The sequence below is a fragment of the Pseudomonas sp. S3_A09 genome, from assembly GCF_054668065.1.
In genome coordinates this window covers 1,190,615-1,245,008 of sequence record NZ_CP162752.1, presented here as the reverse complement: position 1 = coordinate 1,245,008, position 54,394 = coordinate 1,190,615, and the positions used below count along the sequence as shown (strand labels likewise).

Annotated in this window: 58 protein-coding genes and 5 pseudogenes (2 of these 63 cut by a window edge); 32 read left to right on the top strand and 31 right to left on the bottom strand. The window is 60.4% G+C overall.

Annotated elements, in window-relative coordinates; all coding sequences use genetic code 11:
* Positions 1–482 carry the 3' portion of a D-hexose-6-phosphate mutarotase gene (locus AB4N92_RS05920; protein ID WP_010208191.1) on the top strand. 364 nt of this gene lie to the left of the window's left edge, so the window shows 482 of its 846 coding nt (coding positions 365–846); the start codon falls outside the window, past its left edge; its stop codon occupies positions 480–482.
* A 142-nt stretch (positions 483–624) separates the two neighbouring features.
* Here AB4N92_RS05920 and AB4N92_RS05915 read toward each other — a convergent pair whose 3' ends face one another.
* The gene (locus AB4N92_RS05915; protein WP_169898656.1) at positions 625–1,485 is read right to left on the bottom strand and encodes a MurR/RpiR family transcriptional regulator; all 861 of its coding nucleotides are present in this window, start codon (positions 1,483–1,485) and stop codon (positions 625–627) included.
* A gap of 219 nt (positions 1,486–1,704) precedes the next feature.
* Between AB4N92_RS05915 and zwf the strand changes: the two genes are divergently transcribed.
* The 3 genes from zwf to AB4N92_RS05900 are packed head-to-tail and all read left to right on the top strand — an operon-like array spanning position 1,705 to position 4,554.
* Positions 1,705–3,171, top strand: a complete 1,467-nt coding sequence (gene zwf, locus AB4N92_RS05910) for a glucose-6-phosphate dehydrogenase (protein WP_010208198.1) — start codon at positions 1,705–1,707, stop codon at positions 3,169–3,171.
* Positions 3,158–3,871 carry a 6-phosphogluconolactonase gene (gene pgl / locus AB4N92_RS05905; RefSeq protein WP_031290549.1) on the top strand — a complete coding sequence of 238 codons (714 nt, stop codon included), beginning with the start codon at positions 3,158–3,160 and terminating at the stop codon, positions 3,869–3,871. Before zwf ends, pgl begins: the two co-directional genes overlap by 14 nt.
* A gap of 17 nt (positions 3,872–3,888) precedes the next feature.
* Positions 3,889–4,554 (top strand): bifunctional 4-hydroxy-2-oxoglutarate aldolase/2-dehydro-3-deoxy-phosphogluconate aldolase, encoded by a 666-nt coding sequence (locus AB4N92_RS05900; protein WP_010208200.1) that lies wholly within the window; start codon positions 3,889–3,891, stop codon positions 4,552–4,554.
* A 93-nt stretch (positions 4,555–4,647) separates the two neighbouring features.
* Here the strand turns inward: AB4N92_RS05900 and AB4N92_RS05895 are convergent, their stop codons facing one another.
* Positions 4,648–5,823: an aminotransferase class V-fold PLP-dependent enzyme gene (locus tag AB4N92_RS05895; RefSeq protein WP_236266841.1), complete on the bottom strand. Its 1,176-nt coding sequence runs from the start codon at positions 5,821–5,823 to the stop codon at positions 4,648–4,650.
* Between the two features lie 12 nt (positions 5,824–5,835).
* Positions 5,836–6,072 carry a DUF3820 family protein gene (locus tag AB4N92_RS05890; RefSeq protein ID WP_010208204.1) on the bottom strand — a complete coding sequence of 79 codons (237 nt, stop codon included), beginning with the start codon at positions 6,070–6,072 and terminating at the stop codon, positions 5,836–5,838.
* Between the two features lie 205 nt (positions 6,073–6,277).
* Here AB4N92_RS05890 and AB4N92_RS05885 point away from each other — a divergent pair, with 205 nt between their 5' ends.
* Positions 6,278–6,745, top strand: coding sequence for a ferritin-like domain-containing protein (locus tag AB4N92_RS05885; protein ID WP_010208206.1), 468 nt, complete (start codon positions 6,278–6,280; stop codon positions 6,743–6,745).
* Between the two features lie 55 nt (positions 6,746–6,800).
* Here AB4N92_RS05885 and AB4N92_RS05880 read toward each other — a convergent pair whose 3' ends face one another.
* Positions 6,801–7,271, bottom strand: coding sequence for a MaoC family dehydratase (locus AB4N92_RS05880; RefSeq protein WP_010208208.1), 471 nt, complete (start codon positions 7,269–7,271; stop codon positions 6,801–6,803).
* A gap of 57 nt (positions 7,272–7,328) precedes the next feature.
* Complete coding sequence (locus AB4N92_RS05875) at positions 7,329–8,273, bottom strand: alpha/beta hydrolase (protein WP_044287762.1); 945 nt, start codon at positions 8,271–8,273, stop codon at positions 7,329–7,331.
* A 210-nt stretch (positions 8,274–8,483) separates the two neighbouring features.
* On the opposite strand from AB4N92_RS05875, the gene fadD2 reads away from it, so the two are divergent.
* Both fadD2 and fadD1 read left to right on the top strand, forming a co-directional pair.
* Complete coding sequence (fadD2, locus tag AB4N92_RS05870) at positions 8,484–10,172, top strand: long-chain-fatty-acid--CoA ligase FadD2 (RefSeq protein ID WP_010208210.1); 1,689 nt, start codon at positions 8,484–8,486, stop codon at positions 10,170–10,172.
* 395 nt (positions 10,173–10,567) lie between these two features.
* Positions 10,568–12,259 (top strand): long-chain-fatty-acid--CoA ligase FadD1, encoded by a 1,692-nt coding sequence (gene fadD1, locus AB4N92_RS05865; RefSeq protein ID WP_042571252.1) that lies wholly within the window; start codon positions 10,568–10,570, stop codon positions 12,257–12,259.
* Between the two features lie 114 nt (positions 12,260–12,373).
* Here fadD1 and AB4N92_RS05860 read toward each other — a convergent pair whose 3' ends face one another.
* Positions 12,374–12,751: a hypothetical protein gene (locus AB4N92_RS05860; RefSeq protein WP_010208214.1), complete on the bottom strand. Its 378-nt coding sequence runs from the start codon at positions 12,749–12,751 to the stop codon at positions 12,374–12,376.
* Between the two features lie 199 nt (positions 12,752–12,950).
* On the opposite strand from AB4N92_RS05860, the gene AB4N92_RS05855 reads away from it, so the two are divergent.
* The 3 genes from AB4N92_RS05855 (at position 12,951) to def (ending at position 14,812) form a co-directional block, all read left to right on the top strand.
* A complete protein-coding gene (locus AB4N92_RS05855) occupies positions 12,951–13,142 on the top strand; it encodes a CsbD family protein (protein ID WP_010208215.1) in 192 nt (63 codons plus the stop codon).
* A 176-nt stretch (positions 13,143–13,318) separates the two neighbouring features.
* The gene (locus AB4N92_RS05850; protein ID WP_010208216.1) at positions 13,319–14,269 is read left to right on the top strand and encodes a YihY/virulence factor BrkB family protein; all 951 of its coding nucleotides are present in this window, start codon (positions 13,319–13,321) and stop codon (positions 14,267–14,269) included.
* A gap of 3 nt (positions 14,270–14,272) precedes the next feature.
* Positions 14,273–14,812 (top strand): peptide deformylase, encoded by a 540-nt coding sequence (gene def / locus AB4N92_RS05845; protein WP_021491265.1) that lies wholly within the window; start codon positions 14,273–14,275, stop codon positions 14,810–14,812.
* Positions 14,813–14,939: 127 nt separating this feature from the next.
* Here the strand turns inward: def and AB4N92_RS05840 are convergent, their stop codons facing one another.
* Together AB4N92_RS05840 and gstA are read right to left on the bottom strand one after the other, a co-directional pair.
* The gene (locus AB4N92_RS05840) at positions 14,940–15,380 is read right to left on the bottom strand and encodes a GNAT family N-acetyltransferase (RefSeq protein ID WP_021491266.1); all 441 of its coding nucleotides are present in this window, start codon (positions 15,378–15,380) and stop codon (positions 14,940–14,942) included.
* A gap of 239 nt (positions 15,381–15,619) precedes the next feature.
* The gene (gene gstA, locus AB4N92_RS05835; RefSeq protein WP_236266839.1) at positions 15,620–16,228 is read right to left on the bottom strand and encodes a glutathione transferase GstA; all 609 of its coding nucleotides are present in this window, start codon (positions 16,226–16,228) and stop codon (positions 15,620–15,622) included.
* A gap of 96 nt (positions 16,229–16,324) precedes the next feature.
* On the opposite strand from gstA, the gene AB4N92_RS05830 reads away from it, so the two are divergent.
* The 3 genes and pseudogenes from AB4N92_RS05830 (at position 16,325) to AB4N92_RS05820 (ending at position 18,680) form a co-directional block, all read left to right on the top strand.
* Positions 16,325–17,194 carry a LysR family transcriptional regulator gene (locus AB4N92_RS05830; protein WP_010208222.1) on the top strand — a complete coding sequence of 290 codons (870 nt, stop codon included), beginning with the start codon at positions 16,325–16,327 and terminating at the stop codon, positions 17,192–17,194.
* A 118-nt stretch (positions 17,195–17,312) separates the two neighbouring features.
* Positions 17,313–18,089: pseudogene (locus AB4N92_RS05825) on the top strand (PAS domain-containing protein); the annotation flags it as partial.
* Between the two features lie 18 nt (positions 18,090–18,107).
* Positions 18,108–18,680 (top strand): methyl-accepting chemotaxis protein, encoded by a 573-nt coding sequence (locus AB4N92_RS05820; RefSeq protein WP_392397721.1) that lies wholly within the window; start codon positions 18,108–18,110, stop codon positions 18,678–18,680.
* Positions 18,681–18,793: 113 nt separating this feature from the next.
* Here AB4N92_RS05820 and AB4N92_RS05815 read toward each other — a convergent pair whose 3' ends face one another.
* The 6 genes from AB4N92_RS05815 to gntR all read right to left on the bottom strand — a co-directional run bounded on the left by AB4N92_RS05815 (position 18,794) and on the right by gntR (position 24,110).
* Positions 18,794–19,291 (bottom strand): hypothetical protein, encoded by a 498-nt coding sequence (locus tag AB4N92_RS05815; RefSeq protein ID WP_106119619.1) that lies wholly within the window; start codon positions 19,289–19,291, stop codon positions 18,794–18,796.
* A 133-nt stretch (positions 19,292–19,424) separates the two neighbouring features.
* On the bottom strand, positions 19,425–20,837 hold the full coding sequence (locus tag AB4N92_RS05810) for an MFS transporter (protein WP_010208226.1): 1,413 nt from the start codon (positions 20,835–20,837) through the stop codon (positions 19,425–19,427).
* A gap of 141 nt (positions 20,838–20,978) precedes the next feature.
* Positions 20,979–21,716, bottom strand: coding sequence for an NAD-dependent epimerase/dehydratase family protein (locus AB4N92_RS05805; RefSeq protein WP_106119620.1), 738 nt, complete (start codon positions 21,714–21,716; stop codon positions 20,979–20,981).
* A 14-nt stretch (positions 21,717–21,730) separates the two neighbouring features.
* Entirely contained in the window at positions 21,731–22,363 is a 633-nt protein-coding gene (locus AB4N92_RS05800; RefSeq protein WP_010208229.1) for a glutathione S-transferase family protein, read from the bottom strand.
* Between the two features lie 169 nt (positions 22,364–22,532).
* A complete protein-coding gene (locus AB4N92_RS05795; protein ID WP_045791697.1) occupies positions 22,533–22,763 on the bottom strand; it encodes a DUF6124 family protein in 231 nt (76 codons plus the stop codon).
* A gap of 315 nt (positions 22,764–23,078) precedes the next feature.
* Entirely contained in the window at positions 23,079–24,110 is a 1,032-nt protein-coding gene (gene gntR, locus AB4N92_RS05790; protein WP_031290552.1) for an HTH-type transcriptional regulator GntR, read from the bottom strand.
* 213 nt (positions 24,111–24,323) lie between these two features.
* Between gntR and AB4N92_RS05785 the strand changes: the two genes are divergently transcribed.
* Entirely contained in the window at positions 24,324–24,857 is a 534-nt protein-coding gene (locus AB4N92_RS05785; protein ID WP_010208233.1) for a gluconokinase, read from the top strand.
* An 84-nt stretch (positions 24,858–24,941) separates the two neighbouring features.
* On the top strand, positions 24,942–26,294 hold the full coding sequence (locus AB4N92_RS05780; RefSeq protein ID WP_010208235.1) for a GntP family permease: 1,353 nt from the start codon (positions 24,942–24,944) through the stop codon (positions 26,292–26,294).
* Positions 26,295–26,452: 158 nt separating this feature from the next.
* On the opposite strand, the gene alaC is transcribed toward AB4N92_RS05780, so the two are convergent.
* On the bottom strand, positions 26,453–27,664 hold the full coding sequence (gene alaC / locus AB4N92_RS05775; protein WP_010208236.1) for an alanine transaminase: 1,212 nt from the start codon (positions 27,662–27,664) through the stop codon (positions 26,453–26,455).
* 195 nt (positions 27,665–27,859) lie between these two features.
* On the opposite strand from alaC, the gene AB4N92_RS05770 reads away from it, so the two are divergent.
* Positions 27,860–28,342, top strand: a complete 483-nt coding sequence (locus AB4N92_RS05770) for a GyrI-like domain-containing protein (RefSeq protein ID WP_010208237.1) — start codon at positions 27,860–27,862, stop codon at positions 28,340–28,342.
* 300 nt (positions 28,343–28,642) lie between these two features.
* Here the strand turns inward: AB4N92_RS05770 and AB4N92_RS05765 are convergent, their stop codons facing one another.
* On the bottom strand, positions 28,643–29,161 hold the full coding sequence (locus AB4N92_RS05765; protein WP_198730184.1) for a GNAT family N-acetyltransferase: 519 nt from the start codon (positions 29,159–29,161) through the stop codon (positions 28,643–28,645).
* Between the two features lie 145 nt (positions 29,162–29,306).
* Here AB4N92_RS05765 and AB4N92_RS05760 point away from each other — a divergent pair, with 145 nt between their 5' ends.
* The 5 genes and pseudogenes from AB4N92_RS05760 to AB4N92_RS05740 form a co-directional block, all read left to right on the top strand.
* Positions 29,307–29,726, top strand: a complete 420-nt coding sequence (locus AB4N92_RS05760; protein ID WP_106119622.1) for a YybH family protein — start codon at positions 29,307–29,309, stop codon at positions 29,724–29,726.
* 42 nt (positions 29,727–29,768) lie between these two features.
* On the top strand, positions 29,769–30,113 hold the full coding sequence (locus tag AB4N92_RS05755; protein WP_010208240.1) for a YciI family protein: 345 nt from the start codon (positions 29,769–29,771) through the stop codon (positions 30,111–30,113).
* Positions 30,114–30,147: 34 nt separating this feature from the next.
* Positions 30,148–30,624 (top strand): SRPBCC family protein, encoded by a 477-nt coding sequence (locus AB4N92_RS05750; protein ID WP_044287754.1) that lies wholly within the window; start codon positions 30,148–30,150, stop codon positions 30,622–30,624.
* The gene (locus AB4N92_RS05745) at positions 30,621–31,844 is read left to right on the top strand and encodes an RNA polymerase sigma factor (protein WP_236266838.1); all 1,224 of its coding nucleotides are present in this window, start codon (positions 30,621–30,623) and stop codon (positions 31,842–31,844) included. Before AB4N92_RS05750 ends, AB4N92_RS05745 begins: the two co-directional genes overlap by 4 nt.
* A 258-nt stretch (positions 31,845–32,102) precedes the next feature.
* Positions 32,103–32,294, top strand: a pseudogene (locus tag AB4N92_RS05740) (LysR family transcriptional regulator); the annotation flags it as partial.
* Between the two features lie 11 nt (positions 32,295–32,305).
* Here the strand turns inward: AB4N92_RS05740 and AB4N92_RS05735 are convergent.
* Positions 32,306–33,160 carry a LysR family transcriptional regulator gene (locus AB4N92_RS05735; RefSeq protein WP_010208246.1) on the bottom strand — a complete coding sequence of 285 codons (855 nt, stop codon included), beginning with the start codon at positions 33,158–33,160 and terminating at the stop codon, positions 32,306–32,308.
* A gap of 88 nt (positions 33,161–33,248) precedes the next feature.
* Here AB4N92_RS05735 and AB4N92_RS05730 point away from each other — a divergent pair, with 88 nt between their 5' ends.
* Positions 33,249–33,713, top strand: a complete 465-nt coding sequence (locus AB4N92_RS05730) for a multidrug/biocide efflux PACE transporter (RefSeq protein WP_198581128.1) — start codon at positions 33,249–33,251, stop codon at positions 33,711–33,713.
* An 81-nt stretch (positions 33,714–33,794) separates the two neighbouring features.
* On the opposite strand, the gene AB4N92_RS05725 is transcribed toward AB4N92_RS05730, so the two are convergent.
* Positions 33,795–34,553, bottom strand: coding sequence for an SDR family NAD(P)-dependent oxidoreductase (locus tag AB4N92_RS05725; protein WP_010208248.1), 759 nt, complete (start codon positions 34,551–34,553; stop codon positions 33,795–33,797).
* Positions 34,554–34,659: 106 nt separating this feature from the next.
* Here AB4N92_RS05725 and AB4N92_RS05720 point away from each other — a divergent pair, with 106 nt between their 5' ends.
* Complete coding sequence (locus tag AB4N92_RS05720) at positions 34,660–35,556, top strand: LysR family transcriptional regulator (protein ID WP_010208249.1); 897 nt, start codon at positions 34,660–34,662, stop codon at positions 35,554–35,556.
* Here AB4N92_RS05720 and AB4N92_RS05715 read toward each other — a convergent pair.
* Complete coding sequence (locus AB4N92_RS05715) at positions 35,553–36,470, bottom strand: LysR family transcriptional regulator (RefSeq protein ID WP_010208250.1); 918 nt, start codon at positions 36,468–36,470, stop codon at positions 35,553–35,555. The genes AB4N92_RS05720 and AB4N92_RS05715 overlap by 4 nt on opposite strands.
* 103 nt (positions 36,471–36,573) lie before the next feature.
* On the opposite strand from AB4N92_RS05715, the gene AB4N92_RS05710 reads away from it, so the two are divergent.
* Genes AB4N92_RS05710 through AB4N92_RS05700 form a run of 3 tightly spaced genes read left to right on the top strand, consistent with a single transcriptional unit; the run spans position 36,574 to position 39,238 of the window.
* Positions 36,574–37,332, top strand: coding sequence for a 5-oxoprolinase subunit PxpA (locus AB4N92_RS05710; RefSeq protein ID WP_021491279.1), 759 nt, complete (start codon positions 36,574–36,576; stop codon positions 37,330–37,332).
* A gap of 56 nt (positions 37,333–37,388) precedes the next feature.
* Positions 37,389–38,267 (top strand): 5-oxoprolinase subunit B family protein, encoded by an 879-nt coding sequence (locus AB4N92_RS05705; protein WP_010208253.1) that lies wholly within the window; start codon positions 37,389–37,391, stop codon positions 38,265–38,267.
* Positions 38,264–39,238 carry a 5-oxoprolinase subunit C family protein gene (locus tag AB4N92_RS05700; RefSeq protein WP_236266837.1) on the top strand — a complete coding sequence of 325 codons (975 nt, stop codon included), beginning with the start codon at positions 38,264–38,266 and terminating at the stop codon, positions 39,236–39,238. Before AB4N92_RS05705 ends, AB4N92_RS05700 begins: the two co-directional genes overlap by 4 nt.
* Before the next feature lie 124 nt (positions 39,239–39,362).
* On the opposite strand, the gene AB4N92_RS05695 is transcribed toward AB4N92_RS05700, so the two are convergent.
* The 3 genes from AB4N92_RS05695 to AB4N92_RS05685 form a co-directional block, all read right to left on the bottom strand.
* Entirely contained in the window at positions 39,363–40,979 is a 1,617-nt protein-coding gene (locus AB4N92_RS05695; protein ID WP_010208258.1) for an inorganic phosphate transporter, read from the bottom strand.
* A gap of 102 nt (positions 40,980–41,081) precedes the next feature.
* Positions 41,082–42,104, bottom strand: a complete 1,023-nt coding sequence (locus tag AB4N92_RS05690; protein WP_460129474.1) for a transporter — start codon at positions 42,102–42,104, stop codon at positions 41,082–41,084.
* Positions 42,105–42,494: 390 nt separating this feature from the next.
* Entirely contained in the window at positions 42,495–42,803 is a 309-nt protein-coding gene (locus AB4N92_RS05685) for a PepSY domain-containing protein (RefSeq protein WP_010208262.1), read from the bottom strand.
* A 155-nt stretch (positions 42,804–42,958) separates the two neighbouring features.
* Here AB4N92_RS05685 and AB4N92_RS05680 point away from each other — a divergent pair, with 155 nt between their 5' ends.
* On the top strand, positions 42,959–43,822 hold the full coding sequence (locus tag AB4N92_RS05680; RefSeq protein ID WP_236266836.1) for a sterol desaturase family protein: 864 nt from the start codon (positions 42,959–42,961) through the stop codon (positions 43,820–43,822).
* On the opposite strand, the gene AB4N92_RS05675 is transcribed toward AB4N92_RS05680, so the two are convergent.
* Both AB4N92_RS05675 and AB4N92_RS05670 read right to left on the bottom strand, forming a co-directional pair.
* On the bottom strand, positions 43,814–44,467 hold the full coding sequence (locus AB4N92_RS05675) for a helix-turn-helix domain-containing protein (RefSeq protein WP_010208266.1): 654 nt from the start codon (positions 44,465–44,467) through the stop codon (positions 43,814–43,816). The genes AB4N92_RS05680 and AB4N92_RS05675 overlap by 9 nt on opposite strands.
* On the bottom strand, positions 44,468–45,595 hold the full coding sequence (locus AB4N92_RS05670; RefSeq protein WP_010208267.1) for a glycerophosphodiester phosphodiesterase family protein: 1,128 nt from the start codon (positions 45,593–45,595) through the stop codon (positions 44,468–44,470).
* Positions 45,596–45,827: 232 nt separating this feature from the next.
* Here AB4N92_RS05670 and AB4N92_RS05665 point away from each other — a divergent pair, with 232 nt between their 5' ends.
* Positions 45,828–46,151 carry a DUF2025 family protein gene (locus AB4N92_RS05665; protein ID WP_010208268.1) on the top strand — a complete coding sequence of 108 codons (324 nt, stop codon included), beginning with the start codon at positions 45,828–45,830 and terminating at the stop codon, positions 46,149–46,151.
* Here the strand turns inward: AB4N92_RS05665 and AB4N92_RS05660 are convergent.
* On the bottom strand, positions 46,148–46,471 hold the full coding sequence (locus AB4N92_RS05660; protein ID WP_010208269.1) for an antibiotic biosynthesis monooxygenase family protein: 324 nt from the start codon (positions 46,469–46,471) through the stop codon (positions 46,148–46,150). The two genes, AB4N92_RS05665 and AB4N92_RS05660, sit on opposite strands and share 4 nt — an antisense overlap.
* Positions 46,468–47,169 carry a CTP synthase C-terminal region-related (seleno)protein gene (locus AB4N92_RS05655; RefSeq protein WP_010208271.1) on the bottom strand — a complete coding sequence of 234 codons (702 nt, stop codon included), beginning with the start codon at positions 47,167–47,169 and terminating at the stop codon, positions 46,468–46,470. Before AB4N92_RS05655 ends, AB4N92_RS05660 begins: the two co-directional genes overlap by 4 nt.
* A gap of 80 nt (positions 47,170–47,249) precedes the next feature.
* Here AB4N92_RS05655 and AB4N92_RS05650 point away from each other — a divergent pair, with 80 nt between their 5' ends.
* Positions 47,250–48,128, top strand: coding sequence for a LysR family transcriptional regulator (locus tag AB4N92_RS05650; protein ID WP_010208272.1), 879 nt, complete (start codon positions 47,250–47,252; stop codon positions 48,126–48,128).
* Here the strand turns inward: AB4N92_RS05650 and AB4N92_RS05645 are convergent.
* From AB4N92_RS05645 to AB4N92_RS05625, 5 genes and pseudogenes are all read right to left on the bottom strand, one after another.
* Positions 48,125–48,643, bottom strand: a complete 519-nt coding sequence (locus AB4N92_RS05645; RefSeq protein WP_010208274.1) for a DUF1003 domain-containing protein — start codon at positions 48,641–48,643, stop codon at positions 48,125–48,127. The two genes, AB4N92_RS05650 and AB4N92_RS05645, sit on opposite strands and share 4 nt — an antisense overlap.
* Before the next feature lie 74 nt (positions 48,644–48,717).
* Positions 48,718–49,152: pseudogene (locus AB4N92_RS05640) on the bottom strand (methyl-accepting chemotaxis protein); the annotation flags it as partial.
* Positions 49,153–49,317: 165 nt separating this feature from the next.
* Positions 49,318–49,947, bottom strand: a pseudogene (locus tag AB4N92_RS05635) (PAS domain-containing protein); the annotation flags it as partial.
* A 360-nt stretch (positions 49,948–50,307) separates the two neighbouring features.
* Positions 50,308–51,357 carry a diguanylate cyclase gene (locus tag AB4N92_RS05630; protein ID WP_236267619.1) on the bottom strand — a complete coding sequence of 350 codons (1,050 nt, stop codon included), beginning with the start codon at positions 51,355–51,357 and terminating at the stop codon, positions 50,308–50,310.
* Between the two features lie 190 nt (positions 51,358–51,547).
* Positions 51,548–52,174, bottom strand: a complete 627-nt coding sequence (locus AB4N92_RS05625; RefSeq protein ID WP_044287744.1) for a TetR/AcrR family transcriptional regulator — start codon at positions 52,172–52,174, stop codon at positions 51,548–51,550.
* A 123-nt stretch (positions 52,175–52,297) separates the two neighbouring features.
* On the opposite strand from AB4N92_RS05625, the gene AB4N92_RS05620 reads away from it, so the two are divergent.
* The 3 genes and pseudogenes from AB4N92_RS05620 to AB4N92_RS05610 all read left to right on the top strand — a co-directional run.
* Positions 52,298–53,347: an MBL fold metallo-hydrolase gene (locus tag AB4N92_RS05620; protein WP_236267620.1), complete on the top strand. Its 1,050-nt coding sequence runs from the start codon at positions 52,298–52,300 to the stop codon at positions 53,345–53,347.
* A 174-nt stretch (positions 53,348–53,521) separates the two neighbouring features.
* The gene (locus AB4N92_RS05615; RefSeq protein ID WP_236267621.1) at positions 53,522–54,217 is read left to right on the top strand and encodes a hypothetical protein; all 696 of its coding nucleotides are present in this window, start codon (positions 53,522–53,524) and stop codon (positions 54,215–54,217) included.
* A gap of 127 nt (positions 54,218–54,344) precedes the next feature.
* Positions 54,345–54,394: pseudogene (locus AB4N92_RS05610) on the top strand (amidase family protein); it runs 1,422 nt beyond the window's last position.

Below are 54,394 nucleotides of genomic sequence, written 5' to 3'. Positions count from 1 at the left end.
AGCTTTGCGACTGGCAGGTCGACCTGCACGCGCATTTGGGCGAAGCCCTGGAACTGCGCCTGAGCACCGAGCATCAAGACGAGCTGCCGTGCCAATTGAGCCACGCTTTGCATGCTTACTGGCGTATTGGTCACGTCGATGAGATAGCGCTGTCTGGGCTCGACGGTGCGCAAGGTTACGACCAGCTCAATCGCCAGGTTTGCCAGCAGGAAGGCGAACTGCGGGTGGAGGGCGGGTGCCAGCGGGTGTTTCAGCACGAGGGCGAATTGCAGCTCAAGGACCACGCCTGGCAGCGCGAACTGTGCATCGACACCGGCGACAGCGCCGACACCGTCGTATGGCATCCCGGCAGCCGGCCGCTGTTGGGGGTGAGCTTTAACGAGGCGTCGGGATTTGTGTGCGTAGAGTCGGCGATGGCCGGGGCCAGCTTGGCGCCGGGGGAGAGGGCGCACCTTAGTTTGCAGGCCAGGGCGGGGGCTTAACGGTGCGGCTGATGGCCCCATCGGGGGCAAGCCCCCTCCCACATGGGTGCTGTGTGGTGCCTACAAGCTATTAGCACTGAAGATCAAGTGTGGGAGGGGGCTTGCCCCCGATGAGGCCAATAAAGCCAACATAAATGCTGACTCAGTTGAACTCATCCCCCACCGGATACCGGCTGTCATTCAAACTCTCTTTGATCTTGCGCAGATGCGGCTGGAAATCCACGCCACGGCGCAAGGTCATGCCAGTCGCCAGCACATCCAGCACCGTCAACTGAATGATCCGTGAGGTCATCGGCATATAGATGTCGGTGTCTTCGGGCAGCGGGATATTCAGGCTGACGGTACTGGCCTTGGCCAGCGGCGAGTTCTCGGCGGTTACGCCCAGCACCGATGCACCGTTTTCCCGGGCGATACGCGCCACTTCCACCAGTTCGCGGGTGCGCCCGGTGTAGGAAATAATCACGAAAAGCTCGCCCGTGTGGGCCACCGAGGCGATCATGCGTTGCATCAGCACGTCGGCGTGGGCGGTCACTGCCAGGTTGAAGCGGAAAAACTTGTGCAGCGCATCCATGGCCACCGGTGCCGAAGCACCCAGGCCGAAGAAGTGGATCTGCCGCGCTTGGATCAACAGATCCACGGCCTTGCTGATCAGGGCAGGGTCCAGTGCCTGGCAGGCGGCGTCCAGCGAGGCGATGGCGCTGCCAAAGATCTTCTGGGTGTAGGCCTCGGGGTTATCATCTGCCTCCACGGCGCGGCTGACGTACGCGGCGCCACTGGCCAGGCTTTGCGCCAACTGCAATTTAAGTTCAGGGTAACCGCTGACGCCGAACGAACGGCAGAAACGGTTGACCGTCGGTTCACTGACCGAAGCGGCTTGGGCGAGGGCTGCGATGGAGAAGCGGGTCGCCTGCTGCGGGTTGAGCAGGATGACCTCGGCAACTTTTTTCTCAGCCTTGTTCAATTCTTCGAGGCGGTTCCGGATCTGTTCCAGAAGATTTCGCACGCGGTCCATTCAGTCTTTCCTTCGGGCGACGATGCAAATAAAGGGTGGCAACCAATCGACGAGTGGCCTTTTGCGGTGGCCTATCCTACTGAGGGTAGCTGAACACCACCACTCGGAATGCGTATTTCGGGAAAATGTTGTGGTTATTACTACATTTTTCCTTGAGTGATGCCTTGAAAAAAGGTATTTGTAGCTTAACTTGATAAAAGAACAAACATCATGCCTTCGATAACCGTAGAACCCTGCACCTTTGCCCTGTTTGGCGCCTTGGGTGATCTGGCGCTGCGCAAGTTATTTCCTGCCCTCTATCAACTCGATGGCGCCACGCTCCTGCACGACGACACGCGCATCCTGGCCTTGGCCCGTGAAGCCGGTTCCGAGCAACAGCACCTGGCGCACATTGAACAAGAACTGCGTAAATACGTCGGCAAGGAGCTGGATGAAACCGTCGCCCAGCGGTTCCTGGCGCGCCTGACCTATGTTCACGTCGACTTCATGAAAGCCGATGACTACGTGGCCCTGGCGGACATCGCTGGCACCGAACAACGCTTGATCGCTTACTTCGCCACCCCGGCGGCGGTGTATGGCGCGATCTGCGAGAACCTGTCCAAGGTCGGCCTGGCGGAAAACACCCGCGTGGTCCTGGAAAAGCCCATCGGTTCGGACCTGGAGTCCTCGCGCAAGGTCAACGACGCCGTGGCGCAGTTTTTCCCGGAAAACCGCACCTACCGCATCGACCACTACCTGGGCAAAGAGACGGTACAAAACCTGATCGCCCTGCGTTTCGCCAACAGCCTGTTCGAAACCCAGTGGAACCAGAACTACATCTCCCACGTGGAAATCACCGTGGCCGAGCAGGTCGGTATCGAAGGCCGTTGGGGCTATTTCGACAAGGCAGGCCAGCTGCGGGACATGATCCAGAACCACCTGCTGCAGCTGCTTTGCCTGATTGCCATGGACCCGCCGGCCGACTTGTCCGCCGACAGCATCCGCGACGAGAAGGTCAAGGTGCTCAAGGCCTTGGCGCCGATCAGCCCGGATGGCCTGACCACCCAAGTCGTCCGCGGCCAGTACATCGCTGGCTACAGCGCCGGCAAGCCGGTGCCGGGTTACCTGGAAGAAGAGAATTCCAACACCCAGAGCGACACCGAGACGTTCGTCGCCCTGCGTGCCGATATTCGCAACTGGCGTTGGGCCGGGGTGCCGTTTTACCTGCGTACCGGCAAGCGCATGCCGCAAAAGCTGTCGCAGATCGTCATCCACTTCAAGGAACCGTCCCACTACATCTTCGCCCCGGAGCAGCGCCTGCAGATCAGCAACAAGCTGATCATCCGCCTGCAACCGGACGAAGGTATTTCCTTGCGCGTGATGACCAAGGAGCAGGGCCTGGACAAGGGCATGCAACTGCGCAGCGGCCCGCTGCAACTGAATTTTTCCGACACCTACCGCAGCGCCCGTATTCCGGATGCCTACGAGCGGTTGTTGCTGGAAGTGATGCGCGGCAATCAGAACCTGTTTGTTCGCAAAGATGAAATCGAAGCCGCGTGGAAGTGGTGTGACCAGTTGATCGCCGGGTGGAAGAAGTCCGGTGATGCGCCCAAGCCGTACGCGGCGGGGTCCTGGGGGCCGATGAGCTCGATTGCACTGATCACGCGGGATGGGAGGTCTTGGTATGGCGATATCTGAATTGAAACTGCCGCAGGGCGTAACGCCCCACGAGTACCGCACACCGGCACTGTTGGCGGAAGGTTTGGCCAATGATGTGGCCGAGCAACTGCGCACGGCCGTCAGTGCCCGCGGCGAGGCGACCCTGGTGGTGTCCGGTGGCCGCAGCCCCGTGGCGTTCTTCCAGCATCTGGCCAAGCAGGGGTTGGACTGGTCCAAGGTCACCATCACCCTGGCCGACGAACGCTGGGTGCCGGTGGAGCACGCCGACAGCAATGCTGGCTTGCTCAAGCAGCATTTGCTGCAAGGCCCGGCGGCCAAGGCCAAGTTCTTGAGCCTCTATAGCGCCGCGGCCAATCTTGAAGAAGCTGCCGAGCAGGCCGATCGCCTGCTGGGCGAGTTGCCAGCCATCGATGTGCTGGTGCTGGGCATGGGTGACGACGGTCACACCGCGTCGCTGTTTCCAAACAGCCCGAACCTCGCCGAAGCGCTGAAGGCCGACGGTACCCGCCGTTGCTGGCCGATGCTGGCGCCGACCGTGCCGCATCAGCGCCTGACCATGAGTCGCGCGTTGCTGGCGACGGCTAATTACACCGTGCTGTCGATCTCCGGCAGTTCGAAATTGACCACCTTGAGCGCCGCGCTGGCCAGTGACGACGTCTCTGCCATGCCGATTCGCGCGTTTCTGCAACCTACATTAGAGATTTACTGGTGCCCATGAGCCAAGGATCAGCCGCTATGAAAAGCCCTCAACCGACCGTGTCCATGGCGGATAAAGTTGCCCTGATCGACAGCCTCTGCGCCAAGGCGCGGATCCTGCCGGTGATCACCATCGCCCGCGAGCAGGACATCCTGCCGCTGGCCGATGCCCTGGCAGCCGGTGGTTTGACCGCATTGGAAGTGACCCTGCGTTCCGAGTTCGGCCTCAAGGCCATTCAGGTACTGCGTGAACAACGCCCTGAACTGTGCACCGGTGCTGGCACCGTGCTCGATCGTCACATGCTCGAAGCCGCCGAAGTGGCGGGTTCGCAATTCATCGTCACTCCAGGCATCACCCGTGACCTGCTGGAAGCCTCGGTACACAGCCCGATCCCCCTGCTGCCGGGCATCAGCAATGCCTCGGGCATCATGGAAGGTTATGGCCTGGGCTATCGCCGCTTCAAACTGTTCCCGGCCGAAGTCAGCGGCGGCGTTGCTGCAATCAAGGCTCTGGGCGGCCCGTTCGGCGAAGTGAAATTCTGCCCGACCGGCGGCGTCGGTCCGGCCAACATCAAACACTACATGGCGTTGAAAAACGTGATGTGCGTGGGCGGTAGCTGGATGCTGGACCCTGAATGGGTCAAGAACGGCGACTGGGCCCGCATCCAGGAAGTCACCGCCGAGGCGCTGGCGCTGCTGGATTGATCTGCTTTTACTGAATCGTTGTTGCTGTGCTTAACGGCATTTTTGCGGTGCACTTGGTCGGTGTACCGCTTTTTTTTGCCTGTAGAAAAGTGCCTATGCGGCGCTCAATTCGGTGATGGCTTTGACCAGCACGGCCATCTCGGTTGCCGAAGTCACCAACCCCGGTGTCACCCGAATACAGGTGCCAAATGACGCTCCCTCACGGGTGGTGGTGAACAGGTTGTAGTCCTTGAGCAAACGATCCGTCATCACCTGCTGATCCCGGCCAATGAACTTGAATGCTGTAATCCCGCCATACAGCCGTGGGTCATCTGGCGTCAGCACCTCGATCCCCGGCAATCTCCGCACTTGGCTTACCCACACGTCCCGCAAGTAGTTCACCCGTGCGCCCTTGGCCGCCGCGCCACCCAATTGCTGGTGTTCTTCCAGTACCAGCGGCAAGGTCATCAGGGCCGGAAAGTTCGGCGTGCTGTAGGGCGTACGTGCGCGAACGTCGGTGGCGGGGTAGTGACATTCGCCCATGTCCGGATCAATGTCTGCCAGACGTTCCGGGGCGATGTACAAAAAGCCCAGGGTCAGTGGGGCGCCGATCCACTTGTGCAGGTTGAAGCCAGCAAACTGGATACCCAACTCGGCGAGGTTGAATTCGATCTGGCCCAGGGCATGGGCGCCGTCGAGGATTATATCGATACCCTGCTTGCGCGCAGCCTGGGCAATCGCTGCCACGGGCATGATCAGGCCGGTGCGGTGGGTCACGTGGGTCAGCGCCATCAGCTTCAAGCGCGGGTACTGCATGAACGCATCGCGATACGTCTGCACCAGGCTGTCGAAACTCGCCGGGTGGGTGTGGGACAGTTCGATGACTTCCACGCCGCGATAGCCCGCCAGCCAGCGCATGGCACCTTTCACCGTGTCGTATTCCAGGTCGCTGATCAGCACCTGATCGCCCGGTTGCAGGCGGTTGTAGTTGCGGATCAGGGATTGCAGGGCTTCGGTGGCGTTGCGGGTGAAGGCCACCGCTGCCGGGTCGGCGTCGATCAGCCCGGCCAGTTGGCGGCGGATCGCGTCGTTTTCGACTCGCTCGAATTGCTGGCGTACATGCAGCGAGTTGCTGCGGTTGATAAACGCAACGTGTTCCAGGTATTGCGTCTGAACCGCTTGGCTCATGCGGCCGAAGTAACCGTTCTCCAGGTTGATCGGGCCGGGTTCCAGCGCATAGCGCTGGGCGATGGTGTGCCAGTGACGCTCGTTGTCTGCATTCCGTGGCATAGGCTGGGCTCTTTAATGACGAGGGGCGGGTTTGCCGTGTTTGGCGCGTAGCGGTTCAAGTAATTCAGACAACCCGTTGCTGTCGATTTCCTGCATCAACGCCAGCAACCCGCCCAGCTCGCCGTGGGGGAAACCTTCGCGGGCAAACCAGTTCAGGTAGGGGCCAGGCAGGTCGGCGATGATCCGCCCCTTGTATTTGCCGAAGGGCATTTCGCGGGTGATCAGCAATTCGAGTTTTTCGGGATTCATGGAGGCTCAGGTGTGTGTATCGAGACCTTGGAAAATACAGGCATTCTGCATGAAGGCCAAATGACAGATCATGCAAATAGCGTAGATACAGATGGTTCAATTTATCGTAACTAATTGAAATATAAGGATAATCATATTTTTGAAAACCTGGCACGGGCGCTGCAACCATTAAGACAACCTTCTAACCCGTACAAGGAATTGAAAAATGACTGACATCAATAAAGAATCGATCTCCGTACTGAACGACCTGATCGAGACCAGCATCGACGGCCAAAAGGGTTTCAAGGAGTGCGCTGAAGACATCAAGCACCCAGAACTCAAAGCCTTGTTTGCCAAGCGTTCCGCCGACTGCGCCACTGCCGCCGCTGAACTGAAAACCGCCGTACGTGCCCTGGGCGGCGATCCGGAAGATTCCGGCAGCGTTGCCGGCGCACTGCACCGCGGTTGGGTCGACGTCAAGTCGATGCTCACCGGCAAGGATGAAGAGGCTGTGCTGAACGAAGCCGAGCGCGGTGAAGACCACGCCCTGAAGGCTTACAAAGAAGCGATCGAGAAGATCAACAAGCACAACCTGCTGGGCATTCGTGATCTGGTTGAGCGTCAGTACCACGGCGTACAACGCAACCACGACCAGGTGAAAGCCCTGCGTAACCAGGCTCGCGCTCAGTCTTGAGGCGCCGCTGAATAGAAAAAGCCCCGCAGATGCGGGGCTTTTTTATGCGCGACGATCAGCCGATGCTGATCGGTGGCAACTCGGTCAAGGTCACGACCTGCTGCTTACGCGGTGCAAGGATCTCCGCCTCGCCGTCCACCACCAACTCATCACGCTGGTTGAACACGCGGGTGGCGATACGCACACGGAATTTCGGCAGCTTTTCGAGAATTTCCAGGCGCACGGTCAGGGTGTCGCCAATTTTCACCGGCTTCTGGAAGCTCATCTGCTGGCCGATATAGATGGTGCCCGGTCCAGGCAACTCGCAGGCAACGGCCGCGCTGATCAGGGCGCCGCTGAACATGCCATGGGCGATACGCTCCTTGAACATGGTCGCCTTGGCGTACTCGGCATCCAGGTGCACCGGGTTGTGGTCACCGGACATCGCGGCGAACAGCTGGATATCGCGCTCTTCCACCAATTTGCTGTAGCTGGCGGTCTGGCCGACTTCGAGGGCTTCGTACGGGGTGTTGGTTACCTGGGTCATCTAAAGGTGCATCCTGTGGCTAATCGGTAATTTAAAATGTTGATTCTAAACGATAAATTATTCGCAGCGAGCCGGCCTGCGCAGTGTCAGCGCCTGGTCGATCCACGCCAGTACATCTGCCGTGACAGTGTCGCGATTGGTTTCGTTGAACACTTCATGACGCGCTTGCGGGTAGATAGTCAGTTGCAGGTGCTGGCAACCGGCTTCGCGCAAGGCGTTGGCCAGACTGTTGAGACGCTTGCCCTCACTCACCGGATCACATTCGCCGCCCATCACCAGGATCGGCAGGCCCGGATCGATCTGCGCGAGATTGGACGCTTTGCTGATTTGCTGCAAGCCGCCGAGCAGGTCGATCCATAGTTGATTGGTGCAGCGGAACCCGCACAGTGGGTCGTTGATGTACTTGTCCACCTCACTCGGATCACGGCTGAGCCAGTCGAACGCGGTGCGATTGGGTTTGAAGGCTTTGTTGAATGATCCAAACGACAGGAATTCGATCAGCGCACTGCGCCCGCGCAGCCCCTGGCGCAAGCGCTCGAGCCGCGCAATTACCCTAGCGGCGCGGTACAGCGCCACCGGCTGGAAATTCGAACCGCTGAGAATCGCCCCATTCAGACTGGCACTGTGGTGCAGCAGGTAGGCCTGGGCGATATAGCTGCCCATGCTGTGGCCCAGCAGAATGATCGGCAACCCCGGCTGTTGCTGGCCGATATGCTGGTTGAGGCTGGCCAGGTCGCCCACCACCTTGTTCCAGCCGTCCGTCTCGGCGTACAGGCCCAAGGTGCCTTCATCGGCGGTACGACCATGGCCGCGCTGGTCCAGCGCATAAAGGCCGTAGCCGGCACCGCACAGGGCCTCGGCCAGGCGTGCATAGCGCCCACTGTGTTCGGCCATGCCGTGGGACAGCATCACCACGGCCTTGGCTGGGCCCTCGGGCATCCAATGATTGACGTACAGGCGGCTGCGGTCATTCGCGGTCAGCCAGAAGGTGCTGTGGTTCATGGCGCTTCCTTTGCTCAGGGTCGTTGCAGTGTATAGCTCATCTATTGACGGGCGGCGTATCTGCCTGCGCATCAGAGGCAAGATTCATACAATCAATGACACGGTTTGGCGTATTTGCCTGTTTAGCCATAACTGCTAACGTCCCCAAAGCTCCGCTTTTTATAGCTGTAGGAAAGCGGCCGGACACACTCAGGTAAGAGGACAAGAATAATGCAACCTGATTTCTGGAATGACAAACGCGCAGCGGGCGTTCCCAATGACATCGACCTGTCGGCCTACAAGTCGGTGATCGAGGTCTTCGAGCGTTCCTGCAAGGCTTTTGCCGACCGTCCGGCATTCAGCAACATGGGCATCACCCTGACTTACGCCGAGCTTGAGCGCCAGAGTGCAGCGTTCGCCGGTTACCTGCAGCAGCACACCGACCTCAAGCCGGGCGATCGCATTGCGGTGCAGATGCCCAACGTACTGCATTACCCGATTGCCGTATTCGGCGCTTTGCGCGCCGGGCTGATTGTGGTCAACACCAACCCGCTGTACACCCCGCGCGAGATGCGTCACCAGTTCAAGGACGCCGGCGTGCGTGCGCTGGTCTACCTCAACCTGTTCGGCTCGCGCGTGCAGGAGGTGTGCAGCGATACCGAGATCGACTACTTGATCGAAGCCAGGATGGGCGACTTCATGCCCACCGCCAAGGGCTGGCTGGTCAACACCCTGGTCGACAAGGTCAAGAAGATGGTTCCGGCCTACAGCCTGCCGCGTGCAGTGGCGTTCAAGCGCGCCCTGCACATGGGCGCGGGCCTGGGCGTGACGCGCCATCCGGTGACCCTGGACGATATCGCCGTGCTGCAATACACCGGCGGCACCACCGGCCTGGCCAAGGGCGCGATGCTCACCCACGGCAACCTGGTGGCGAACATGCAACAGGTGCGCGCCTGCATGTCCCAGACCGGAGATGACGGTCACCCGCTGATCAAGGAAGGGCAGGAGGTGATGATCGCGCCGCTGCCGCTGTACCATATCTATGCCTTCACGGCGAATTGCATGTGCATGATGGTCTCGGGCAACCACAACGTGCTGATCACCAACCCGAGGGACATCGGCGGCTTTATCAAGGAGCTGAAAAAGTGGCGCTTCACCGGGTTGCTGGGGCTTAACACGCTGTTCGTGGCGTTGATGGACCATCCGGACTTCAAATCCCTGGATTTCTCCCACCTCAAGCTCACCAACTCCGGCGGCACCGCGTTGATCAAGGCGACCGCCGAGCGCTGGCAGCAGATCACCGGTTGTGCCATCGGCGAGGGTTATGGCCTGACGGAAACGTCACCGGTGGCCAGCACCAACCCCTACGGCAACAAATCCCGCCTGGGCACCGTGGGCATCCCCGTGCCGGCCACGGCCATGAAGGTGATCGATGATCATGGCGTCGAGTTGCCATTGGGCGAACGCGGCGAGTTGTGTATCAAGGGCCCGCAGGTGATGAAAGGCTACTGGCAGCAACCCGAGGCCACTGCCGAAGCGCTGGACGCGGAAGGCTGGCTCAAGACCGGTGATATCGCCGTCATCGATGAGGAGGGTTTTGTAAGCATCGTTGACCGCAAGAAAGACCTGATCATCGTGTCGGGCTTCAACGTGTACCCCAACGAGATCGAAGATGTGGTGATGGCGCATCCTGCCGTGGCCAACTGCGCGGTAATCGGCGTGCCGGACGAGCGCACAGGGGAGGCGGTGAAGCTGTTTGTGGTCGCGCGTGCCGAGGGGGTGAGCCTTGAGGAGTTGAAGGCCTACTGCAAGACCAACTTCACGGGGTACAAGGTGCCCAAGCATATTGTGTTGCGTGACTCGTTGCCGATGACACCGGTAGGCAAGATTTTGCGCAGGGAGCTGCGCGACATCGCCTGACCATGAATTGAAATGCAATCAAACGGTGGGAGGGGGCTTGCCCTCGATAGCGGTAGATCAGTCGATATATTCAGTGACTGAAATGCCGCCATCGGGGCCAAACCCCCTCCCACTTTGTTTTTAATTGGGCTGAAAACCCTATTCCAGAGCCTTTTACTCGGAGATTTTAGCTTCGCTAAAAGTGTGACCAATTATTGTAGGACAGTCGTGTTTATGACCGTAGGGCTCCCTTTTGGCTCTAGGCGGCCCCAGGCAAAGCTGCTACTCTCGGCGCGCTTTGTGACGTCTCGGCCTGCTTGAAAGCGCCAGATTCACCAAAAAACATACACCAATAATAATCGCATCAAATGCGATGATGAATTCGCGTCGCTGACGTCGCTGAGGAGTGGGCTTCCATGAACGAAGACTTTTGGAAGGATAAGTACCCCGCCGGGATTGCTGCAGAAATCAATCCAGACGAGTATCCGAATATTCAGGCGGTACTGAAGCAGTCCTGCCAGCGCTTCGCCAACAAACCGGCTTTCAGCAACCTGGGCAAGACAATCACCTACGGTGAGTTGTACGAATTGTCCGGCGCCTTCGCCGCGTACCTGCAACAGCACACCGACTTGAAGCCCGGCGATCGAATCGCCGTGCAACTGCCCAACGTCCTCCAATACCCGGTCGCCGTGTTCGGCGCCATCCGCGCCGGCCTGATCGTGGTCAATACCAACCCGCTGTACACCGCGCGGGAAATGGAGCACCAATTCAACGACTCCGGCGCCAAGGCCCTGGTATGCCTGGCCAACATGGCGCACCTGGCGGAAAAGGTCGTGCCCAAGACCGCCGTCAAGCACGTGATCGTCACCGAAGTCGCCGACCTGTTGCCGCCGCTCAAGCGTCTGCTGATCAACAGCGTCATCAAGTACGTGAAGAAAATGGTCCCGGCCTATCACTTGCCCAACGCGATCAAATTCAATGACGTGCTCGCCAAGGGGCACGGCCAACCGGTCAGCGACGCCAGCCCGGCCAGCAGTGATGTGGCCGTGCTGCAATACACCGGCGGCACCACCGGCGTGGCCAAGGGTGCGATGCTCACCCACCGCAACCTGGTCGCCAACATGCTGCAATGCAAGGCGCTGATGGGTTCCAACCTCAATGAAGGCTGCGAGATCCTGATCACCCCGCTGCCGCTGTACCACATCTATGCGTTCACCTTTCATTGCATGGCGATGATGCTGATCGGCAACCACAACATCCTGATCAGCAACCCGCGCGACCTGCCGGCGATGGTCAAGGAACTGTCGAAGTGGAAGTTCAGCGGCTTTGTCGGCCTGAACACCCTGTTCGTGGCGCTGTGCAACAACGAGGCGTTCCGCAAGCTGGACTTCTCCGCGCTGAAAGTCACCCTGTCCGGTGGCATGGCCCTGCAACTGGCAGCGGCCGAGCGCTGGAAGGCCGTGACCGGGTGTGGCATCTGCGAAGGCTATGGCATGACCGAAACCAGCCCGGTGGCCACCGTGAACCCGATCCAGCATATCCAGATCGGCACCATCGGCATTCCGGTGCCGTCCACTGTGTGCAAAGTGATTGCCGACGACGGTACTGAACTCGCCCTGGGTGAAACCGGCGAGCTGTGCGTCAAAGGCCCGCAAGTGATGAAGGGCTACTGGCAGCGCCAGGACGCCACCGACGAGATGCTCGACAGCGAAGGCTGGCTCAAGACCGGTGACATCGCGATCATCCAGCCTGACGGCTACATGCGCATCGTCGACCGCAAGAAGGACATGATCCTGGTCTCGGGCTTCAACGTGTACCCCAACGAGTTGGAAGATGTGCTGGCAGGCCTGCCGGGTGTGCTGCAGTGCGCGGCTATCGGTGTGCCGGACGAGAAGTCCGGGGAGCACATCAAGCTGTTCATCGTGGTCAAGCCGGGTGCAACCCTGACCAAAGAGCAGGTGATGGAGCACATGCGCGCCAACGTCACCGCCTACAAGGTGCCCAAGGCCGTGGAGTTCCGCGATGCGTTGCCGACCACCAACGTGGGCAAGATCCTGCGGCGTGAGTTGCGCGACGAAGAGTTGAAGAAGCTCGGTCTTAAAAAGTAACGCTATACCAATGTGGGAGGGGGCTTGCCCCCGATAGCGGTTTATCAGTCAGCAATCTGTAGCTGACACACCGCCATCGGGGGGCAAGCCCCCTCCCACATTTTTATACGTTTTCTACAGGGCGAACTGGGCGAAGCCCACGCCAGCGCCAGCCGGGCGCACATCTTTCAAGAACGAATCCTTGTCTGCGCTCAGCTCCAGGGTGATCTCCGGCTTGCGCTTGCCCGCATTACGCACCACCAACCCTTCGATGTGCTCACGCAAAAACGCCGTCGGCACCTTCAGGTGCAGCAACTGGTCGGTCTCGGCATTGTGCATCAACAGGTGGATCCACTCGTACTGGCCCACGGCAATACGGCCCACCGGGAGGTCAAACCACCAGATGTTGCGTTTGCGGTCCAGGTCGGTGAAATGGCAGTTGTTGACGCCGAGTACGGCACCGCCCAATTCGGTGTTTCTGCGGGCGATGGCCTGTGCTTTATTGAGTTTCATAACCTTCCTACGGGATCTGTTATTCAGCGTTTCAGCCTGAATGTGCCGGGCATTCTCATGGGTTGGCGGCAAAACATAAAGCCAAACCTGCGGCCGGCGATGAAATGCGTGGGCAAAAATAATTGAAACTCTCCCAAACGGCCTTGGGTCAATCTTTAGGTAATGACCAAAACCCTTGATTGTTCTCAGGAGAAATACCATGGGCAGCACAGCGGATAAGGCAAAAGGTTTGGCGAATGAAGCCGTCGGCAACATCAAGCAAGGTGTGGGTAAAGCCACGGATAACACCAAGCTGCAGACCGAAGGCAAGGTTCAGGAAAAGAAAGGCGAAGCTCAGCAAGCTGTCGGTAAGGCCAAAGATGCGGTGAAGAAAACCATCGACAAAGCCTGACCCGGCTGACTGCGAATGCGCAGCCACGCGGCCATCCACGGATGGCCGTTTTTGTGTCACCTGATGCAGTTAAGATTTCGAAATTGTTTCAAGGTCGCCAAATAGTCTACCTTGATGTAGAAAACGGCCCCTGAGTCGCCCACGAACTCAACTTTTTTGCGGCGAAAGGAGACGCTATGATTTTCCCGGTTCTCGATGGTCTCAAGCTGCACAAAGTGCTGTTGCGCACCGTCAAGGAATTCGTCGACGACGAAATGCCCACTTACGCCTCGGCACTGGCCTACCAGATGCTGTTCTCGCTGTTTCCCTTCCTGCTGTTCCTGATTGCCCTGATCGGTTTCCTGCATTTGCCGGACTTCTTTACCTGGCTGCGCCTGCAGTCGGAACTGGTGTTGCCGCCCCAGGCGCTGGAGCAGGTCAACCCGGTGATCGACCAGTTGCAGCAATCCAAGGGTGGCCTGCTCTCGGTGGGTATCGTGATCGCACTGTGGACGGCCTCGGCCGGCGTGCGCCTGATGATGAGCGCGATGAACGCCGCCTATGACGTGGTTGAAGGCCGCCCGATCTGGAAGCGCTTCCCGCTGTCGATTTTCTACACCGTCGGCATCGCCGGCATGCTGTTGGCCGCCGCCGCGTTGATGGTGCTGGGCCCGCAGGTGATGGAGTGGCTGGCCGGACAGATTGGCATGCAGGAGTTCGTGGTCACGTTATGGACCATCCTGCGCTGGCCGTTGATCGTTATTTTGCTGATGTTCGCCGTGGCCCTCATGTACTACGTGATGCCTGACGTCGAACAGAAATTCCGCTTCATCACGCCCGGCTCGGTGCTGGCGGTGGTGGTGTGGATCGTCGCGTCACTGGGGTTTGGCTACTACGTCAAAACCTTTGCCGACTACAACGCCATGTATGGCAGTATCGGCGCCATCATCGTATTGCTCCTGTACTTCTACATTTCCGCCGCCGTGCTGTTGCTGGGCGCGGAGATGAATGCGGTGATCGAGCACATGTCCGCCGAGGGCAAGGATCCGGGTGAAAAAGAGTTTGACGAGCCCGGCCACACCGGTGAAAAACAGCACGTCTCAGGCCTCGGCCGGGACCACTCCAAGCCCACTGCCGATGAAGTCTGATCGATGATCCGTGAAATCCTGAAAATGGGCGACGAACGCCTGCTGCGTATCGCGCCCCCGGTTCCGCCGGAAATGTTCGACAGCCCCGAGCTGTGGCAATTGATCGATGACATGTTCCAGACCATGGAGCACGTGGGGGGCGTCGGCCTGGCCGCACCGCAGATCGGTGTCGACCTGCAATTGGTGATCTTCGGTTTCGAGTCCAGCGAACGCTACCCGGACGCACCGCCGGTGCCACAGACGATCCTGATCAACCCGCTGATCACGCCACTGAGCCCAGTGCTGGAAGAGGGGTATGAAGGTTGCCTGTCCGTGCCCGGTTTGCGGGGTGCGGTGGATCGTTACCAGCAGATTCGCTATGAGGGGTTCGATCCCAAGGGCGAGCCGATTGTGCGCATCGCCGAGGGTTTTCATGCGCGGGTGGTGCAGCACGAGTGCGATCACCTGATCGGGCGGTTGTATCCGTCGCGGATTACCGACTTCACGAAGTTCGGCTTTATCGAGGTGATGTTTCCGGACATGGACCCCACCGCCGACGAGTAGCGTTCAGGCCCAATGAGGCCGAACTGTGGGGCGGGCTTGCTCGCGAATGCGGGGTGTCAGTCGCCAATAATGTTGACTCCCCCAGCACATTTCGCGAGCAAGCCCGCTTCCACGGTTGGAATGCGTTTCAAGCAAGGTTATTTGCAGTCGATCTCACCAAACGATCCAAGCCCATCGCGATCATCGGCTTGTTGCGCTTGTAGCGTACCCAGCGTTCGCTGAGGGATTGCGGGAGCACAGTGTTCTGGGTGAAACCCATGCGTTGGTACAAGCCTTCCAGGTCCGGATGACATAGCAACCACACGGTGCCTTCCACCTCGGCCACGGCTGCATCAATCACACGCTTCGCCAAGCCCTGGCCACGATACGCGGGGTCGACAAACACCCCGGTCAACCACTGCCCACCGACCACCGGCGTCAGGCACAGCCCGGCGACAATCTCGCTTTCACGCGCCACCCATAGACGCCCGCCCTTGAGCGCCTTCATCGACGAATTGTGGCTGCGGTAAAACTTGTTCAGCAGCGGCCACAGGGGCTCTGCCAGCGGTTCGATATGCAAGTTGGGCATGGTGTTCAGGCGGCGTTATCAAGGGCCGAGGATTATAAGCGCCTTCTGCCGGGCAATAGGTGGTATACCCAGTGCTACATCCCCTTTCAGTGGAGCATGCATCATGGCCAAAGGTATGGATTCAAAGAGAGCCGCGAAAAAGAAACCGGCAAAGACCGCCGACGAAAAACGCGCCGACAAGAAAGCCAAGAAAACCGAGACAGGTCTGTTCGGTCACTGAGACCCGTTTTTGAACGAACTCAGCTTTTGGGGGACTCGGCGGCCAGCGCGGCAATCACGGCTGGTCGCTGACCCACCCGCTGCTCAAACGCCGCCAGCGCCGGCCATTCGCGCAGATCAATCGCGTGGAGGGCCGCCCAGCGTAGCACCACGAACAGGTACGCATCCGCCACTGAGTACTGCGCCCCCAGCAAATAATCCTGGCGCTCCAGCGTCTGCACCAGCACGGCAAATCGCTTGAACAGCGTGGCCTGGAACATGGCCCGCACCTCGCCCTGAATCACGCCGTTGAAGAACACTGCCAACCCACCGTGCACTTCGGTGGCGATAAAATTCAGCCATTCCTGCAAACGCACGCGCTCCCAGCTGCCATTGGCCGGCGCGAGATTCGCTGTGGGTTTCAGGTCGGCCAGGTACTGCAGGATCGCACTCGCTTCAGTCAGCACCTGGCCGTTGTCCAGTTTCAGCGCCGCAACATAGCCTTTGGGGTTGATCTGCAGGAAGTCTTCGCCCTCGGCGGTGGTCTTGGCCTGGTTATCCACCAGCATCAGGTCGAAGGGAATCGCCAATTCGCGCAGCACGATATGCGGGGCGAGGGAACAGGCATGGGGGAAGAAATACAGTTTCATCTGGGGCAGCTCCGTTGAATTTGCGCCAGTCTCGCGGGCATGGCACCGTGCGTAAAATTAAACGTTCAGACCCCCGCCATAAGGACAGCTACTGCCATGATGAACCTGATGCACTGGCGCCTGCTGGTAGCCGTGGCCGATCACGGCAGCATCACCGCCGCCGCCGAGCGCGTGGGCATGACCCAATCCGCCGCCAGCCAGGCCATGGCCGGCATGGAGGCGACGCTGGGCGCACAGCTGTTTACCCGTGAACCGCGCAAGACTTTGCCCACCGCCTTGGGGTTGAGTGTGATCGCGCAGGCGCGGGTGATGCTCGCGGCCTTGCAGACGATTCGCAGCACCGTGGACGAAGCCCGCCCGATGCTGCGCGGGACGATTCGCATCGCCAGTTTCCCCATGGTGCTGGCGACGTTTCTGACGCCGCTGTTGTTGCGTTTTGCTCAGCTCTATCCGGGTATTGAGGTCACTACTCTGGACGTCACCGACAACGAAGTGCTCACCCTGCTCGACGCGGACCTGATCGACCTGGGCGTTGTGCTTAACCCCAAGCCCGAGCGCAATGCCACGGTGCTGGGCCGGGACTTCTGGATGGCCGTGCTTGCGACAGACCATGCGCTGGCGCAACGCCCGGCCGATGCGACTGTGGCGCTTGAGGAATTACTTGAGCAGCCGTTCGTACTTGCCACCGGTGGCTGTACCGCGAATGCACGCAGCCTGGGTGCCGCAGCGGGATTGACGCTGCGCGATATCCGCGTGGAAGTGCGCGAATGGAACAGCGCCTTCAGCCTGGTACGCGAAGGTGTCGGCGTGACGCTGGTGCCGGAAATGGCCCTACCGGCCCAGCGCAAGGGCTTGCGTGTCATGCCACTGACGGTGCCGCTGCACCGTGAGTTTGCCTTGGTCGGCTCGCCGACCCGTCCCCCTTCGGCCGCTGCCAGCGCGTTGTTAGCAATGGTGGCTGATTAGTGGCCTTGCATAGCGCCAAGCTCTGTCTATGCTCACCCAGAACCGTTGATGACGCTTGGCATATAAAGCGATTCGGATGGTTATTTCCCCATGAAGGTGTGCCAGCACTGTCTAACAAATGAATGGAATGCGCCTCCAGGCGCCGGGAACCCAGGGTGATCTGACCATGTTCAACCGCCATCACAAATCCGACCTGCAACAAATCGAACGTTTCTCCTGCGCCCTTACCGAATCCAACGCCAAACTGGCGGCCATCAGCCGTTCCATGGCCATGATCGAGTTCGACGCCAGTGGTGTGATCCTCGACGCCAACGACAACTTCTGCAACACCATGGGCTACAGCGCCGAGGAGATCCGCGGTAAACATCACCGCCTCTTTTGCGATGAGGCCTACACCCACACCGACGCCTACGCCAAGCTGTGGCGCGACCTGGCGCGGGGCGAGGCCCTTAGCGGCACCTTCATGCGCCTGAACAAGCACGGCCAGGAAGTGTGGCTGGAAGCCAGCTACATGCCGGTGCTGGACAAGGACAACCAGGTGCAGAGCGTGATCAAGGTCGCGTCGGATATCACTGCGCGGGTCCATCACGAACATGAAAACCAGAGCTTGATCGACGCCATCGGCCGTTCCATGGCGGTGATCGAGTTCACCCCGCAGGGCCAGATCCTTAACGCCAACGAAAACTTCCTGAAGACGGTGCAGTATTCCCTGGATGAAATCGTCGGCCAGCACCACAGCATGTTTTGCCACCGCAACGAAGTGGAATCGCCGGCCTACAAGGCGTTCTGGGCGTCGCTCAACCGCGGCGAATACCACTCGCATCGCTTCGAGCGTAAAAACAAATACGGCAAGACCCTGTTTCTGGAGGCCTCCTACAACCCGATCTTTGACACCAATGGGCGCCTGTACAAGGTGGTGAAGTTCGCCAGCGACATCACCGACCAGGTCACCACCCTGCGTAACGCCGCCGACTCGGCCCATGCCACTTCGGTGCAAAACGACGCCTGCGCACGCAAGGGGTCGGAGGTGGTGCAGCAAACCGTGCAGATCATCGAAGAAATTTCCCATGATCTGAACCAAGCGGCGGTGAGTATCGACGCCGTGAGCAAGCAATCGGACATCATCGGTGCCATCGTGCAGACCATTCGCAGCATTGCCGAACAGACCAATATGCTGGCGCTCAACGCCGCGATCGAAGCGGCACGGGCCGGTGAGCATGGGCGTGGCTTTGCAGTGGTGGCAGACGAAGTGCGCAGCCTGGCGGCGCGGACCAGCCAGGCGACGGTGGAAATCGTCGATGTGGTGCGCAAGAACCATGATCTGTCGCTGAGTGCAGTGTCGAGCATGCAATCGAGCTTGAGTCGCACAGGCGTGGGGGTGGAATTGGCGAATGAAGCAGGTCAGGTGATCCTGGAGATTCAGGAAGGGTCACGGCATGTGGTGGATGCGATCGGGCAGTTCAATTCGACGTTGCAGCTGCAATAACCCAATCCCTGCAGGCGCCGGCTTGCCGGCGATAGCATCACCTCGGTCTCTCTGATTCACCGAGGCGCCTGCATCGCCGGCAAGCCGGCGCCTACCGTTGATCGTGGTGCTTGTTAGATCGCAGCCAGGGTTTCTTTCACTGTCTGGGCCTGTGGGTCAGCGGTTTTTGCCGCGACCTGCTGCTCTTGCTGCTGCTTCAAGCGCTCTGCCACTTGCTTGGAAAAGGCATCCTGTTTTTCCTTCGACATGTTCTGCAAGTCTGCCTCGGTCAAACCCTGCTCCTTGAGCAGTTGGTCACGGATGCGCTCGGCCGGGGATTTGCTCATGTAGTCGGTGAATTCCGAGCGCGCGCCGGAGGTGGCGCTGGTCGTCGGTACATCGCTGGTCGACGCGTTGGTCTGCAACTGCACGCGGGTCTTGGCAAAGGCTTCGTCGATACGGTCGGTCGCCTTGTCCAATTCCTTCTGTGCGGCCGGCACGGTCACGCTGTGCTGCGCCGCTTGCAGGGCACCGCTGTACAGCGCGCTGGCAGCGGCGTTGGCGGGGTCCATGTCGGGCCGCTTGATCTGTTGAACGGTCGACACGGCTTGGGTGTTGTTGTTAACCAGCATGATCGGTCACCTGTGGAAATGTTCTGTGCCACAGCTGGAGCAAATAGCGTGCCGGGTGCCAGGTGCCTGGTTTTATTGGGGATAGCGTGGCCGTTGCGGCAAACAATGTCCCGCAGGCGGCCAGCCATTGCCGTTAATGGGCGATGTTTTCCAGCGCCAGGTTACGCGTACGCGGCCCGAACCAACTGATGGTGATCATCACGATCAACATGCTGCTGGCGATAAACGCCAGCACCCCCGGTGTGCCCAGGTGTTCGAGGATAAAGCCGATCAACAGGCTGCTGAACACGGTGGATAAGCGGCTGAACGAATAGCAGAACCCCACCGCCCGTGCGCGGATGTTGGTGGGGAACAGTTCGCTCTGGTACGAGTGATAACTGAAGCTCAGCCAGGCGTTGCAGAAGGTGATCATCACCCCACAGATCACCAAACCCACCGCCGTGGTTTGCAAGGCAAACAGGCTGCCGAAGATCACTGCGCCCAGGGCCGAGCCGACGATCTGCCATTTGTTTTCAAAACGGTTGGCCACCTTCACGAACAGCAACGGCCCCAGGGGGTAGGCGAGGGTGATGATGAAGGCGTAGAGCAAACTGTGGGTCACGCTGACGCCTTGGCCCGACAGCAACGCCGGCAACCAATTGCCAAAGCCGAAGAAGCCGATGGCCTGGAACACATGGAACACGATCAGCATCAACGCGCGGCGGCGGTACGGCGGTTGCCAGATATCGGCAAAGCGGCCGCTGCCCTGCACGCTGACGGTTTCTGGCTCGGGCTCATCCAAGGGTTTGCCATGATCCTTCTGACAGCGCGCTTCGAGGCTGTCCATGATCACACCGGCCTCTTCGAAACGCCCCTTTTGCGCAAGCCAACGCGGTGATTCCGGCAAGCGCTTGCGCAATTGCCAGATAAACAGTGCAAACACTGCGCTCGACAACACCACCCAACGCCAGCCCGATACGCCGAACGGTGCTTGTGGCACCAGCCACCATGACATCAACGCCACCGCCGGTACCGACAGGAACTGGATGAAGAACGCAAAGGCAAACGCCGAGCTGCGCATGCGCTTGGGCACCAGTTCCGAGAGGTAGGCATCGATGGTCACCAGCTCGATGCCCAGGCCAATGCCCACCAGGAAGCGCATGCAGATGATGCCCAGGGCGGACGTCTGGATGCCCATCAACACCGTGGCGACGGTGTACCAGACCAGCGCAAAGGTGAAGATCGCCCGCCGGCCGTAACGGTCGGCGATGGGGCTGAGCAGGCTGGCGCCAAGGAACAGGCCGAGGAAGGTTGCCGAGGCAAAGGCGGCCTGGTCCGAAAAGCCGAATACGCCCTCGCTGCCGGTATGGAAAATCCCGTCGCTGATCAGGCCAGGGCTGATATAAGCGGTCTGGAACAGGTCATACAGCTCGAAAAAGCCGCCGATGGACAGCAACGCTACCAAGCGCCAGACCGTGGCGACGGCGGGGAGGCGGTCGATGCGGGCGCTGATGTGGGCGGCGCGGATGGGGTCGATGCCGTCGGTGGTGGAGGTGAGTGTGGACATGGGCGAGATTCCAGGTGCAGTGACCTGGAATCTTAGCTGGCTAACGGAAATCGCTGCGTGTGAAGTTGTGCCCGGTTGGTTGCTCATTCGCTGGTTTATTGCGCAAAGACTCTCTTTTCAAAGGTTTTATGGCGGACGGGTTCAGTAGCTGATGGGGATCTCGAAAGTCTCAAAGGCATCGTCTACCGGTTGATAGTCCAGCACTCGGGTGGTTTCGCTCAAATCCAGCCGCTTGAAACGGTTATTGGAAATCCCATGGGCGATCAGGTTTTTTACCCCCTCGGTTTCCACCGCGCGTTGCAGCAACTGCACCGCATCCCGTGGGCTGAGCCAGGCGCTGAGGTCACGGGCGTTGTTCAGGTCATGGGTTTCGGGGAATTCAAAGGCACCGATGCGCAGGGCAATGGTCGACAGCGGGGTTTTGGCGGCGTAGTAACCGCAGAGTGCCTCGCCGAAGCATTTGCTCACGCCGTACAGGTTGGCGGGCATCACCGGCATGCCGGGCGTGATCTGGCGATCCACCGGATAGCCTTCGATGGTTTGCGCGCTGCTGGCGAACACCAGGCGCTTGACCCCGGCGGCCACGGCGGCTTCGAACAGGTAAGTGGTGGCGAGGATGTTATTGGGCAACAGTTCTTCGAACGAGGCGCTGGCGTGGGGGATGCCCGACAGGTGCACGATTACGTCGATGCCTTCGAGCAGGGTCGCCAGGCTGGATTTATCGCTGAGGTCGGCGTGTACGAAGCGGTGTCCACCCAGGTCGAAGTCCGGCGCGATGCGGTCGGTGAGGGTGAAGCGGTAGCGGTCTTGCGAGGCTTGGAAAAATGTCTTGCCGATTCTGCCGCAGGCGCCGGTGAGCAATATGTTGAGTCCTTTCACGCGTAATCCTTGTTTTAGTTATGGCCGTCGAGCGCGAAGGTCTTGAAGCCAGGGCGCTGGCTGAGGCGCAAGTAATACGCCTCCACCGCGGGGTAGGGCGGATGCGCCAGAGGGGCGTTGCGCCAGCGGTGTACGGAGAGGCCGACGAGGATGTCTGCCAGGGTGAACTCATCGCCGGTTACGTAGGCGCCGGTCTTGCTCAGCTGTTGCTCCAGCAAGCCCATCTTGTCGTTCCAGGCTTGCACGCCGGCCTGGATGCGCTGCGGGTCCTGATAATCCGGGTTCTGGCGCACCAGCGCGTGGAACGCGTAGCCCCAGGACGGGTTGAGTTCGGTAGCTTGCCAGTCCATCCATTGCTCCACCCGGGCCCGTGGCGCGGGTTCGGCGGGGAGCAGGTCGTGGCGTTGGTAAAGGCTGACGAGGTACCGGCAAATGGTGTTGGACTCCCATAGCACGCCATGGTCGTCGATCAGCACCGGCACTTGGGCGTTGGGGTTTAGGGCCAGGAACTCGGCGGACTGGGTGGGCTTGAAGCCGATGCCCCAGTCTTCGCGCTGGTAGTCGATGCCGAGTTCCTGGCAGGTCCAGAGCACTTTACGCACGTTGATGGAGGACGTACGGCCCAAGATTTTCAGTGAGTGTCCCATGGTGCTTCCCTGGCAGTGGAGAGCAGCCAATCTAGCAGGGCGCAAGCGGGCATGGTTAAAAAATGTGGGAGGGGGCTTGCTCCCGATTGCAGTGGGTCAGCTACCTGTAAGTTGACTGACCCACCGCTATCGGGGGCAAGCCCCCTCCCACATTTTTTCGAGTAAGGCCTTAACAGCGTGGTGTGTGCTGGTCCATGGCCTTGCCTACCAGCAATACACTTAGCTCGCTCAGTTGGTGGATAGCCAGGGCTACATCGCGGTGCTTGCCGGTGAGGTCATCGGACAGGTCGAGCAGCAAGGTGCTGACGGAGCACAGGGTTTCGTAGCTGTTGATCAGCAGGGTTTCGGTGGGGGTATCAGGGATGACGGTGAAGAGCGTATGCGTGGGGATGCTGTGCATTATTGACGTACCTGATCTGGGCTGATACCTGATCGCTACTAAACGAGGGTGGCAGCTGTACGCAGGTTAGTAGACCGGTATCCCACACAAACCCGGCGCACCCGAAGGCGCCCTGCGCACAGCCACCATCAAGCATCGATAGGTTCATGCAGCTTGTGTGAGGAAGCGGGGCTACTAAACCCGATCACCGAGACATTCAGCGACCGGCCAACCTTAGAGACCCTCACCCTGACGCACAAGCCGGCGGATTCTGACGTAAGCGTAGGCAACCGGGCAAGGCGCTTACCGCAATGTCAGGCGCTTCCTACAGGCGTCCTACGTACTCTCGCGCACCTGCAACTCAAACCCCATGTCCACCACCGGCTTGGCGATCTTGTTACCTGCCATGATCGTCAACAAATGTTCTGCCGCCCGCCGACCGATCGCCTCACGCGGAGTACTGATGCTGCTCAGGCGCGGCACCATGAACGAGGATGCCGGCAAGTCGTTGAACCCCAGCACTGCCACACGCTCCGGTACTTTGATGCCATGGCGCAGGGCTTCCAGCAGCGCGCCCTGGGCCAGGTCGTCGTTGCCGAAGAAGATCGCGTCTACGTCCGGATGAGCCGCCAGCAACTGTAAAAACAACTCGCCACCCAGTCCCACGGAAGAAGGGCGCGGCGTCAGCAATTCCAGCGCCGGGTCGTACAGTCCAGCCTGCTGCAGTGCGCGGCGGAAACCTTCGCCTCGCAGCAATGTGCGCTGGTCCAGTTGCGCACCGATGTAGGCCAGGCGCTTGCGCCCGCGGGACAGCAAATGCGCCGCCGCCGTCTCGCCCGCCGCGAGTTGCGAGAACCCTACGCAGTTCACGCCGGCGTTGGGGTCCAGGTCCATCATGTAGACGCAGGGCACATTGCTGGCCTCGACCATCCGTCGGGCGCTTTCAGTGCGATCAAACCCGGTCAGCAGCAAACCCCGTGGCTGGTAGGCCATGTAGTTGCGCAGCAGGTTTTCTTCTTCGTCGCGGGAATAGTGGGAGTTGCCGATCAGCACTTCAAAGCCCTTGGGACGCAGCACTTGGTGGATGGCTTCAAGGGTTTCGATAAACAGCAGGTTGGACAGCGACGGCACCAACACCACCACCGAATGGCTCTGGGCCGAGGCCAGTGCACGGGCGGCAGGGTTGACCACGTACTTGAGTTCGGCGGCGGCCTGCTGCACTTTTTCCACCAGTTCGGTGGCCACGGTGCTGATGCCGCGCAGGGCGCGTGAGGCGGTAATCGGGCTGACGCCGGCCAGGCGGGCGACTTCGTTAAGAGTCGGGCGACCCGTGGTGCGTAATTTTTTATCGTTCTTGGAGGTCATCAGGCGGCTTGCCAAACAAAAATCGAGGCACTAAGGTAGCGCTGTCTCCAAAGGGCTGCAAATTCTTGAACGCTGGGTTGCCTGATCCGGTTCAAACGATTGGAGAGGATGCACGCGTCACTCCATAAAAAAAGACAAGTCGGCGCGGGAAAAGCCTGTTTTTGCACTAGCCTTACAGCGTGCAAAGGTAGCGCTATCTGCGTCCTGAGGTGTTTCATGAGTCAACCTGTTACCGCCCTGGTCATCATGGGTGTTTCCGGCTGTGGCAAGTCCAGCGTCAGCGAGGCCCTGTGCCGCCTGAACGGTGCCACTGCCATTGAAGGCGACAGCTTTCACCCTGCCGCCAATATCGAAAAGATGAGCGCCGGCCACCCCCTCAACGACGACGACCGCGCCGGCTGGCTCGACATCCTTTGCGATGAACTGCGGCGTTCGCTCAAAGCGGGCGAGCACCCCGTGCTCACCTGTTCCGCCCTCAAAAAGAAATACCGCGACCACCTGCGCGAAGCAGCGCCGGGTCTGGGTTTCGTGTTCCTGGAGCTGACCCGCGCCGTGGCCGCCGACCGTGTGTCTCATCGCCCCGGCCATTTCATGCCAGCCAGCCTGATCGACAGCCAGTTCGCCACCCTTGAATCGCCTAAAGGCGAGCCGCTGACCCTGGCCCTCAACGCCAGTGAAGACAGCGTCGAGGCATTGGCCGAGCAGACACACGCCTGGTGGCTGCAACACGGCTTTGAACCTACTCATTAATTTTTTGCCGGAAAAGATAGCGCTATCCCCGGCAGGAAATTCAACACCCGCTTTAATAACAACAACAAACAGGAGAGACCCCCCATGTTTGGCATGTCCCACGAGTCCTACCTACTGCTAGATGCAGTCGTTACCATCATCGGGTTGATCGTTCTGATCACCAAGTTCAAGGTGCACCCGTTCATCGCGCTGATCATCGCGGCCGGCTTCCTCGGCCTGACCTCGGGCATGCCCGTGGACAAGATCATCAAGGCGTTCCAGGACGGCTTCGGCGGGGTGCTCGGCTTTGTCGGCATCATCCTTGCGCTGGGCACGATGCTCGGCAAGATGATGGCCGAATCCGGCGGTGCCGATCAGATCGCCCAGACCCTGATCCGCGCCTTCGGCAAAGAGAAAGTCCAGTGGGCCATGATGTTCGCCGCGTTCCTGGTGGGCATCCCGCTGTTCTTCGAGATCGGCTTTGTGCTGCTGATCCCGCTGGTGTTTATCGTCGCGCGCCGCACCGGCGTGTCGCTGATCAAGATCGGCATCCCGCTGCTGGCCGGCCTGTCGGCGGTGCATGGCCTGGTGCCACCGCATCCGGGGCCGCTGCTGGCCATCGGCGTGTTTGGCGCGGATATCGGCAAGACCATCTTGTACGGCCTGATCGTCGCTTTGCCGACCGCCATTATCGCCGGTCCGATCTTCGGCACGTTTATCGCCAAGTACATCCCGGGCAACCCGTCCCAGGAACTGGTCGATCAATTGGCCCGCGAGACTGATAACAAGTCGCTGCCAAGCTTCGGCATCACCCTGGTCACCGTGCTGCTGCCGGTGTTCCTGATGCTGCTGAAGACCTTCGCCGACATCGCGTTTGCCGAAGGTAACGTGGTACGCAACTGGATGGACATGATCGGTCACCCGATCACCGCCTTGCTGCTGGCCCTGTTGCTGTCGCTGTACACCTTTGGCCATCGCCAGGGCATCCACTCCAAGCAGATCCTCAAGCTACTCGACGCCAGCCTGGCGCCGACCGCTGCGATCATCCTGATCATCGGCGCCGGTGGTGGCTTCAAGCAGATGCTGGTGACCAGCGGCGTGGGTGACGTGATCGGCCATATGGCGGTGAACGCGCAGATCAATCCGATCCTGCTGGCGTGGCTGGTGGCGGCAGTGATTCGTGTGGCGACCGGTTCAGCCACGGTGGCGACCATTACCGGCGCGGGCATTGTGGTGCCGGTGGTAGGGATGATTCCGGGCGTCAACCGTGAGCTGCTGGTGTTGGCGACGGGGGCGGGTTCGTTGATCCTGTCTCACGTCAACGATGCGGGGTTCTGGCTGGTGAAGCAGTACTTCAACATGACCGTGGCCGAGACGTTCAAGACCTGGACGGCGATGGAGACCATTCTGTCCGTCGTGGCGTTGATCTTCATCATGTTGCTGTCGTTGGTGGTGTAAGCCACACCGCAGCATCCCATGGGGTCACCCAATCAAATGTGGGAGGGGGCTTGCCCCCGATAGCAGAGTGTCAGTCACTGCATCCGGTGACTGAACCACTGCCATCGGGGGCAAGCCCCCTCCCACATGTTTGAGCGCATTTCTTCGGGGAGATTGGGTCAGGCTTTAGGGGTCAGCCCATCTGCCCGGAACATCCCGCGAATACCGCGTACCGCTTGGCGAATCCGGTCCTGGTTTTCGATCAGTGCAAAGCGCACATGGTCATCACCATACTCGCCAAAGCCGATGCCTGGCGACACACACACCTTGGCTTCCAGCAGCAGCTTCTTGGCAAACTCCAGCGAACCCAGGGCGGCATATTGCTCTGGAATCTTCGCCCAGACGTACATCGACGCCTTCGGATTCTCCACCATCCAGCCCAGCTCATGCAGGCCTTTGACCAGTACATTGCGGCGCTGGCGGTACTGCTCGGCGATGTCTTTCACGCACTGTTGGTCGCCTTCCAGCGCGGCAATCGCCGCCACTTGCAGCGGGGTGAAGGTGCCGTAGTCGTGGTAGCTCTTGATCCGCGCCAGGGCGTTGACCAATTCCGGGTTACCCACCATGAAACCGATGCGCCAGCCGGCCATGTTGTAGCTCTTGGACAGGGTGAAAAATTCCACCGCAATGTCCTTGGCACCCGGCACTTGCATGATCGACGGGGCTTTCCAGCCGTCGTAGACGATGTCGGCGTAGGCCAGGTCGTGGATCACCAGCACGTCGTATTGCTTGGCCAGGGCGATCACACGTTCGAAGAAGTCCAGTTCCACGCATTGCGCGGTCGGGTTGGACGGAAAGCCCAGGATCATCATCTTCGGCTTGGGAATCGAGCCGCGAATGGCCCGTTCCAGCTCCGCGAAGAAATCCACGCCAGGCACCAGCGGCACCGAACGCACCTGGGCGCCGGCAATCACCGCACCGTAGATGTGGATCGGGTAGCTCGGGTTGGGCACCAGTACGGTGTCGCCCTGGTCCAGTGTGGCCAGCATCAAGTGCGCCAGGCCTTCCTTGGAGCCGATGGTGACGATGGCTTCCGATTCGGGGTCAATGTCCACTTCATAGCGGTCTTTGTACCAGCGCGAAATCGCCCGGCGCAGACGCGGAATGCCTTTGGACGTGGAGTAACCGTGGGTGTCTTCACGCTGGGCGACTTGCACGAGTTTTTCGACAATGTGCGGCGGCGTGGGGCCGTCAGGGTTGCCCATGCTCAAGTCGATGATGTCTTCGCCGCGCCGACGCGCAGCCATCTTCAGTTCGGCCGTAATGTTGAAAACGTAAGGGGGGAGTCGATCTATGCGCGCAAAGCGGCGCGGCGAACCTTGGTCTGCCATTGTTGCCTCGAAGTACGTAAGCGCCCGGAACCGTCCGAGCGACGTCGGCCACTGCGGTGGCCTGCGGGGCAGACAATACGGTCGATGATGGCCAGTTGTCCAGATGCGTAGGAAAATTTTCTGCATGGAGTCCAGCGCGAATATGCCCCTATACTCGATGCGGGTTTGTTCCCTCATAAGAAGGAGACTGTTCGTATGGATCAGCAGACAAAACAACCGTTAGAGCCACGCATGGAAGCCGGTAAAGCCTTGGTGATCGCCGGGGTGCAGGGGCGTTATTCGAAGGCCACCGTGGGGGATATCCCCAAATTGTGGGAGTTGTTCGATACCTGCATCAAGGACATCAAGCAGCGTGTGGGCGGCGTGACGTATGGCGTTTGCCATAACCCCAGGCAGGGCGAATTCGACTACATGGCCGGTGTCGAAGTCCCCACCAAAGGCGATGTGCCGAGCAACTTCGAATTCATCGAAATCCCACCGCTCAACTACGCCGTGTTCCCGCACTACGGGCCGGTACAGGCGCTTGAGCAGACGTACGAGCGCATCATGTTTGAATGGCTGCCGCACTCGGGCTACAAGGTGATGGGCGCGGATTTTGAGCGCTACAGCGCGGATTTTGATGCGCGCAAGGGCACCGGGACGGTGGAGATCTGGTTGCCGGTGGGGCAGAAGGTCTGACTGGAACAGGGGCTGGTAGTCGGGCCCCTGTCAGCTCGGTGTCGAGCGCTAGACGCCCCCACGACACCAAGGGTGCCTTGGGGGCCGCAGGCCATGGCATAAACCGCAACGTTGCCCTGGGCCAGGACCACTTCGCCGTTGTTACCGAACCCCGAGTCAGGATTGCCGCTGGCGTCGAAGCCCTCTTGAGGGGGGATTACCGAAGCTCAGATCCTTGCCGCCTACGGTCTTGGTGTGCGTGCCCGAACGCCTGGAAGGAATACTCATTGGCCTGCTCCTTGGGCTCAAGTTATGCATACGCTACATGTTGAGCGTGTCGAAGTCGGCCTGATCGAAGACCCACCTCAACCTGCGCTCATACCCAATCCGTCCCTTATATGCCTCCCCACTGTCCACCCAGCCTGCCCTCAGATACAGCCCCATTGCCGCCACATTGTCCGCGTCCACCGACAATTCCAGGCCCTTGATCTGCGGCCACGCTTGCCGTGCCGCCGCCGGAAGGGCTTGCAAACAGGCCTTGCCGAATCCGCGCCCTTGTTGATGCCGATCCACTTGCAATGCATGCAAGGTCGCGCTGTGTTTATCGGCCCAGTGGGGCAGGCAGGGTGGGCGTTTGAGCAGGAGGAAGGCCACGGGCCGGTCGTCGGCGAGCAGGGCGAAGCCTTTGATGGCGCCAGGGTTGGGATTGACCAGCAGGCTGTTCAGTGCGCAGTGGATATCACCGGAATACGCCAGTTGCTCGGGATGCACGTGCAGGGTGTCGAGTTGCTGTTTCTGCACAAGGCTCAACGTCTCATAAAGGGCGAGGCGGGTTTCCATCGGGGGCGTATCCGAAATGCTACAAAGAGGCCTGGATTCTAGCGGGTTTACCGGGGCGAAAATATTTTTAAGCGGCGTGTCGATTTGCCGAAGGGCCATTCGACTAAGGGTGTCTTTCGTGATTTTCACCCCAAGGAGTATCGCCATGAGCACTGCCATCAACGCCCTGATCGAACAATGGAAACACGCCGTCAGCGCCAAGGATGTCGAGAAAATAGTCAGCTTCTACGCCGACGATATCGTCGCGTTCGACGCCGTTAACGCCCTGCAATTCAAAGGCAAGGCCGCTTACCAGGCGCACTGGCAGGCCTGCATGGAGTTCTGCCCCGGCCCGGGCGTGTTTGACTTTCATGAGCTGCATATCGTCGCCGCCGAGGACAGCGCCTTTGCCCACTGGCTCGCCCACTGCGGTGGCACTGGGCCGGATGGCGTGCTCAAGACCTGCTGGATGCGGGTCACCGCCGGTTACCAGCGTATCGACGGCCAATGGAAAGTGGTGCATGAGCACTGGTCCGCACCGTTCGACATGGAAACAGGCGCCGGTCTGTTCGACCTGAAACCTTGACCGTCGCGACCTATAGTCAGTAATCCGAAAACGGAGAACGCCATGAAATACCTGTGCCTGGTCTACAGCGAAGAAGCGTTGCTGCACAGTCTGCCCGACAGTCCCAAGGACCCGGAATGCCACGCATACGCCGAAGCCGTTCACGGCAGCGGCCGCATGCTCGCCGCCCAAGCGCTGGAGTCGGTGAGCACCGCCACCACCGTGCGGATGCGCAATGGCAAGTTATCGATCACCGACGGGCCGTTTGCCGAGACCAAGGAGCAACTCGCCGGGTTCTACCTGATTGAGGCCCGTGACTTGAATGAAGCGATCCAGGTGGCCGGCGGCATTCCGGCTGCCCGGGTCGGCAGTGTGGAAGTGCGCCCCGTGCGTGAATTGAATCTCTGAACAGAACAACCATAAGACTCAAGAGGTTTATCCCATGTCTACGCAACCAGCCGAGTTTGAATTGTCCATCAGCCGCGTGATCGATGCGCCGCGCAGCCGGGTGTTCCGCGCCTGGACCGAACCTGCCTTGCTCCAGCAATGGTGGGGCCCCCACGGCATGACCACCCCCGAGTGCGAAATGAACCTGTGGGTCGGTGGCCTGTTTCGCACCTTGATGCGGGCGCCGGACGGTGCCGAGTACCCGACGCAGGGTGTGTTTCTGGAAATCGATGCGCCCAATCGACTGGTGTTTACTGACGCCTTCATGCCCGGCTGGATCCCCTCGGGCAAGCCGTTCATGAGCGCCGAAGTCACCTTCGAAGAGGTCGACGGCAAGACGCTTTACACCGCTCGCGCCATGCACTGGAGTGCCGAAGACAAGCAGGCCCACGAAGCCATGGGCTTTCATGACGGCTGGGGCCAGAGCCTGGATCGTTTGGTCACCCTGGTGACCCAGGGCATGCCCGATTGACCCTGTCGGTCGAGGCCATTTACCGCAGCGAATCACGCCGGGTGCTCGCGACGCTGATTCGCTTGCTGGGTGACTTCGACCTGGCCGAGGAAGCCCTGCACGAAGCGTTTTTCGTGGCGGTGCAGCGCTGGCCGCTGGACGGTGTGCCGGACAATCCACGGGCTTGGCTGGTGTCGACTGGTCGCTTCAAGGCCATCGACCGGCTGCGCCGTGAGGCGCGTTTCACTCCGTTGCTGCAGGAACAGGCCGATGCGCTGGAAGCGGCTGACTGGAGTGACCAAGACGTGGAAGACGACCGCCTGCGGCTGATCTTCACCTGCTGCCACCCGGCGCTGGCGGCGGATGCCCAGGCCGCGCTGACCTTACGTGAGATCTGTGACCTCACCACCGAAGAAATCGCCCGCGCTTTCCTGGCCACACCCGCCACCATCGCCCAGCGCATCGTGCGGGCCAAGGGCAAGATCCGCGAGGCCAAGATCCCTTACCAAGTGCCATCCCTGGACGAATTGCCCGAGCGGCTGGACAGTGTATTGCGGGTGATTTACCTGGTGTTCAACGAGGGGTATTCGGCGTCCATGGGCGCTGACCTGACCCGTGAAGCGTTGACGCGCGAAGCCATTCGCCTGGGGCGTTTGTTGCTGGAATTGCTGCCCGAGCCCGAAGTCATGGGGCTGCTCGCACTGATGCTGTTGCATGAGTCCCGACGCCCGGCGCGCACCTCGGCCAACGGGGAGTTGGTGCTGCTGGATGAACAGGACCGCTCGCTGTGGGATGCGGCCCTGATTGCCGAAGGTTGCACGTTGGTAGAGCAGGCGCTGGGCACTCGGCGCTTTGGCCCGTATGGCCTGCAAGCGGCCATCGCGGCAGTGCATGCCGAAGCGTCGCGTGCAGATGAGACGGACTGGCCGCAGATCGTCGGGCTCTACGATGTATTGCTCAGGGCGGCGCCATCACCGGTGATCGAATTGAACCGCGCCGTGGCGCTGGCCATGCGGGATGGGCCGTTGGCAGGGTTGCAGCAAGTGGAAGGGATTCTGGCGCGCGGTGAGTTGCTGGATTACCACTGGGTGCATTCGGCGCGGGGAGAGTTTTGTCGGCAATTGGGGCGAGTTGAAGAGGCGCGGGCAGCTTACGAAAAAGCCCTGTCACTGACCCAGCAAGCCCCGGAGAAACGCTTCCTCGAACAACGCCTGGCCGAGCTGCAATCGCCCCTCCGCTGACGATCCAAATATGGGCGCTGGTTTGCCAGCGCCCACAGTGAACCAGGTTGTTTGCACTGTCTGGGTTAAGTCTGCTGACGCGTCGCGGCCAACACGATCTCACGAATGCACACATGCTGCGGCTACTCAGTCATCGGATTAAGCTATGGATGTTCGTCACCTCAAGGCATTTCTCGCGGTCTTTGAAGAGCACAACACCAGCGTTTGTTCATCAGCCAGCCGACCTTGTCGGTGACCCTCAAGCAGTTGGACGACGAACTGGGCGTGGCGATGTTGCCCCAGTCGCTGGCGGTTGAGCGGGTTGGCGTGGTGATTCGGCAGTGGCACCTGCCCGCACCTACACGCCGAGTGGGATTGTGTTTCGCCGCGCAAGCCTTGGAGTCGCCCGCGTTACGCGCGCTGCACAAGTATTTCCAGACAAACCGACCGCCACAATTGTCGGCCGCATAACGCTGTAGGCGTTATTCGAGCATCTGGCTCAGCATCCAGCTTCCGGCTGGCCCCGGTGGGTGTTGCCGTGACCACAGGGCATCCACCGCCACCGAGCGTGGCCAACCGCGGACGTTGAGTTCAACCAGCTCGGCATTGCCAAAACGCTCCACCAACCAGCGCGGTAATTCCGCCCAGCCGAAGCCGAGTTGAGCCATCTCCATCAGCATCAGAAAACTCGGCGCAGACCACACACGGCCGGAGGGGCGCGTTTCGTTGGGGCTGATGATGCTTGCCAGGCGCAGTTCACGGTATTGCTGCAAGGCGTGCGGGTCGATGTTTTCTACGCGGGTCAATGGGTGGGTAGGCGCGACGAACAGCGCGATTTCCGTGCGTTCGGCGACGGGCGAGCGGGTCAGGTCGGGCGGGTAAACCTCCTGGGCTTCGATCAAGGCAATCTGTGCGCGACCGCTTTGCACCAGGGCGATCAAGTCTTCGCACTCGGCGATCAACCATTCCAGTTCAAGGTCCGGGTAGCGTTGTTCGAAGGCCTTGAGGGCGAGTTCGAAGCGTTCTGACTGATAAGTGTCTGACATGGCGATCGTCACCTTCGGCTCCAACCCTTGGGCCAACTGGCTCGCCGCCAACTCCAGGCGACTGCTGGCCTCCAGCACCTGCTCGGCGCGTTGCAGCAGGACATGCCCAGCCGGAGTCAGTGTCGGTTTGCGACTGCTGCGGTCGAACAGCACTACATCCAGGTCAATCTCCAGGCTCGCCACCGCCGCACTGACGGTGGACTGACTCTTGCCCAGCTTGCGCGCCGCGGCAGAAAACGAACCTTGGGTGGCCGCTTGGACAAATGCTTGCAGCACTTCGTGAGAGGCCATGAGTATCGCCTTGATCGATGGTTATTAGTTATGAAGTATCGATTCAAAGGGTAATGATGGCAACCATCGTTACTCACGGAGAAGGGTCATGCACCCCACCAAGTCGATTACTGAACGTGTTTGCCAAGCCCTGGGTTTTGAAGGCCTGGCGTTGTTGATCTGTACACCGCTGCTGGTCTGGATCACCGGGCGGCCGGCCTTGGAGATGGGGGCGGTGACCTTGGGCCTGAGCCTGTTGGCGCTGACCTGGAACATCATTTTCAACAGCCTGTTCGACCGCCTCAAGGTGCGCCTGCAACTCTTGGGTGGCGGTTGGACGCGGGTGTTGCATGCGCTGATGTTCGAAGGCGGACTGATTATCGTCGCGGTACCTTTGATCGCGGCGTGGCTCAACATCAGCCTGATGCAGGCGTTTATGCTCGACATCGGCGTACTGCTGTTCTTCCTGCCTTACACCTATGTGTATCACTGGGGGTATGACGTGATTCGGGAAAAAGTCATCAACAGAAACGCCAGTCTCTGTAGGAGCGAGCTTGCTCGCGAAGAGCGTTAACGATAATGCGGGTTGCCTGGATAAGCGTGGTGCTCTCAGGTTTTTCGCGAGCAAGCTTGTTCCTGCAGGTGATGTGTGAAATCAGAGAAACATGCCGCCCGAGGCCTCGATGCGCTGGCCGGTGATCCAGTTGCTGCCGTCGGCCAGCAAGGTGGAAATCGCCCCGCCGATGTCGTCCGGCAAACCGGCGCGCCCCAGGGCCGTGTTGTTGGCCACCATCGCGTTCAAGTCCGAGTTGTCGCGTACTGCGCCGCCGCCGAAATCGGTGGCAATCGCGCCGGGGGCCAGGGTGTTGACGGTGATCCCACGTGGGCCCAGCTCCTTGGCCTGGTAGCGGGACAGCACCTCCACGGCACCTTTCATCGATGCATAGGCCGCATACCCCGGTAGGCTGAACCGCGCCAGTCCGCTGGAGATATTGATGATGCGCCCGCCATCGCTGATCAGTGGCAGCAGTTTTTGCGTGAGGAAAAACGGCGCCTTGAAGTGGATCGCTACCAATTGGTCGAACTGGGCTTCGGTGGTCTCGACAAAGCTGGCGTGGGCGCCGATGCCGGCGTTGTTGATCAGAAAGTTGAAGTGCTCTTGTGCGAATACATCCTTGAGCAAGCGGCGGACTTCGCTGACAAAACCATCGAAGGTGCCGCTCTGGCTCACATCCAGTTGCAGCATCGCGGCGCGGCCACCCAAGGCCTGGACCTGCTCGACGACTGACTGGGCCTCAGCCGCTGCGCTGTGGTAGGTGCCGATGATATCGACGCCTTGTGCCGCCAGGTGCAACGCGGCGCTTTTGCCCAGGCCACGGCTGGCGCCGGTGATAAGTGCGATTTTACGGGTCATGGTGCAGTCCTCTCAGGTGATCAGTGACACTGAGTGTATTTATTCGCCCATAACGTGATAAACAGCGTTATCCCGGAATCACTGGCCGGATAAGGCGAACAATCCCATGAACAAGCTTGAGCTGCTGCGCACCTTCGTGCGCGTCACCGAACTGTCGAGTTTTACCCAGGCCGGTGAGAGCCTGGGGCTGCCGCGTTCTACGGTGTCAGAACACGTGCAGGCCCTGGAGCAATTGCTCGGCACGCGTTTGCTGCAGCGCACCACGCGCAAGGTGCAGGTTACCCAGGACGGCCGTGTGTTGTATGAGCGCAGCAAGGACTTGCTGTCGCACATGGAGGAACTGGAGGGGTTGTTTCGTCAGGATGAGGCGCAATTGACCGGACGGATTCGCGTGGACATGCCTAACGTGATGGCGCGCGGCATGATCCTGCCGCACCTGCCGCTGTTCATGGAACGCCATCCGCTGATCCAGATGGAAATCAGCAGCTCCGACCGCCAGGTGGACCTGATCGCCGAAGGTTTCGACTGCGTCTTGCGGGTGGGCGCCCAGCCCGATCAAACCGTGGTGGCGCGCCGGGTGTGCAGTATGCCGATGGTCAACTGCGCGAGCCCGGCCTACCTGCAACGTTATGGCGTGCCCCAGACCCTGTCCGACTTGGCGGACCATCAATTGGTGCACTATGTACGGCCGTTGGGCGCCCGTTCATCCGGCTTCGAGTATCAGTCGGGCGGCAAAGTGCAGCGCGTGCCGATGGCGGGGCGTGTCACCGTCAACAGCACGGATGCTTATCAGGCGGCGTGCCTGGGCGGCTTCGGCATTACCCAAGTGCCGCTGCTGGGGATACGCGCCTTGTTGGCCAGCGGAGAGCTGGTGTCGGTGCTGCCGGACTACCCGGCGCCGCCGTTGGACGTGTCATTGCTGTACGCCGGCCAGCGTCATTTGCCGTTGCGGGTGCGGGTGTTCATGGACTGGTTGGCCGCCACCCTGCAAGCCCATCTTTAACGCCGCGCCGACAACTGTTGCGGCGCCAGGAACGCGTCGTGGAAGTAATCGCGCACCGCCTGCATCGCCGGGGTGAATGCGCGCTCGCGGTGCCAGGCTAGGCCCACGCTCATCGGCGTGACCGGATCAGTGACCGTGAGCGTTTCGATGCGCTTGCCTTCCAGGGACCAAGGCCGATGCACCAGGTCCGACAGGATCGCCACGCCGCTGCCATTGGCGACCATGCTGCGCACCGCCTCCACTGAGCTGGTGCGCAGGCGCACCTTGGGCGTCTGCCCGGCGTGCTCCCAATACCGCATGGCGCTGTGTTCGGCCTCGTCGACGGTGAGCAGGATGTAGGGCTCCTGGGCCACATCCGCCAGGCTCACGGCGCCACGTTCGCACAAAGGATGATGGCTGGGCAGCCACAGGCGACGCTCCGAGTTGAACAGAATTTCTGAAACGATATCCGGGTGGGTCAGGTTGGCGGTGAGTACCACGGCCATGTCGAACAGGCCGTCGAGCAGGCCCTGTTCGATGGCCTGCCGCTCCTGTTCAAACACCTCGATGGTCACGTCCGGATGCCAGTGCTCCATGCGCTGTAGGTGGTGCGGCAGGAAGTAACCGAGGACCGTGTAGCTGGCGGCCAGGCGCAGCACGCCACGGGCGCGGTAGTCGGGCAGCGGGCTGTTCAGCGCGTCATCAACGCTGCGCAGGATCACGTAGGCACGGTTGAGAAAGTGCCGGCCGGCGTCGGTCAGGTTCATGCCCTGGGCCGAGCGCACGAACAGCTGCACGCCGAGCATGGCCTCCAGTTCCTTGATCGCCGTGGTCACCGCCGATTGCGAGATGTTCAGGTGAATGGCCGCCTGGGAAATCTGGCCGATTTCGGCGGTGGCGACGAAATAACGAATTTGGCGCAAGGTCAGGGACATAGCGATATCTGTTTTTCAGAAGATGGGTCATCTGATAATAGATCTTCCCAAGGGGTCAAGCGGCAGCCTACTTTTCCTCCATCACTTAGGCGGAGCGACTCTGATGCAGGCAGTGGATTTCAACTCGGACATGGGCGAGGGCTTCGGTCCCTGGACCATCGGCGACGGCGTCGACGCGGAGCTGATGGCTTATATCAGCTCGGCCAATATCGCCACCGGCTTCCACGCCGGTGACCCCGGCACCATGCGTCGCACGGTCGAGCGCGCCAAGCAACTGGGCGTGGCCATTGGGGCGCATCCGGGCTTTCGGGACCTGGTCGGCTTCGGTCGTCGCCACATTAACGCGCCAGCCCAGGAGCTGGTGGACGACATGCTCTACCAGCTCGGCGCCCTGCGTGAAATCGCCCGGGCCCAAGGTATGACTCTGCAACACATCAAGCCCCATGGCGCGCTCTACATGCACCTGGCCCGTGATGAAGAAGCCGCACGGTTGCTGGTACAGAACCTGCAAATCATCGAGCCGACCCTGCTGTTGTACTGCATGCCCAACTCGGTGATCTGGCGCGTGGCCAAGGAGCTGGGGCAGCCGGTGGTGCGGGAGTTTTACGCCGACCGTGAGTACGATCTGACCGGCTCCATCGTGTTTACCCGCAACGTGCGGGCACTGGATCCTGCGACGGTGGCGGCGCGCGTCCTACGGGCTTGTCAGACGGGGCGTGTGCGAACTGTAGAAGGCGAAGACCTGCTCATCGAATTCGATTCCATCTGCCTGCACAGCGACACCCCCGGTGCGCTGGAGTTGGTGGAAGCCACCCGCGAAGCCCTGGACCAAGCGGGCATTACCGTCAAAACACCACAATAAGAACCATCCCCCATTTTTTCGCCTGCCTTTCTACAATGATTCCAAGAGGAACAGACATGGCTGAAACATCCCCCATCCGCTACAGCTTCGGTGGCGATGAACACCTATTTGCCGAGGTCAGCGACAGCATGTCCCTGGAGGCTTTTTTCACAGGCATGGCGGTGACCCGTGCCGTGGAGCGCCTGGCGTTGGAAGGCGTTCTGGATGTATGCCTGGCCAATGCATCGTTCCAGATCCGCTTCGACCCCGACCGCATCGCCCCCCATGTGCTGCTTGATGCGGTGCAGACCGCCGAAGCCCAGGCCGTGGCCGAGCGCACCTTGCACACGCGCATCATTGAAATCCCGGTGCTCTACAACGACCCGTGGACCCACGAAACGCTGATGCGTTTTCGCGACCGCCATCAAGACCCGAGCGGTACGGATTTGGAATACGCTGCGCGCATCAACGGGCTCGCCGATGTAGAGGCGTTTATCGCCGCCCACAGTGGCGCGCCGTGGTTTGTGTCGATGGTCGGATTCGTTGCGGGCTTGCCGTTCATGTTCCAGATGGTCGAACGAGAGCGGCAGTTGCAGGTGCCCAAGTACCTGCGCCCGCGTACCGACACGCCGAAACTCACCCTTGGCCATGGCGGCTGTTTTGGTTGCATTTACTCGGTGCGCGGTGCCGGTGGTTACCAGATGTTCGGCGTGACCCCGGCGCCGATCTACGATCCGGCGCAGCAACTGGCGTACCTCAAGGAACACATGGTGTTCTTCCGTCCTGGCGATATCGTGCAGTTCAAACCCATGGACCGTGCGGCCTACGACCTGGCCGTTGCCGACGTGGACGCAGGACGTTTCGACCTGCGCATCCGCCCGGTGGAATTTTCCCTCGATGCCTTTCTCGCTGACCCCATTGGCTATCCAAAATCCCTGCAGGAGGCGCTGGCATGATCAAGGTTCTCAAACCCGGCCTCGCCACCTCTGTGCAGGACCTTGGCCGCGAAGGTTACTACCACCTCGGCATTCCGCCGTCGGGTGCCTTGGATCAGTACGCGTTGAGTGCGGCTAACCATCTGGTGGGCAATCCGGTCGGCGCTGCGGGCTTGGAGTGCACATTGATCGGCCCCGAACTGGAATTTCAGCAAGACGCGCTGGTAGCACTCAGCGGCGCCCTGATGTCACCGCGCCTGGACGGTGAAGTGGTGCACCAGGACACCGCGTTTCAGGTGCGTGCGGGTCAGGTGTTGCGCTTTGAATTTCCCAAGGCGGGCGCGAGGACCTATCTCGCGGTGGCCGGTGGCATTGATGTGCCGGTGGTGCTCGGCAGCCGCTCGACCTATGCCCTCGGCGCACTCGGCGGGTTTCACGGACGGCGCTTGCAGGAAGGTGATGAATTGCCCATCGGTGAAGCCAGCGGCACGGGCCAAGCGGGCAACAGTCTGCCGATGGCGCTGCGCCGATCAGTGGGCGGTGACGTGACGCTGCGCGTGGTGCCCGGGCTTTATTACGAGCGCCTGACGGAGGCGGCCAAAAGCAGCTTCTTTGCCGAGCCGTGGACCGTGGGTTCCGAAGCCGACCGTATCGGCTATCGCTTCAAGGGCGGCAGTGCGTTGAGCTTCCAGCCACGGGAGCAACCTTTCGGCGCGGGCTCTGATCCGTCGAATATCGTCGACAGCTGCTACCCGATTGGTTCGATCCAGGTGCCGGCGGGGCTGGAGCCGATTGTGTTGCACCGGGACGCGGTGTCGGGCGGTGGCTACGCGATGATCGGCACCGTGATCAGTGCCGACCTGGACCTGATCGGGCAGATGCAGCCGAACCAGCGGGCGGGGTTTGTGGCGGTGACGCTGGAGCAAGCATTGGAGGCGCGTCGGGTGTACAAGAAACGCGTCAAAGCGATGACTGGACTCTTCAACAACTGAAGAAATAAAAATCCAAATGTGGGAGCGGGCTTGCTCGCGAATACGGAGTGTCAGTCACTGGAGATGTTGACTGAACCACCGTATTCGCGAGCAAGCCCGCTCCCACATTTTGTCCTGCGTTGTGTCAGAAGAGTTGGGTGAACAGCCAGTAGAGGCTGCCCGACAGCAAAATTGCCGCCGGCAATGTCAGCACCCAAGCCATCAGCAAATTACGGATAGTCCGCATCTGCAAGCCACCGCCATTCGCCACCATGGTCCCCGCGACACCGGACGACAACACATGCGTGGTCGAAACAGGCAAACCGTACATATCCGCCGCGCCGATGGTCAGCATCGCCACCATCTCGGCCGAGGCGCCTTGGGCATAAGTCAGGTGCGTTTTACCGATCTTCTCACCGACGGTCACCACGATGCGCTTCCAACCCACCATGGTGCCCAGGCCGAGGGCGATGGCCACGGCGATCTTCACCCACAGCGGAATGAAGCGCGTGGAACTGTCGATCTGTTGCTTGAACAGTTGCAGCTTGCCCTGGGTATCCGCGTCGAAATTACCGACCTTGCCTTTGTCCATCAACCGAATGGTTTCGCTGGTCAGGTACATGTCGTTACGCACGTTGCCGACGGCCTCGGCAGGCACTTTGGCCAGGGAACCGTAGCCTTTGACTTCATCACCGATCTGCCCGGCCAAGGCGGCGAGGGCCGGGATCAGTTCCGGGGTGGCTTCCTTGGTGCGCATGTAGGTCGAGAGGATCGGGCGCGGATCGCCCGTCAGTGCTTGCGGTGCGCTTTTCAGCAGCGCCACTTGGGTCACTTCGGCCACCGCCGCGAACTGCAACGACTGCTCGGCCGGCATGGTGCGGTTCAGCGCGTAGGCCATCGGCAGGGTGCCGACCAGGATCAGCATGATCAGGCCCATGCCTTTCTGCCCATCGTTGGAGCCGTGAGCAAAAGACACGCCGGTGCAAGTGGCGATCAGCATGCCTCGGATCCACCACGGCGGCGGCGTGTTGCCTTTGGGCGCCTTGTACAACGCGCGGTTCTTGACGAACGCGCGCAGGGCCAGCAACAGCATCGCCGCAAACGCGAAACCGATCAGCGGCGACAACAGCAAGGCGTAACCGATCTTGATCGCCTGGCTCCAGTCCACGCCGCTGGTGCCGTCACGCCCGTGCATCAAGGCATTCGCCACGCCGACGCCGATGATCGAGCCGATCAGCGTGTGGGATGACGACGCCGGCAAACCCAGCCACCAGGTGCCGAGATTCCACAGGATCGCGGCGATCAACAGGGCAAAGATCATCGCGAAACCGGCCGAAGAACCCACCTGCAAAATCAACTCTACCGGCAGCAACGCAATGATGCCGAACGCCACCGCACCGCTGGAGAGCAGTACGCCGAGGAAGTTGAAAAAGCCCGACCACACCACCGCAAAATGCGGCGGCAGCGAGTTGGTGTAGATCACCGTCGCCACGGCGTTGGCAGTGTCGTGGAAGCCGTTGACGAACTCGAACCCGAGGGCGATCAACAGCGCCACACCCAGCAGTAGAAAGGGTGTCCACGTCGTGAGCTGCGCGCCCATTTCATGCATGTCATGCATCAGGCTGTAGGCGGTGAACAACAGGCCCATGGCGAGCACGGCGAAAAACACGATCACCGTCACCAGGCCGGGTTTCTTGTCCAGCCTGGGTTTAGGGTCTGCAGGTGAGGCGTGGGTGGAGGCAGTCAGGGAAGGGGTGGCCATGCCGGAGCATCCAGTGTGGGAAGGATGTCGTTCATAGTCATTGCAAAATGTTACAGGGATGCTGCCATACATCAGTGTTTGGGTGATTGAGCTGGCCGCTGGTCAGTAATCCTTGCGCTTCCTGAACGCCCAGCGCCCGGCGATCAGGGTAAAGGTCGCGACCAGTGCCACCAATATCCAAAACCCCTCCGGGTCCTGTGAAAGCGGCACACCGCCCACGTTCATGCCAAAAAAACCGGCGATGATATTGATCGGCAATGCCAGCACCGTCACCACGGTGAGGGTAAACAGTGTGCGGTTGCTTTGTTCGTTGAGGTTGGCGGCGATTTCTTCCTGCAACAACTTGATGCGTTCGCCCAGGGCCATCAGGTCATTGATGATCAGCGCAAATTCCTCGGTGGACTTGCGCAATTCCTTCACGTCTTCCTTTTGCAGCCATTGCGGCGGGCGGTTGAGCAGGCGCAACAGCGAGCCCGGCTCCAGCGCCAGCAGGCGTTGCAGGCGCACCAGCACCCGGCGTGCAGCACCGAGTTCGGCGCGGTTGGTGGACAGACGTGACGACAGTAACTGGTCTTCGATATGGTCGACGCTGATGCTGGTCTTGCGCACGATCTGGGTCAGCACTTCACCCTGGTCGCGCAACAGGTGTACCAGCAAGGCCAACGGTGAGCGAAAGCCTTCGCCAGCCTTAACCGACGAGCGCAGCTTGTCCACCGAGTGCAGCGGTTGCAGGCGCGCGCTGATCAGCAAGCGACTGCGGGCGCAGACCCACAGCGTGGAGATATCCGACGACACCATGCTGCTGAAGTTGAACACCACGTCGTTGACCACCGCCAGCAAGGCCGAGTCGACGTGTTCGATGCGCGTGGAACGCGAGCCTTCATGCAGGGCTTCGAAGAATCCTTCCGGCAGGTCCAGGTTTGCCTGCATCCAGCGCTCGCACGCCGCATGGGCGAGGTTCAGGTGCAGCCACATGAATTCTTCCGGGTCGCCCGGTTGGCGCAGGGCCTGGATCGCCGTGGCCGAATCGATCTGCTCACCCTTTTCACCGGGGCGAAAACGGAAACCGTAAAGCAAGCCAAACAGGTCGGAATCCTGATGGCTGTGGTCGATGCTGTGGTTCATGGGGACTCGCAGAGAAAAGGCCTGTAGGACGTTTCACAGGTCGCGTCGCGAATCATTGCAAGGGGGGTTTGACAGTTTTGTGACGGTTTGCGAATTACTTCGCTGTTGAGCGCTTGATCAGGCCGTTGGCAGGCTAGGACGCAGATCGTGCCGGAGAACTGGCCGCCGGTGCGGAACTCCGGCACCGAAATGTAGCTTTCAAATGGGTAGGGACGCTGGGAGTGGTGGTCCTGGTAAAGCGGATCTTAGTGCCCGCGCCGACGAACGTAATTAAGCGACCTTGCGCGCCGTAAGTGGAATTTCATTCGGTGAATTGAGCTTTTTTCCTACGCACGGACATAAAAAAACCGCGCGACCCGAAGGTCGCGCGGTTTTCAGTGAAGCGGTCACTCAGCTATCGATCTTGTCTTCCAGCACGGCGCCGGTCTTGGCGTCGAGCTTCACTTCAAAGCGCTTGCCGGCGGTGTCGGTCAGGTCAACTTCGTAGACCAGTACACCGCTGTTGTTGTGGTCCAGCTCGGTGTCAGTGATGGTGGCACCCGCGTGTTTGGCCACGGCGGCAGCGTTGAGTTTGTCGAAAGGCATTACGGCGCCGGACTTGAGCAGGCCTTCAATCTGGTCTGGGCGAACATCCGCCTGGGCCAGGCCGGCGGTCAGGGTCAGGGCGGTAGCGGCGAACAGGGCGGTCAAGGTTTTCATGGTGTGTATCCTTTTCGAGTGAGCTGTTTAAGTGGGATCAGGTTAACCAGCGCAACTTAACTCACCCTTAATTAATTCAAACAGTTGCGCAGTTTGTTCAATCCGCCAGGCGCGGGGGATTTCATGCTGGAGGCTCACTTGAAGGGAGACTCTGCATGAAACGGTTAGTGAGTTGGATCTACGCGCCTGCATTTCTGTTTGGCTTTATCGCTTGCGGACTCTGGCAACCGCACGCGCTGATTTTGCTGTTCGTGACAGCGGTTGCATTGTCATTCCTGGCGGAGCAGTGGTTGCCCTATGAACCACAGTGGAATCGCAGTCTCGGTGATCGTCGGCGCGACACCGTGCACGCCTTGGTCAACGAAAGCCTGAATGCCGTGGGCTTGTTGATCCTGCCTGGGCTCACGGCGTTGTTGGCGTTTGAAGGCATTTGGCCGCGTGGCTGGCCGCTGTGGGAACAGCTGCTGATGGCTATTGTGCTGGCTGATGCCGGCATTACTTTGATGCATTACGCCAGCCATCGCATCGCACTGCTGTGGCGCCTGCATGCGGTGCATCACAGTGTGCAGCGGCTCTACGGTTTCAACGGTTTGATGAAGCACCCGTTGCACCAGATGCTCGAAGCCACTGCAGGCTTGCTGCCCTTGATCCTGTTAGGTATCCCGCTGGACGTGGCGCAATTGCTGGCGCTGGCCATTGCTCTTCAACTGCTGTTGCAGCATTCCAATGTGGACATGCGCCTAGGGCCATTGCGCTGGGTGTTCGCCTGGGCGCCGGTGCATCGGTTTCACCACATGAAATACGGCCGTGCCGGGGATGTGAATTTCGGCTTGTTTTTCAACCTGTGGGATTGGCTGTTGGGCACGGCGTATTACCGCTCGGGCTACCGCATCGGGCCCGGGGATCTTGGGATTGGCAGTCGGCCGGATTTCCCGGTGGGCTATGGGGCGCAGTTGCGTGATCCTTTCAAGACGGTTGGCTTGAGCAAAGAGCCGTCACTGCCGGATGGTCTAGGTTAACAACTCAACCTTCAGCTGGCGCAACGACGCCGCCGCCGTGACGCCAAACAACTGCTTCATGGTCCGCGAAAAATGCGCTGAGTCGGCAAACCCCGCACCGTGAGCCGCTTCGGTCAGCGTGCCACCGGCAAGCGCCAGGTGCAGGGCGATGCGCAATCGTCGCCACAGCACCAGGCGACGCACAGGCAAACCGAGTTGGTGGGCGAACAGTCGTTCCAGTTGACTCAATGACAGGTGCGCGGCCTGGGCCAGGGCCTGGGCCGAGACTTTGCCGGCGAGGTGTTGATCCAGTGCGGCGAGGGCGCGCTCCAGACGTGGATCATCCAGGCTGCGCCGAGGCAGTCGACGCATTGCCTCCAGGGAGAGGTCCTGGTGCAGCAAAGGGGCAATATCAAACACGGCAGGTTCGGCGTACAGCACCGAGACCTCACCTTGAGTCTCAAGAATGGCGTGAGTCTGTCGCGATGGGATAAACAGGCGGTGGGCCGTGGTGACCTGGCCGTCGAGGCTGACCGTGATCGGTGAGCCTGTGGAGAACATCAATTGGTGGGCGTAGTGCGCATGGGGCGCGGTGCGCCCCAGCTCGCCGCGGATCAGGCCGTAGTCACGGCCCAACCACAGGCGGCCTGACCATTCGGCCTTCACTCAGTACTTATAGTCGTTCAGCAGATCCTGCACGCTGGACGACGGCCAGCGCTTGTAGAACTTCAGCAGTTCGGCGGCGCGGTTGGTGAAGATGCCATCGACGCCAGCCTTCATCACTTTTTCGAAGTCCACCGGCTCGTCCACGGTGTAGACGTGTACCAGCAGGCCTTTGTCGTGGGTCAGCTTGTTCATTTCCGGTTTGACCAGGTCCGAATAGCTCTGGTCGCCGTGATTGGTCAGCTCAGCCGATGGGCCGGTGCCGATGGCGCCGAGGCTCTTGGCTTCGTCGACCCACTTTTCGAACTCGGCAGCGTCTTTCGGCTCTTGCTTGGCGTAATAGGCGGCCTTGGTGGTTTCGCCGGATTCAGCGAACGTCTGCTTGTTCTTCGGTTCGATACTGCCTTCACCCACCCACAGCAGCAGGATTTTCGGGGTGTTCGGCATTTCTTTCTGCAGCTCTTTCAGGCTGGCCACTTCGAAGGTTTGCAGCACCACGCGACCCTTGCCCTGGCCGACGCCAACGTTGCTCTTGCCCAGCTTGGAACCGGCGGAGCTCAGCCAGCCTTTGTCGAGCAGCTTGTTCTTCAGGTCGGCTTCGATGCCGGGGAATTGCTTGGGCTCTTTGGTTTCGATGTACAGGCCGGGTTTGTGCTGAGGGTTGCCTTCAGCGATCTTGATGATGTCGTCCAGGCTCTGGATTTTCAGGCCGACGAAACCTGGGCGCGCGCGGTCCGGGTAGGCGGCGTTGAACCAGCTGCCGGCGTCGAGGGTTTGCAGTTCTTTCCAGGTGAACTCGTTGGCCGGGGCGTCCTTGCGATCAGGGAACTTGGTGGCCACGTCGGTGGTGCGCTGCAGATTATTGTCGTGCAGGGCGAACAGTACGCCGTCCTTGCTGCGCTGCAGGTCCATTTCCAGGTAGTCGGCACCCAGGTCGCGGGCGATCTTGTAGGCGGCAGCGGTGGATTCCGGTGCATCGAAGGAAGCGCCACGGTGGGCGATCACGGCAGGGTAGGGGATGCCTTCGTTGGTCGCCAATTCGGCCGGGCTGATAGGGGCTTGCGCATGTGCCTGGCCAAGGCCGAGCATCAGGGCGAGCAGCAGGGCGCTCTTGGTAGACGTGACAGGCATAGGCGAAGTCCTTTCGTAGAGGTAGCTTTGAGAAGGCCTCCTTTTTAACAATTGATTGCGAAAGGCGCTATCACCAAACCGACATTAACGTGTGCAGCCCTCAATTTTCTCGGTTTTTTTCTCGGGCATTGCCGTATTCTTGGCCGAAGCTGCCCCGTTAGAGGGCGGCGCTTTTCGCCACGCGTGTAAACCATCTTTCCAGTCCCTGTGGGACTTTTCAGTGAGGTTTACCATGCGCATCACCTCCGAGCTTATCTGCCAGGCCGCCGACCAACTCCACGGTTTTGTTGGCCTCAACCGCAAGACAGGCCATTACATCGTGCGATTCAGCGAAGACGCCTTCGGCATGGACGTGGCCGATGACGGCATCATTCCCACCGCCGAATTCGTCTGGCTGCCGGCCCCGGAGCAGACCATGACCCTGTCCCGCGAACGTATCCAGTTGCTGCTGGACCAAAACATCGACGACCGCATCAACATCACTGAGCCGTTGCGGGTGTATATGCGTCGGGTGGAGATTCCGCAGATCAGTGCGTTGCGCAGTCTTGTGAGCTAGCCCGCCTTGAAACGGTAGTCCCGTTCGACTTTGCATACCCGCGTCTGGAAGGCTGAGTACCAGGCGGCGCGCCCTTGTTCGCGCACCGCCCGGTGCTCGGCCTGCTGCTTCCAGGCCAGGATGGCCGCTTCACTCTCCCAGTACGACACGGTGATGCCCAGAGCGTCCTCCCGTGCGGACTCCACGCCGAGAAACCCCGGTTGTTCGCGTGCCAGTTCCAGCATGCGGCTGGCCGCCTGGCCGTAGCCTTGATCGCCTTCGGTGCGCTGTGAGCTGAATATCACCGCGTAGTAGGGCGGGTTGGGTGTGGGGGCGATCATGCGGACTCCGCCTGGCAAGCCTTGAGCAGGGCAATCGCCAAGGGCGGGGTGATGCCTTTCAGCGCGACGCGCTCGGGCTGGAACAGGGTGGCGACGAAGAACGGGTGGTCGAGCAATTCCACCGCCCGTAGATCGCCCGCCGAGTCATGGCCGCTGGGGATCAGGTCGCCGTTGAGCAAGGCATCGAGAAACGCGGGGTTCACGCCATAACGACAGCGATAACCTTCCTGCACATCAAGGGTGCCGTAGGCCTCGGCGATCCGGGTGTAGGGCGCCAGGCGCACGGTGTCGGTGGCTTCCACCAGCGCGCAGCTCAGTGGCGCGATCACAGCGCGGGTGGACTGCGGGGCGAGCTCGCCATGCTCGGCATCCTTCCAACCCAGAACGTTGCGCGCGTATTCAAGCACCGCATGTTGAAAACCGCCGCAAGTGCCCAGGAACGGTCGGCGTTGCTCGCGGGCAAACTGGATCGCGCGCATTGCGCCCTCGGTGTCACGGTAAGGGCTGGCGGGGACGCACCAGAAACCGTCGAAGCCGTGCAGTGACGGGGGCAGGTTATCGGTGTCGAGCCACTGTACGTGAATGCTCAGGCCCAGCGTCTCGGCGGCCTGTTGCAGCGCCACGGGGATGGCTTGGTGAGCGATGACATCGGGGTTGTAGTCGCCGATCAGGGCGAGGTGCAAAGGCGTGCTTTTCATCGTGTACGTCCTAGGGCTTGTGGTGTCCTGGGGCGCACTATAGATTGGCGCTCACGCAATCAATATTGGCGTATCAACACATGCTCAATGCAGCGACGCACTATTCAATCGACTACCCAGACTTATCGTTGATCCTCGCCCTGGTGCGCGGCGGCACGCTCGCACGGGCGGCGGCGCTGTTGCGCGTGGACGTGTCCACGGTGTTCCGCGCGGTGCGGCGCCTGGAGGCGGCGCTGGGCCAGACGTTGTTTGAAAAAAGCCGCGCCGGCTACCTGCCCACCAGTCTGGCGAGCAACCTGGCGCAGCAGGCAGAACGCGCCGAACAAGCGCTGGAGGCCGCGCGCATCGGTGTGGAGCAAGGCGGTGAGGTGATCAGCGGCACGGTGCGCCTGACCTGCACCGACTCGGTGCTGCAAGGCTTGCTGTTGCCGGCCCTGGCGCAGTTCATGCCAGAGTACCCGGCGCTGACCTTGGAGTTGAGCACGTCGAATGATTTTGCCAACCTCAGCCGCCGCGACGCCGATATCGCCCTGCGCCTGACCCGCACGCCGCCGGAGCATCTGGTGGGGCGGCGCCTGGGCAATGTGGCTTATCAGGTGTGTGCCCGTCCGGAGTTCGCCCAACAGCACATGGGTCATGAATTGGCTGACCTGCCTTGGATCGCCCCGGATGACTTCCTGCCCGACCACCCCACGGTCGTCTGGCGCCGCGAGCACTTGCCTGGCGTGCGCCCCAGCTATCGCTGCAACAGCATGTTATCGGTCACCGAGTTGGTGCGTGCGGGTTTGGGGGTGGCGGCGTTGCCCGACTTTTTAATGGGTGAAGGCCTGCAGCCGTTGGGCCCTGCATTGGCGGGGCATGACACAGCGCTGTGGTTGCTCACGCGTCCCGATTGTCGGGCGCTGCGCTCAGTGGTCACGCTGTTTGATGAGTTGGGCCGACACGTGCGGTTGCCTTAGGTTTTTCGCACAAAGTGCTCATGCATTTCGCTCGTCAGGCTTTCGATTCGTTCTGTCAGTTGCTTGGTCATCTCCGTGAGGCGAGTATTTTGCTCCAGCAGCTCCAGTAACTGTTTGCTGGTCTGAGCCGCCTGGGCCTGGCGCTCAGTGTTAGCGCTGGCCAGGGCTTCGCGGTGTTGGGCGTCGGCCTCTGACTGCGCCTTGTCGCGAGCGGCCTGGCGCGTCTGGGCCAGCAGGATCAGCGGCGCGGCATAGGCCGCTTGCAGGCTGAAGGCCAGGTTGAGCAGGATGAACGGGTACACATCGAAGTGCGTGATGCCGGTCGTGTTCAGCACCACCCACACCACCACGATTGCGGTTTGTGCGCCGAGGAAGGTAGGCGTGCCGAAGAACCGGGCGAAAGCTTCAGCCTTGAGGGCAAAAGTGTCATTGCCGAAGGTCGGCGCCAAGTGGGCGTGGCGACGGTGGAAGCGCAGGTGGTCGACGGAAGCGGTTTCGGTCTTTTCTGGGGTCATGGCGGGCTCGGACGTTTGCTTGAAAACAAGCAAGCACTATAGACCGAGCGCTCACCCCCCGTATGAAGATCGGCTCAGTTGCCACCGCGCTCATTGGCGAATGCACTTACCGCCTGCACCGCGTCGCTGGTGCCTTCGCGGATTTGCAGGATCACCGTGCCGGCGCGGTTGGCCAGGTCGACCCCTTGCGCGGCGCGGTCGCGGGTGCCGTCCATGCTGTGGATGGCTTGGCGGGTTTCGTCCTGGATCATCGCGATCATGCTGGAGATTTCCGCCGTGGAGCCGCTGGTGCGTGCAGCCAATTGCCGCACTTCATCAGCCACCACCGCAAACCCGCGACCTTGCTCGCCTGCACGCGCCGCCTCGATGGCGGCGTTGAGGGCCAGCAGGTTGGTCTGGTCAGCGATGCCGCGAATGGTGTTGACGATGGCGGTGATCTGTTGCGAGCGCTCGCCCAGCTTGGCGATCAGTTGTGAGGAACCGTCGATATCCGCTGCAATATCGCGCATGCCGCTGGCGGTTTGCTGGATCACTTCGGCACCTTTTTCGGCGATGTCCCGGGTGTTCAGGGAGATGTGATACGCCTGGGCGGCACTGGCGGCGTCGGCGGTATGTTGCTGCACCATGGCGGTCACGTCCGAGGCGAACTTCACCACTTTGCACAGGCGCCCGCCAGCGTCGTACACCGGGTTGTAGTTGGCTTCGAGCCACACGGCCTGGCCGTTTTTATCCACCCGTTCGAACTGGCCGCTGAACATTTCGCCCTGGTTCAGGCGCCGCCAGAAATCCTCGTAGGCCGGGCTGTTGGCCAACGCTTTGGTGCAGAACAGGCGGTGGTGCTGGCCCTGGACCTGCGCGAGGGTGTAACCCATGCGCTGCAGGAAGTTTGCATTGGCCGTGATGATGGTGCCGTCGAGGTTGAACTCGATCACCGCCATGGCCCGGCTGATGGCGGCCAGTTTGGCATTGGCTTCACTTTCTGCCTGCAGGCGTGGGGTGACATCCATGGCGTACTTCACCACTTTGATGACATGGCCCGCGTCATCGCGCACCGGGTTGTAGCTGGCTTCCAGCCACACCGACTGGCCATCGCCGGCCACCCGTTCAAAGGTGCCGGACTGGTACTGGCCATTGCGCAGGTTCGACCACAACTGGTTGTACTCGGCGCTGCGGGCGAACGCGGGAGTGCAGAACATTCGATGGGACTGGCCCTCGATCTGCTCGGCGCGGTAACCCATGGCCTGGAGGAAGTTGGCATTGGCCCGCAGCACGTTGCCGTGCAGGTCGAATTCGATCACCGCCATGGAGCGCTCGATGGCGTCCAACAGACTGGCGTGTTGGGCAAGGGTGTGTTGCAGGGAATCTATGGTTTTCTTGTGGGCGTTGAATAGCATGTTCGGGTGCTCGGACAAGCAGGCTGCTGGGAGTTTCCATGGGTGTGCGCCTGCCCCCGTAAGGCATGCGCCGTACGGTTGACTTGCTCATTGTCGGCTTCCTTGTGCCGACAGAGGGGTGGGACAACGGGTTCAGAGTGATCAGCCTGACAAGAAGTTCGCCGCAATGGCAGGACCTTTTTTGGGTAGCCGACAAGTGGTGGCCTTTTGCTTTGATCCAGCGCGCAGGAAGGAAACTCAGATGAGGTGTGGTAGGACCGGTTCCGGCGACTAAGCGACCCTCTCGTCGCTCATGTTGACCCGGTTACGCCCGGTGTCTTTTGCGGCATACAGCGCTCGGTCCGCCGCATTCAGCCACATGGCGGCGTCGGTAAAGACGGGTTGGAAATCGGCCAGGCCGATGCTCAGGCTCACGCGCAATTCAGGGATCTGTGGGTTGCGGTAATTGCTGAAGGTCTCGCGCATGCGCTCCATGACCTGGGCGGCCTGTTCCATGGGCATTTGCGGAAGAATCACACAGAATTCATCGCCGCCATACCGCCCTGCAAGGTCGTTTTCCCTCAGGTTGCGCCGCAGCTCCAGGCTCAGTTGCCGCAGGACCGCGTCACCGACGATATGGCCGTGGGTGTCATTGATCTGCTTGAAGTGGTCGATATCGATCAGGGCGATGGTGGCGTGGCTTTGCTGTTGCTGACATTTGTGGAATTTGAGGTGCAGCAGGTCTTTCCAAGAGCCGTGATTGAGCAGGCCGGTGAGGCTGTCGGTACGGCTTAGGGCACTGAGCGCGCGTTTGTGTTCCGACAACTTAATCGCCAACTCATAGCAAACCATGCCGATGGCCATGGGGTAGAGCGTTAGCATCGGCAGGCAGGTGTAGACCTGGGTGAGGCTGACGTTGGGGTTGAATTTAATGCCGAAAAGCGCACCTGCGACCCCGATACCGGCCACTTGCGCCAGCAGCCCACGCAGGAATAGCCGCTTGCCGCCCGCCGCCACGTTGTTCATGGTCATCATGGAAAGGATGGTGACGGTTGTCAGTGGTGTGAATTGCGTGGCCGCGGCCCAGAACCCGCCGAACAATGAGTCGTACAACAGGTTGCGTTGCTCGGCCTGGTAGGGAAATTGCGAGCGCGCTGAGAGTTGGTAGGCCACATGCGCCCAGGCGAAACCGTTGAACAGCAGAAATGCCCAGACCCAGCCCGGCATTGCGAGCGGATAAAGCGCGCCTGTGACACTGATGCAGCCGATGCCCAAGCCGATAATCCTTGGCTTGTAGATACGTCTGGCAAATGAAAGCCCTTTGCCTCGTCTGTTTTCCATAAATTCCTGGGGCTGTTCTTTATTAGCAGGTGCGGCAAGGCGCGTCAGCGGGTCGAACCGTTGATCGGATAATAGCTGTGAATATTGTCAGTTATTCGCGTGGGAATAATCAGTGTCCTTCCAAGCCATTTGTTCAGGACAGCGCGTGAATATGCCAAAAAGATCAGGAATGTCGTTCACACCACAGGTTTTATGGCTGACGGGAAGGGGTGACTTCGTAGCCGGCCAGGAACAGGTCGATGGCGGACTCGATAACATTGGCCTGAGTGGCGGCGTCCAGAACCGGTTGGCCGAGCGTAATTTGCGGCCAGAAGGCGAACGCCTTGAGCAGGCTCTGAATCTGGTGCGCGGCAAATGCCGGGTCGTTGCAATTGAGCCGGCCATCTTCCTGGGCGGCGCGGACCCATTGGGTAAAACCCTCTTCGCGCTTGCTCAGACGGGTGACCATGTCCTGCGCACGCTCCGGCGAATGGATAGTGGCGGCGATAGCGACCCTGGCAAGGTCGAGGAAATTGGCGTCCGCCATCATCTTCATCTTCGCTTCCAGCAAACCGCGCAGTTGTTCGCGCAGTGGGCGGTCGCTGGCGTAGCTGACGTCGAGCTGCGCAACGCTGCTTGCCCAGAGTTGATGGAGAATTTCGGCAAACAACTCCTCCTTGCTGGGGAAGTGGTTGTACACCGTGCGTTTGGAAACGCCGGCGGTGGCGGCAATCTTGTCCATGCTGGTGACCTCGAAACCGTTTTCGCGAAATTCAGCGATGGCCGCGGCCACGATGGCTTCGCGTTTACGGTCGGTGAGGCGTTGAGGGGCAGTCATGGAGGGCGCTCGGTTCGTCAAGGAAAGTTACACTCAGTAGTTTACTTGCTGTGTATTTTGTTGCAATCTTAAAACTACACTGTGCAGTGTAATTAAAGATCGGTCTGTAGGAGTCACCTGTAAATGGCCACGATTTCGTCCCGTGTCGATTCTTCGCCGGCAGCGCCCAAGCAAGACCAGGGGCACTTCAGCAACGAGGCGCCCGTACAGCAGGGTGGCTTCGGCAAAACCCTGCGTATTTTCTGGAATATGTTGTTCAACAAGCCGCGCAGCACGCGGCCGGTGGGGCAGGTCCCGGTGCAGCCGCTGACGCACGAGCAGCTGTTGGCGGCGCCGGATCACAGCGTGTTCCGTCTCGGGCATTCCACGGTCTTGCTGAAAATGCGCGGCAAATTCTGGGTGACCGACCCGGTGTTCGCCGAGCGTGCGTCGCCGTTCAGTTGGGCCGGCCCCAAGCGTTTCCACCCGCCGCCCATCAGTCTTGAGGAGCTGCCGCCGCTAGAGGCAGTGATTCTTTCCCACAACCACTACGACCATCTTGACCGCAAGGCTGTCGTCCAATTGGCCGATAAGACCCGCTATTTTCTCGCGCCGCTGGGCGTCGGGGACATTCTGGTGAAATGGGGCGTGGACGCCAGCAAAGTGCGCCAGCTGGATTGGTGGCAGGGCACTGAGGTGGAGGGCATTCGGTTTGTTGCCACGCCTGCGCAGCATTTTTCCGGGCGGGGCCTGTTGGATGCCAACCGGACCTTGTGGTGTTCCTGGGTGATGATCGATGGTGCGCGACGGATTTTTTTCAGCGGCGATACCGGTTACTTCGACGGCTTTAAACGCATCGGCGAACAGTACGGTCCGTTTGACCTGACGCTGATGGAAACAGGTGCTTACAACGTCGATTGGCCCCACGTGCACATGCAACCTGAACAAACCCTGCAAGCGCATATCGATCTCAAAGGCCGCTGGTTGCTGCCGATTCATAACGGCACCTTCGACCTGGCGTTCCATGCCTGGCACGAACCGTTCGACCGCATCATGGCCCTGGCCTGGGAGCGCAACGTGTTTATCACCACACCGCAGATGGGGCAGGCGTTCAGCTTGAACCAGCCTGAGCGAGGGTGTGCGTGGTGGCTGGAGGTTGAAACCCAAGGTGCGCAGGAACAGCTAGCCGGCTGACGGAACAGCCGCCGGAAAAAGGAGTTTTCAAGCTGTTTCAGAGCTGCGACAGACGCCAGCCAAGGGTGCGATGATCCCCGGAAAATCAATTCTCGGGGGACGGTATTTATGGAGAGTAAGTGTCGGAAATATTGGCAGGCGGGTATACCGTGCCCACCGAGTCAACCGTCTTCTGTGCTCGCTGAAGCGTCTGGCCTGGCGACTTCGCTCAACGAGCAAGGGAACCCGCGAAGTATCGCTTTCGGTGTCGAGCCCCAGGCTCGTGACAACCCTGGACGAATCGTCCCCATTCCAGGTTATGACGCTCCGAGTCTTCCCCTGAAACCCTTGCGCGACCCGGCGCTGTCGTTGATTGCCTTAAGTGGCGTCGATCCCTCTGGGCCGGTGATGGTTGAAGTCCCCTTGGTGGAAAACAACACGGCCTTCACGGCTACTCACGCGCTGGGCGGCAGGCGCGTGGGGTTTGCCGAGCGGTTTATGGATGACCACGAAGAGGGGCGGATCGAACACCCTCCCTCCTTCCTGAAAGCCTTGGACATCCTGCGCCAGGCCGGTACCGAGCTGGTACCAGTGCCTGCACACCGGGCCAATCACACCCTTCACACCCGCAACGAAATCGATGAGCTGGTGCGTGCATTCCGACTGGATGCCCTGGTATCCGACAGCCGTAGCAGCGCCTTCCACAGCGCGTGCTGGAGTGGCTACCCGGGGGTTGGCGCGCCGCTCGAGGATGGCGCGACGCTGTGGTTCTACGGCGCACGTTGGGCGAAAGATTGGCTGCCGGCGCTGGTACAGGGGTATCAAAACGTGTGCCGTCTGATGGATCGGCAGGATGAGCCACCCGCAGCGCTGAACTATCCCACACGGTGAATCACCCTCGCCGCGCTGCCAAGGAGGGGTGAAGTTTTTAGACTGGCCTACGGATCAACGTTGGTCCTTCTTCATTTCTTACTTCTCAGGAGGTCGTATGTTAGGAATCGCATATGGCATGGGCGCCATGGTTTGGCAGGTCGTAGAGTCGTTCGCTGGAGACGCCTCACCCACGGC

Coding starts and splice junctions, on each gene's coding strand:
- AB4N92_RS05895 (WP_236266841.1), bottom strand. CDS start 5,823: ATGCCACGGAATGCAGACAACGAGCGTCACTGGCACACCATCGCCCAG.
- AB4N92_RS05860 (WP_010208214.1), bottom strand. CDS start 12,751: ATGAAACTCAATAAAGCACAGGCCATCGCCCGCAGAAACACCGAATTG.
- AB4N92_RS05800 (WP_010208229.1), bottom strand. CDS start 22,363: ATGGGACACTCACTGAAAATCTTGGGCCGTACGTCCTCCATCAACGTG.
- AB4N92_RS05780 (WP_010208235.1), top strand. CDS start 24,942: ATGTTTGGCATGTCCCACGAGTCCTACCTACTGCTAGATGCAGTCGTT.
- AB4N92_RS05795 (WP_045791697.1), bottom strand. CDS start 22,763: ATGCACAGCATCCCCACGCATACGCTCTTCACCGTCATCCCTGATACC.
- AB4N92_RS05650 (WP_010208272.1), top strand. CDS start 47,250: ATGCTCAATGCAGCGACGCACTATTCAATCGACTACCCAGACTTATCG.
- AB4N92_RS05630 (WP_236267619.1), bottom strand. CDS start 51,357: ATGGAAAACAGACGAGGCAAAGGGCTTTCATTTGCCAGACGTATCTAC.
- AB4N92_RS05705 (WP_010208253.1), top strand. CDS start 37,389: ATGGCTGAAACATCCCCCATCCGCTACAGCTTCGGTGGCGATGAACAC.
- AB4N92_RS05715 (WP_010208250.1), bottom strand. CDS start 36,470: ATGTCCCTGACCTTGCGCCAAATTCGTTATTTCGTCGCCACCGCCGAA.
- AB4N92_RS05785 (WP_010208233.1), top strand. CDS start 24,324: ATGAGTCAACCTGTTACCGCCCTGGTCATCATGGGTGTTTCCGGCTGT.
- AB4N92_RS05755 (WP_010208240.1), top strand. CDS start 29,769: ATGAAATACCTGTGCCTGGTCTACAGCGAAGAAGCGTTGCTGCACAGT.
- AB4N92_RS05620 (WP_236267620.1), top strand. CDS start 52,298: ATGGCCACGATTTCGTCCCGTGTCGATTCTTCGCCGGCAGCGCCCAAG.
- AB4N92_RS05680 (WP_236266836.1), top strand. CDS start 42,959: ATGAAACGGTTAGTGAGTTGGATCTACGCGCCTGCATTTCTGTTTGGC.
- fadD1 (WP_042571252.1), top strand. CDS start 10,568: ATGAACGAAGACTTTTGGAAGGATAAGTACCCCGCCGGGATTGCTGCA.
- AB4N92_RS05720 (WP_010208249.1), top strand. CDS start 34,660: ATGAACAAGCTTGAGCTGCTGCGCACCTTCGTGCGCGTCACCGAACTG.
- gstA (WP_236266839.1), bottom strand. CDS start 16,228: ATGAAACTGTATTTCTTCCCCCATGCCTGTTCCCTCGCCCCGCATATC.
- AB4N92_RS05830 (WP_010208222.1), top strand. CDS start 16,325: ATGATGAACCTGATGCACTGGCGCCTGCTGGTAGCCGTGGCCGATCAC.
- AB4N92_RS05690 (WP_460129474.1), bottom strand. CDS start 42,104: ATGAACCACAGCATCGACCACAGCCATCAGGATTCCGACCTGTTTGGC.
- AB4N92_RS05850 (WP_010208216.1), top strand. CDS start 13,319: ATGATTTTCCCGGTTCTCGATGGTCTCAAGCTGCACAAAGTGCTGTTG.
- AB4N92_RS05815 (WP_106119619.1), bottom strand. CDS start 19,291: ATGCTGGTTAACAACAACACCCAAGCCGTGTCGACCGTTCAACAGATC.
- AB4N92_RS05750 (WP_044287754.1), top strand. CDS start 30,148: ATGTCTACGCAACCAGCCGAGTTTGAATTGTCCATCAGCCGCGTGATC.
- def (WP_021491265.1), top strand. CDS start 14,273: ATGATCCGTGAAATCCTGAAAATGGGCGACGAACGCCTGCTGCGTATC.
- zwf (WP_010208198.1), top strand. CDS start 1,705: ATGCCTTCGATAACCGTAGAACCCTGCACCTTTGCCCTGTTTGGCGCC.
- AB4N92_RS05875 (WP_044287762.1), bottom strand. CDS start 8,273: ATGAACCACAGCACCTTCTGGCTGACCGCGAATGACCGCAGCCGCCTG.
- AB4N92_RS05885 (WP_010208206.1), top strand. CDS start 6,278: ATGACTGACATCAATAAAGAATCGATCTCCGTACTGAACGACCTGATC.
- AB4N92_RS05880 (WP_010208208.1), bottom strand. CDS start 7,271: ATGACCCAGGTAACCAACACCCCGTACGAAGCCCTCGAAGTCGGCCAG.
- AB4N92_RS05685 (WP_010208262.1), bottom strand. CDS start 42,803: ATGAAAACCTTGACCGCCCTGTTCGCCGCTACCGCCCTGACCCTGACC.
- AB4N92_RS05625 (WP_044287744.1), bottom strand. CDS start 52,174: ATGACTGCCCCTCAACGCCTCACCGACCGTAAACGCGAAGCCATCGTG.
- AB4N92_RS05710 (WP_021491279.1), top strand. CDS start 36,574: ATGCAGGCAGTGGATTTCAACTCGGACATGGGCGAGGGCTTCGGTCCC.
- AB4N92_RS05760 (WP_106119622.1), top strand. CDS start 29,307: ATGAGCACTGCCATCAACGCCCTGATCGAACAATGGAAACACGCCGTC.
- AB4N92_RS05840 (WP_021491266.1), bottom strand. CDS start 15,380: ATGCCCAACTTGCATATCGAACCGCTGGCAGAGCCCCTGTGGCCGCTG.
- AB4N92_RS05890 (WP_010208204.1), bottom strand. CDS start 6,072: ATGAATCCCGAAAAACTCGAATTGCTGATCACCCGCGAAATGCCCTTC.
- AB4N92_RS05765 (WP_198730184.1), bottom strand. CDS start 29,161: ATGGAAACCCGCCTCGCCCTTTATGAGACGTTGAGCCTTGTGCAGAAA.
- AB4N92_RS05695 (WP_010208258.1), bottom strand. CDS start 40,979: ATGGCCACCCCTTCCCTGACTGCCTCCACCCACGCCTCACCTGCAGAC.
- AB4N92_RS05900 (WP_010208200.1), top strand. CDS start 3,889: ATGAAAAGCCCTCAACCGACCGTGTCCATGGCGGATAAAGTTGCCCTG.
- fadD2 (WP_010208210.1), top strand. CDS start 8,484: ATGCAACCTGATTTCTGGAATGACAAACGCGCAGCGGGCGTTCCCAAT.
- AB4N92_RS05645 (WP_010208274.1), bottom strand. CDS start 48,643: ATGACCCCAGAAAAGACCGAAACCGCTTCCGTCGACCACCTGCGCTTC.
- AB4N92_RS05730 (WP_198581128.1), top strand. CDS start 33,249: ATGCACCCCACCAAGTCGATTACTGAACGTGTTTGCCAAGCCCTGGGT.
- AB4N92_RS05660 (WP_010208269.1), bottom strand. CDS start 46,471: ATGATCGCCCCCACACCCAACCCGCCCTACTACGCGGTGATATTCAGC.
- AB4N92_RS05735 (WP_010208246.1), bottom strand. CDS start 33,160: ATGGCCTCTCACGAAGTGCTGCAAGCATTTGTCCAAGCGGCCACCCAA.
- AB4N92_RS05810 (WP_010208226.1), bottom strand. CDS start 20,837: ATGTCCACACTCACCTCCACCACCGACGGCATCGACCCCATCCGCGCC.
- AB4N92_RS05670 (WP_010208267.1), bottom strand. CDS start 45,595: ATGCCTGTCACGTCTACCAAGAGCGCCCTGCTGCTCGCCCTGATGCTC.
- alaC (WP_010208236.1), bottom strand. CDS start 27,664: ATGGCAGACCAAGGTTCGCCGCGCCGCTTTGCGCGCATAGATCGACTC.
- AB4N92_RS05700 (WP_236266837.1), top strand. CDS start 38,264: ATGATCAAGGTTCTCAAACCCGGCCTCGCCACCTCTGTGCAGGACCTT.
- AB4N92_RS05655 (WP_010208271.1), bottom strand. CDS start 47,169: ATGAAAAGCACGCCTTTGCACCTCGCCCTGATCGGCGACTACAACCCC.
- AB4N92_RS05855 (WP_010208215.1), top strand. CDS start 12,951: ATGGGCAGCACAGCGGATAAGGCAAAAGGTTTGGCGAATGAAGCCGTC.
- AB4N92_RS05665 (WP_010208268.1), top strand. CDS start 45,828: ATGCGCATCACCTCCGAGCTTATCTGCCAGGCCGCCGACCAACTCCAC.
- AB4N92_RS05725 (WP_010208248.1), bottom strand. CDS start 34,553: ATGACCCGTAAAATCGCACTTATCACCGGCGCCAGCCGTGGCCTGGGC.
- AB4N92_RS05770 (WP_010208237.1), top strand. CDS start 27,860: ATGGATCAGCAGACAAAACAACCGTTAGAGCCACGCATGGAAGCCGGT.
- pgl (WP_031290549.1), top strand. CDS start 3,158: ATGGCGATATCTGAATTGAAACTGCCGCAGGGCGTAACGCCCCACGAG.